Raw genomic sequence first — 57,671 nt, forward strand, 5'->3', positions numbered from 1 at the left:
TCTGTTAAACCGAGCTGAGGAAAATAAACCAACTGTTTTTGTTTTTTACACTGTCTACTTGACAGGTAGCACTTCATAGCCCTGCGGCTTCTTAGTATTCGATTAAGGTGAAGCATATAATTTATTTAAATGAATTCTGTTAGCGTTAAGACAATGGCGATGGGAATCTTGCTGCTTCAAAGTGAGTAGAATTTACCCCAGGTACATTGGTTTCAACTACACCAACAATACCGCTGTTAACAATAATATCTACTTGATCCCCAGCTTTTAGATTCAGAATGGTTGACACCGTGACCACGTTGTTATTGTCGGATGGTCCGAAGAAATCATTGTCATCAGCAACAAAAGGATCACCGTTAACTCTAATTGCGACAAGAGCTCGGTAATTCAATGCATTATTGTCAGGGTTAAACGATACGGTACCACTAACCAGATAAACACCATTCTGCTTCGGAGTAAATGTTGAAGTAGCAGGATTATATTCATTAGCCAAATCAAATTGTTCATTCGCGAATAGAACCTTGACATTCGTGTTAGCTGGGACAGGCAGATCCGCAGCACTCACTGCTCTAAACGCTGAGGCTACGACCAGATTAGAAGCAGTCTCGCCTACATTTACATTGATAACTGGATTACCGATGTTGCTTAAAGTTGGATTGCCCACGTTCGATATCGTATCTGTATCATTTTGGGCCTGAGCTGTTTCTTGTGCTGTAGAGTGACTTTGAGCCTGTGTTTGGGCTGAAGATTGATTTGCGGTTTGGGTCGATGCTTGTGATTGATTCTGAGCTAGAGTCTGTGCTAGGGACTGTGTTTGAGCTAGAGTCTGTGCTAGAGACTGTGTTTGAGTCTGTTGAGCTATTAATTGCGCTTGCAGTTGGGCTTGGAGCTCGGCTTGCTGCTGAACCTGTACTTCGACCTCCTTTATCCTAGCCTTCAGCTTGCGGTATTTATACTTGCATTTGTCCTCCAAGATGAATACCTCCTCATTCGGTTATGATCACTGGCGTCCTCTTGAGAGCGAACTATGACTTCGCGGCGATCATTTACAATTAACGGAATATATCGATCAGGTACCTCTCTACCAACTCGCCAATGTATTACTAGTATGTTCATAACTGATAGGTTTGGTGTGGACGAACTTACGACTCTATTCGTTTATATATTGATAGAAATAGGTGCATAATATTACGAATTCTTCCATTTAACTATGGCAAACCTATTGGCAGGAGAAAGGACTTCGGGAAGTTATAGGAGAGGTTGGAGAAACGAAAAAGCTCCCCGATTCAGGAAGCTCTTTCGTTGTAATCATGCTTTGTTTAATTAGAAATCATTTGGAATTCTTCTGCTTAAGAGCCATCTAAGAGGTCTTAACTAAATTATCAGCACATCTTATATTTTTCTGCTTGAGTGTTGAAGAGCTTGGCATATTGTTGGTTGGCCTTCATTAACTCATTATGTGATCCGCATTCTAATACGGTACCATCCCCGATCATAAGAATTTTGTCACAGCTCATGGTAGTTGATAATCGATGGGTAATGATAATGGTTGTTCGATTCTTTTTAACAGCAAAAATGTTATTCAAAAAGTTCACCTCTGAAACAACATCATATGCCGAGGTCGGTTCATCAAAGACGAGTATCGAATTCGACGAATACAACGCCCGTGCTAAGGATAATTTTTGCCATTGTCCTTCCGATAGCTCCATACTTGCTTCATCAAACTGTTTCGTTAAGGATGTATTTAATTTTTCAGGCAATGAATCAAAAAACTCTAACAATTCACACTCTTCCAATGCTTTTCTCGCTTTTTCTTCATCAAACGTGCTTTCTATTGTTCCAAGCAAGATAGCCTCTCTTGCTGAAAGGGAGTATTTACAATAATCTTGAAAGACCGTACCGAATAAAGATCGCAATGTATCCGTATCATAATCATTGATATTGAACTCATCTATTAAGATCTGTCCACTTTGAGGTTGATATAACCCCATGATTAACTTAACAAGTGTACTTTTGCCTGAACCATTCAAGCCGACTATAGCTACAGTTTCACCAGGCATAATACAAAAACTCACACCATTCAATACATTCACATCTGTATCTGGGTAATGGAAATGCACATTTCGGAATTCAATCTTATGTTGCTGAAGGCGATCAATATCCTTGATCAGATTATTCGCTTTCTCTCTCTCGGGTTTAATTTCCATAAACCGGCGCATATAATCTAAGTCAATGGATACTCTTTTAAACCGCTCATGTGAATAAAAGCCGTTAAAATATAGAGTTTGAGATATCGTAAATAATGAACTTGTAATGAGGATGAAGATATCAATCGTCATCATTCCCATACAAACATAATAAAGCAAGATCAGATAAGGGATCTTTTCAATCACATTCATAAATTCTAAAAAAAACGATTCCCAAGTATGCGTTCGCACATTAAGCTGCATTTCTTTAACATATAGCGCTTCTCTTGAATTCCTATAATTTCGTTTGAAAAAGTGATCATGATCAAAGATCTTTAATTCATGTAAGTAAGCTGGATTCGTACACACATCTCGATAATAGCTTGTCCTCCGATAATCCAAATTCGTTTTTTCGCGATATTCCTGCTTTGCCTTTGTATTCTTGATCGATCCTAGGTGAGATAAATATGCACCTAATAACGGAAAAATGATATACCAAACATATTGGCTCGGAATAACCGCGCTTATGGAGATAATTGTGAACAATGCGGTGATTGCCCTAAAAAATATATCGAACATTTTATCAGGTGATGTATGTTGCGAAACTGTAACTTTGGATGTCAATTCATGAAAATCAGCGGAATCATAATACATGAGGGGAATCGAACTATATTGCTCCAATACCTTTTTTTCTAAGATCATGGCTATTTTCTCACCATTCAAAGTCGAGAAATATCCTTTAATATAATTGGCTAGTTCGAGTATGACTTTAATGCTTAACAAAGCGCATACGAAATAGATGATTTGAAGAAAAGTCCCTTGTAAGTTATTAAATTGACAGTTTTGATTAAGAAGGAATATAATTTTTTGCTCTACTTTAAGTGTTATAGCTGGCATTATACCGGTTACAATCGAGTATAGGATATTAAGCAGAATAATGAATCTCGCTTCACCCTTAATCACGGAATACAAAAACTTGATGTTGAGCACATCTTGTTCTTTAGTTGTTCTGTACAAGGTCTTCATGGCAGAACTCCTTATTATACCATTTCGCTTGCTCTTTAAATAACTTGCTATAAACTCCATCACTATTCAACAACTCGGCATGACTCCCAGTTTCAATGATGGTACGCTGATCCAATACAATAATGAAATCGGCATTAACGACATTTGATAATCTGTGAGAGATCATGAATACGAGTCGTTCGTTATTAAAAATCTCCATTCGCTTAAAAATTTCATATTCAGACAAGGCGTCTATAGATGCAGAGGGTTCATCAAGAACAACGACGGATTCCGCAAAATAGACTGCTCTTGCAAGCGCAATTCTTTGAGCTTCTCCCCCTGAAGGAACATATCCATCACTAAAGAAATTTCGTGTTAATTGGGTATCAAGTCCATTACTCATTTTCGGTAGAAAAGCTCTAACTTGGCTAACATCGATAGCTTCATTCATTCTGTAAATATCTGTTATTTCATCATCTAAGTTGATGTTCTCACTTAATCTCATCGCATACTGTTTGTAATCCTGGAACAATACACTCCAATTACGATAGTACTCCATACTGTCATAATCTGTTAGTCTGATATTGTTAACAAGGATATAGCCCTCTGTTGGGTCATACATTCTAAGAAGCAATTTTACTAAAGTTGACTTCCCTGCCCCATTCAGACCTACTATGGCAATGGTTTGTGGTGCAGTTACTTTAAAACTAATATTCTCAAGTATGTATTCATCTCTGCCTGGATATTTAAACGATACATTTACAAACTCAATCGTAATCCCATTTTGAAAATCAGCTTTAACCTTCTCATCATGTTTATCACAGATAATATCGTTTTGAATGGATAGATAATTTCTAAAGTATTCTGTAGCCATTGCACTTTTGTAAAAATTATTTATAAAATCAAAAGTATCTTTAAATGTTTCACTAATATTCGTGTAAGCTAAATAAAGTAATGTCACATCGCCAATTGTAATTGACTTATTTAGTGCTTGGTACAGAATATACCCATAGACACAAAAACTCACAAAATAGCTTAAGATATTAACGAGCAGTTCTCTCGTATTATTTCTGATGTAAACTTTTTGACTTAAAGAAAAAGCCTTATGGCGCATTTGAGTATATAAACGCAAAAAATAGTCTTTGCTCTTGAACATTCTTACTTCTTTCGAATAGCTTGGCGACTTCAAAACCTCTGCATAATAATTCTTCTTTCTATTTAATTCCGTTATTGTCCTCGTTAAGTCATTCGTATCTTCAATTCTTTTTTTCATGCGATAATACTTAATACCTTCAACGCCTAGCGCAATCATCCCTACGATCCAGTTAAAATGAAAAAGGATAAAGGCATAACCTATCGTACTTAACATACTTCTGAGGACTACTTCTGTACTAAAGTATAGTAAAAAAATACTATCTTCAGAAAATCCTGTGCCTCTAGAGATGATGTTATAGGTTTCATGGTGGTCAAAGTGCTTTTGATCATTCGTTTTCGCTTTGTCGATTATTCTTAACTGTATATTCGCAGCTATATTGTACATATCTGTTTCGCGCATTTTCTTTTGAATGATCTCTAGTACAGACTCCATCGCCTTAATAGCTATCGTCGCCATTACCAATATAATTAATGCAATAAATATCTGTTTTCCTATGAAGGGTTCATGATAAGCTTTATTGGCCTCATCAATGATGATCTTGGTAACGTATGCAGTTAATATTGGTAATAATGCTCTACCAGTGCCTATTAAAAAATTCATCCCCATGCGAGAAATCGAAAGAGATTGGAGCAATATCCCAAATGCAAATCGTAAATTAGATATTGTCTTTTTGAATTGGTTTTTGTCCATAAATGACCCTCATTTAAATTAAGTGTATCAAGTATTTATTTGTGAATTCATGCACATTGTTTCTTGTAATTAATGCCCCCATCAGACAAGTTTCGGGTAATATTTAGGGGATAATTTCCTATATCATTTACATAATTATACTATTGCCTGATGGATAGTCAAGCCAAGTACGATAGTTCATATTACAATCTCGCAACTAAAAAACACCTACTCCCCGAAACTAATCGGTATGAATAGGTGCACAATTATTCATATTAAGTTTTTACATTGTATAAACGATCTCTCACGAAATCAATTGTAATTACGACACTTTATGCTCAATTCTCAGCTTATCCGCAACCATCGCGATGAATTCCGAGTTCGTTGGCTTCGACTTGCTGATATTGATTGTATAACCGAACAAACGGCTGATGCTGTCGATGTTGCCGCGTGTCCAAGCGACTTCAATCGCATGGCGAATAGCGCGTTCGACGCGAGATGGCGTCGTCTTATACTTCTCAGCGATTGCCGGATACAGCGTCTTCGTGATCGAACCGAGAATCTCGATGTTGTTGTACACCATCGTGATCGCTTCGCGCAAATACTGGTAACCCTTTATATGGGCAGGTACCCCGATTTCATGGATAATCGTCGTTATATTCGCATCCAGGTTCTTGCTCTTGGACATAGGAACTACATTGTTCTTATGTATGGAGTTAGTAATAAATGAGCTTGCGGCAGAGCTAGTACCAGTCATTTGAATAGATCCAGTACCGACAAGCTGTCGAATACGGTTAACTAATACATCCATATCAAAAGGCTTCAGTATGTAGTATGAGGCTCCAAGTTGCACAGCTCGTTGCGTAATGCTCTCTTGACCGAACGCAGTCAGCATAATGATCTTAGGCTGTACAGGCAGCTCCATCTGGCGTAGACGTTCCAACACGCCAAGACCATCAAGATGCGGCATAATAATATCGAGAATAAGGACATCCGGCACATTTCTCGACTGGTCAAAGAACTGCAGCACTTCTTCACCGTTATAGGCGACACCCGTAACGACCATATCTTCTTGTTCAGACAAAAAACCTGCTAACAAGTTAGTAAATTCTCGGTTGTCATCCGCTAACAATACCTCAATCTTTTGCACTAAAGTTCCTCCCTTGACCCAAGTATCATATCTGCTATGTTATCACTATGCTGTGTTTTATTCATTTCTTTCTTAGATCAAGTAATTCGACATTTGCAATGAAATTCCTCCTGTCGAATTTAATTTTTCTTTTCTTTTTCGGGAATTTATTTTATAATAATAAATTTGCGCATCATTCAACACATTTCATTCTAGTTCGTCCGAATTCGACATCCATGCTTAATAAACCGAAAGGTTCACGCGCTTGTCGTGAACCTTTCCTTGATTCCATTGCGATTCTGATAAGACCACACCAGCATCCTGCAGCATCCATTCGATAAAGCAGCCATAGCCTGAGCTCGGATTGTTAACGAATACGTGTGTCACTGCGCCAATCAATTTATTGTTCTGAATGATCGGACTTCCGGACATGCCTTGAACAATACCGCCTGTCTTCTGCAGCAATCGCGGATCGGTTATCTTAATAACCATCCCCTTGGTTGCTGGAGAGCTCTGCTTCGTTACATGTACAATCTCAATCTGGAAGCGTTCCACTTCTTGACCGTTCACGACAGTCAGCATCTCTGCAGGCCCTTCTTGCACCTCTTCATTGAAGCCGATCGGAATCGGTTCCTTGTACAAGCTATGTTCAGGGTTAGCTACCATCTTGCCAAATATGCCAAATGGCGTATTCCGCTCAACATTGCCCAACACACGGCTCTCCTTCAAGAAATGAGCTCGCTTCTCTCCAGGTTCACCATTCTGACTCTTCGAGATCGAGGTTACATTGGACTGCACAATTTCTCCATTTCCAACTACAATTGGAGTCTGGGTATCCATATCCGTAATGACATGCCCAAGTGCGCCGAATACACCTTGATCAGGGGCATAGAAAGTCAGGGTCCCTACCCCAGCAGCGGAATCACGAATATATAGGCCTAGCCTCCACGCCTTGTCATCCGTATCATACGCTGGCTCAAGCTTTGTATTCAACTCGCTGGAACCACGCTTAATCACAATATCCAACGGCTTCTTCTTCTCTCCTGCTTCACGGACGACATCAGCAACTTTGCTTATGTCTTGAATGCGTTGACCATTAATGCGAACAATAAGATCGCCGCGCATGATGCCAGCCTGTTCGCCAGGCGACAGCTTGCGATCTGATGACACCTGAACGAGATGGTGACCAACAACCAATATGCCGGCTGATTTAACCTTAACGCCAATCGTCTGGCCTCCTGGAATCACACGCAAGTCAGGAATCACATTGACTTTAAGCGTCTTTAGAGGTATGCGATTAAACAGCTTAAGCTTCAGTTCAGCCTGTCCCGACTGGGAGGATGACAAGGAGATCGGTTGATTCAGCGGTACATTGACAGAAGCGGATTGCATTCCGTTTACCTGCAAGATGTCCGGTCGATCTACAGTTGCCTTCGCCATTACCGGCATTACCAGATTAAGCTGTTTTTGCTGCCCCTCCAGAATGCGCAGTTGGGTTGGCAAAGCGGCATAAGTGCGAAAAGGAGCTGTTGTACAACCAATACAAATCATAATAACGAGTACAAGACCTAACAGCCGTTTCAAGTTGGGGTTCAAAGGTGTCCTCACTCCTTTGTTGACAAGCTTAACGCTGAAGGGTTGCCCCCCTCAATCGTAACATTAAGTTAACCCTGACCCCTGCCTTTTATGAGTGAAAATGATTCCTAGAACCCTTGATTTTACGCGCCCTTTTGCCGTTCCGCCAGTTTGAGCATTTCTTGTGCATGGTAGATAGTCTTTTCCGTTACTTCCACTCCGCCCAGCATTCGAGCCAGCTCTTGAACTCGCCCTTCCTCGCTCAATTCCGTCACCTGTGTGGAAGTTCGTTCCTCCACTACAGATTTTTCTATGTAATATTGATGATCCGCCATACACGCAACCTGCGGCAGATGGGTAATCGCGAACACTTGCCCGCTGCGCGCAACCTCAGACAGCTTCTCTGCGATGGCTTGTGCAGCCCTGCCGCTGACGCCAGTATCCACTTCATCAAATATAAGTACAGGAATACGGTCAACCTGCGCAAATATCGTCTTCAACGCAAGCATGATACGCGACAATTCACCACCTGAAGCAATCTTATGGAGCGGTCGCAAAGGCTCGCCCGGGTTAGCCGAGATCAGGAACTCAACATCATCCCAACCATTCTTGGTCAGTCTGATGAATGATCCGTCAACCTCAACTCCTTGCGTGTCTTGAATACGTTCCATGCGAATACCAAGTCGGGTTCTTTCCATATGTAAATGTTTCAGTTCACTCTCGATCTTCATAATTAGCTCAGCAGCCAGTTCCTTACGGCAATCGCTTAACAATTGAGCCTGATGCACTGCTTCTTGAAGGCGAGTCTCCATTTCGCGCTCCAGCTTTCCGATGCGTTCATCTTTATGCTCAAGATTGTCGGCTTCGTTCTTGATTCGCTTGAAATGCTCCAGCATGTCCTCGATGGTCGAGCCATACTTGCGCTTCAAGGAATTGATGAAGTCAAGACGATCTTCAATCTCCTCCAGCCGCTCCGGATTGAATTCAATCTGCTCTCGGTAATCACGCAACTGGTAAGCGGCATCTTCTAATGAGTAGAAGGCGGTCTGCAGCTGCTCAACGATTGGCTGGAATTGCTCAGGGTCAACCATTGCAATCTGCTCCAGCTTCTCAACCGCAACGGTAACGGCATCCATCGCACCTTGTCCATACAACAGCTCATATGCACCGCTGACATGATCCATTAATTTTTCCGCATTGGATAGCTTGCGCTTTTCTTCAGTTAACCATTCATCTTCGCCAATCTTTAGCTCAGCGCCCTCTAACTCCTCAATCTGGAAACGATACAGATCCAGCATCTGAAACGCCTTCTGGCTCGTTTGCTTCAGCTGCTCCAATTCGTTCTTGACGCTTACAAATTGCTTATAGCGATCTTGGTATTGCTGTTTCAGCACAGCCAGCGGCTCACCGCCGTAAGAATCCAACCAATCCAAGTGCTTGTCTACTCGCAGCAGCGATTGATGCTCGTGCTGACCATGGATATTAATTAACATATCGCCAACTTCACGCAGCATCGTCAGATTCACCATTTGCCCGTTAATACGACAAGAGCTCTTCCCTTGAGCCGTTAACTCACGTCGAATGATAAGCAGTTCCTCTGAAGATGCGGCAATTCCAAGCCCTTCAATAACGGACCACACCGGGTGATCCTGCGGTAGATCGAAAGAAGCCTCCACCTCCGCCTTTTCACATCCATAGCGAACGAAATCAGATGATCCTCTTCCCCCGGCAACTAAGCTTAATGCATCGATAATGATCGATTTACCCGCGCCTGTCTCACCTGTCAACACATGAAAACCTTTGTGAAATCGCAATTGAACCGATTCGATTACTGCCAAATGGCGAATTGACAAAGCTGCTAGCATCCCAGTACTCCTCCCCGAAGTATAGCCTATGAAATATAGTTCAATACTTGATCGACGACCTTCTGCCCTGTTTCGTTCGTGCGGCTTACGATCAGAATCGTGTCATCACCGCAGATTGTCCCCATTATTTCAGGCCATTCGATGGAATCCATATTAACCGCAATCGAATTAGCTGTACCTGGTAAACATTTGATCACAACCAGATTCTCAGCGCGATCTATGCTGACAAAGCCGTCCAGTAATGCCCGCTTCAGCTTCTGTGTCGGATTGAATCGTTGATCGATCGGAAGAGAATACTTATATCGACCGCTATCCGTAGGTACTTTGATCAAGTGCAATTCCTTCATATCACGCGATACGGTTGCTTGAGTCACGTGATATCCCGCATTGCGGAGCGCATCCACCAACTCGTCCTGCGTTTCAATCTCATTGCTCATAATAATTTCTCGAATCTTGATGTGCCGTTGACCTTTCATGGGGTCCCTCCATTGAGATATTTATATTGTATAAATCATTACATCGATGTTAAATGATCTATTCTGCTGCTGTTTCAGGCTCTCCTATATCTATACGTACAACCTTTACACTGCGTTCTGCCTGATTCACAATTACGATTCCATCAGATTCTGGAAGCGCCATGCGATAAGCAGCCCACAGCTTCCGCAATCCTGCCGCGCTCCAATCCAGCTCCATACGTTCACGGACAATTCGCACCGGATACCATTCCTCATCCCGCGTAACCATACAGTCTACCCATAAGCGAGACACACGTTCTTCTTCCGTATCCACACGAAAATGCAAGGGAATATAGTACTTTCCTCCGATGATCTCAAAGCCTTCCCTTTCCAGCCACTTATCTACTTCTTCGTCATGTACATAATGATCTGTCAGATGAAGCTGTTCCAGCGGTTCAGGACGATGCAGCGCATAATAAGTAGCGGCAGCCGCCCATACAATCAGTGCGATAATAATTAAAGCGAGCACTACATTATCCCCAAACATCAGACACCAACTTCCTTCCAAAGTATTTACTGGAATTGAATGGAACTGGAAGCATTATGCAAGTTAATCGAAGTCGCTAGTATAATTATGCACTTATAGGCGGTGAAAAGAAACTCATCCTTTAGAACATTCTTAATAGGATGAGTTTCTGTGTGAAGCGATATTCTGTTACACGGATCGGAACTTGCTGTTGGCTTCCTTCACAACATCTGCAATTCGCTCTCGTGATACGGTAGTATTCTCTGCCGATGTATCCTCTTCCGGCACTTCCCACAGGGCTAAAAATTCAATATTTCCTTCTCCACCGGTAATCGGCGAGAATGTGAGTCCTTGTAAGGTGAAGCCCAATGAAGCTGCGAAGTCGAGTATGTCTCGCAATACGGCTTCATGTGTCGCTGGCTCTCGTACAACACCAGACTTTCCAACCTTGTCTCGACCAGCTTCGAATTGCGGCTTAATTAGCCCTACGACACGTCCAGGACGAGTAATCAGCGCCTTAAGCGGCGGTAGGATAAGCTTTAACGAGATAAATGAAACATCTATAGTCGCGATATTCGGTGCAGGCCCATCCAGATGCTCTGGCTCAACATAACGGAAATTGGTGCGTTCCATTACCCGGACTCGCTCATCATTGCGCAGAGACCAGTCTAATTGATTATAGCCAACGTCGATAGCGTACACCATCTGCGCGCCATTTTGCAGCGCACAATCTGTGAACCCTCCAGTTGACGCTCCAATATCCATCATGATCGCATCTTTCATATCGATACCGAATTCAGCAATTGCTTTTTCAAGCTTCAGGCCGCCCCTGCCTACATATGGATGCGGAGCTCCCTTCACAATGATCGGGACTGAGCGAGGAACCTTCATCCCCGGTTTCTCAATTCGCTCTCCCTCAGCATAGACGAGCCCTGCCATAATCGCTGCCTTCGCCTTCTCTCGACTTTCATAGAAAGCTTGTTCAACGAGCAGAACATCTATGCGTTCTTTAGGTGTAGACATATCCGAACTCCTGTCTGTCAATATAACTTATGATGTGGATTGCGCTCGCGGCAAACGATTTTCATTGCGAGCAAACAGCATCGTTTTCACTTCATTTACGACGCGATCCGGTACTAATCCAACTTCTTCACGCTGCTCCTTGATGCTGCCGTGCTCAACGAAATAATCCGGTATTGCAAGCAATGTGACCGCCATATGATGGATATGATGCTCTGCATAGAATTCCAGCACAGCGCTGCCTAGGCTTCCTTTAGCGGATGCTTCCTCCAGCACAAAGACTGGCAAGTGTTCTTTCGATAGCTGCAGTAGCATTGCCTCATCCAGCGGCTTCATAAACCGAGCGTTGATCACACGCAGGGAGATTCCTTCACGCTTCAACGTCTCAGCCGCTTCTTCCGCGACTTGAACCATCGGTCCAATCGCAAGTATAGCAGCGCTGTCGCCGGGGCGCAGCATTTCCCATGTACCGATAGGAATAGGCGTCATCACAGGATCGATCGGAACTCCCACCGTATTGATTCGCGGATAACGAACTGCGATCGGACCATCATTATAATCGACCGCTGTCTTCATCATATTCCGCAGCTCATTCTCATCCTTAGGCATCATTAACACGATGTTCGGAATATGACGCATATACGCGATATCATATATACCTTGATGAGTCTCCCCATCCGGACCTACAAAGCCCGCGCGGTCGATCGCAAAGATAACATTCGCATTCTGACGGCAAATATCATGAACGATCGAATCATAAGCGCGCTGCAGGAATGTCGAATATACCGCAAATACTGGCTTCATGCCTTCCAGCGCCATAGATGCGCACATCGTAGCCGCGTGCTGTTCAGCAATGCCGACATCGATCATTCGGTTCGGAAACAGCTCTGCAAACTTCAATAAGCCGGAGCCGCCGGGCATCGCAGGAGTAACCGCAACGATTCGCTTATCCTCGCGTGCCAGTTCAATCAGCGCATTCGAGAATATTTCCGTATACATCGGGTTGCCTACTGCTTTGACAACTTGTCCTGATTCAATCTTATATGGTGTTATGCCATGCCATTTATGAGAGTCGGCTTCAGCTGGAGAATATCCCTTGCCCTTAGTCGTAATCACATGTACAAGCACAGGGCCGTCAACACGGTCAGCTTGTTCAAACACATCTATTAATTTGGAAATGTCATGACCGTCCACTGGTCCCAAATACGTAAGTCCAAACTCTTCAAACAGCATCCCGGATACAACCAGATACTTCAGTCCATCCTTAATGCGCTCAGCTTTCTTCGCCAGACTGCCGCCAATTGCCGGAATCTTCTTCAAGAACTGTTCCAATTCGTCCTTCATCTTCACATACGCTCGTTCTGAACGTATCTTAGTTAAGTAATTGTGAAGCGCACCTACGTTCGGAGCGATGGACATTTCGTTATCGTTCAGGACAACCATCAGTTTCTTCTGTTCATGTCCGATATGGTTCAACGCCTCGAGCGCCATACCACCGGTCAACGCTCCATCACCGATCACAGCGATAACCTTATTGTCCTCGCCTTTAAGATCACGCGATAGAGCCATACCCATTGCCGCGGACAACGATGTGCTGCTGTGACCAGCCTCCCACACATCATGCTCGCTTTCAGCACGCTTGACGAAGCCGCACAGACCTTTATGTTGACGCAGGGTATCGAATTTATCTTTACGACCTGTCAATATTTTGTGTACATAAGCTTGGTGTCCCACATCAAACAGGAATTTATCTTTTGGACTGTTATATAGATAGTGGAGGACAACTGTTAGCTCGACCACTCCCAAATTAGGGGCTAGATGCCCGCCTGTTTCAGACAGCTTCTCAATTAGAAAACGACGTATTTCATTGGACAGAGCAGGTAACTGTCCGACTGGAAGCCGCTTCAGATCACTTGGTTGATTAATCTGTTCGAGCAGCACAAGATTACCTCACTTTCGTTGGTTCTGAATATGACGTCTTTGATATGAGCAAAGTGATGCCCAACGACATTTCATTAAAGTAAAAACATTTTTCTAAATGATAGCACAATATGCGCTGCAACACTAATCGTTCTGACTAAGGCTGAAGCATACGGCATCAATAATTAGGAGTCCGTACTGATTAAAGTACTATTTTCTCATCACTAATTATACCATAGATAAGCGCCGAGTCGTTCCTCATCAATGATCTCGATTCATTAAAAAGTCTGCTAGATCAAACAGATGCGTCGGAGATGGGATATTGGCATCGATAAGCGCCTGCTTCGCTTCCTCAGTCAATTCCGCTACTTTACGCTGTGATGCTTCAAGACCGATCAGATAAGGGTAGGTTACTTTACCGCACTTCTCGTCACTGCCTTTGGACTTGCCTGTTCGCGCTTCTTCTCCGATAACATCGAGAATATCATCTTGAATCTGGAAGGCTAGACCAATATTATGTCCATAACGCTCTAGACCCGCTAACTGCTCCTGTGTCGCTCCGCCAATTCGAGCCCCAGCCCTTAAGGAGAAGATAACGAGATCGCTCGTTTTATGCAAATGGATATAATCCAACTGTTCTTGTGAAGTTATTCCCTGTTCACCAAGCATGTCGGCTGCTTGACCGCCGACCATGCCGCGCATGCCAGCATATTCCGCCAGCTCTTCCGTTACGGCCAAGGTGATCTCTGCTGGTACTCCATATCGTTTCGTTGTTTGAGCAACGCTGTAAAAAGCTTGAGTCAGCAGGCCGTCACCAGCCAGTATAGCCATCGCTTCGCCATATACCTTATGATTCGTGAGCTTGCCGCGACGATAATCATCGTTGTCCATTGCAGGCAAGTCATCATGTATGAGTGAGTATGTGTGTATCATCTCGATTGCGCATGCCGTAGGAAGCGCCGCTTCCATGCGTCCGCCTACACTTTCGCAAGCAGCAATTACCATCAGCGGACGCAGCCGCTTGCCGCCTGCCATTAAGGAGTAGAGCATCGACTCGCGCAGCGGCCCTGGCACATCCCATTCGCTGTTCAACGTACGAGGAAGCGCTTCCTCGATCATAGATATTCGGGCATCCATATACGCCCGAATACGATCTGCTTGATTATTCATTGCCTTCACCCGCTTCCGGCTGGAACGGCTGACGCTTCCATTCACCGTCCTGCTCTGTCAGCATCTCAATTCGACGTTCAACCTGCTCCAACTTAGATGAACAGTTGTTTGACAGAAGCATACCTTCTTGAAATAACTCAATCGCTTGTTCGAGCGGCACATCTCCGCTTTCGAGCTGCTGCACGATATGTTCAAGGCGTTCCATGGCCGCCTCAAAAGACAGGCTCTGAATTTGTTCCATCTCATGACTCATCATCGTCTCTCCCTTTCAAAGACCAGACATGGGCGTCGATCTGCCCATCGGCCACCTTTACTTTGATCACATCGCCCAACTGCACGTCGTCCAGCTTGCGAATCAGCTTCGTCTCCCGTTCGTCATAGACGAGGCTGTAACCGCGAGCCATCACTTTAAGAGGACTGAGCGCATCGAGCTGCCGAATGGCCGCAGTCAGTTGCATGCCCTGCCTGCGCGTTAAGGAGCGCATCGCCGCCCGCATCTCTCGGTCAGAGGAGCGCAGTCGATTGCGCGCGATCTTCACCTGATGCACAGGCGATTGATCCTTCAAGCGCGCGGTGAGCGCTGCGAGCTGCTTATCCTTGCGGCTTGCAAGCGATCGGCTCTGATTCATCAGCCGATCGTTCCAGCGCGCAAGCGCGATGCGCCGCTGCTCCAGCGCTTGCTTCGGGCGTCGCATGACGCCCGCCTGCTGCGCGCGCAGCAAGCGCTCCTGCTGTACGGCGAGCGAGCGCCGCGCAGCCTGCTTCAGGCGCAAGCCGAGATGGCTCAGATGCTGCTGCACATCCTCGATGTGCGGCACGGCCAGCTCGGCTGCCGCCGTAGGCGTTGGCGCGCGGAGATCCGCGACGAAGTCGGCGATGGTGAAGTCGGTCTCATGACCAACCGCTGAAATAACTGGAATCGCCGATTCTGCAATGGCGCGCGCCACCTCTTCCTCGTTAAACGCCCACAGCTCCTCGAGCGAGCCGCCGCCGCGTCCAGCGATGATGACATCAACCTCGCCATAGCGGTTGAAGGCACGGATCGCTGCCGCGATGGATGGCGCCGCCTGCTTGCCCTGCACAAGCACGGGCATCAGCAGCACAGGTATACCCGGCTGTCTGCGATGCAGCGTCGTTATAATATCGCGTACCGCGGCCCCTGTCGGCGACGTTACGACACCGATGGCTCTTGGGAACGCGGGAATATTCCGCTTGCGCTCTGCATCAAACAGCCCTTCACGCTGCAGCCGTTCCTTTAACTGCTCATAAGCCAAGTACAGGCTTCCTAAGCCGTCGGGCTGCATCTGTTGGGCGTAGAATTGATATTGTCCGTCACGTTCATATACCGTGACATATCCCTTAGCAATGACGCGTGTTCCTTCCTTCGGTCGGAAGGCGAGCTTCTGATTCGCCGAAGCGAACATAATAGCCTTAATTCTGCTGTCCGCATCTTTAAGAGTAAAGTACATATGACCGCTGGAATGGTGCGTGAAGTTTGATATTTCCCCGCGCAGCCATACATCTTGCATACGTGCATCGCCGTCCAGCTTCATACGAATGTACCGGTTCAGATCCTTTACGCTCAAGATCCGGTCTTCACTGGCTTGCAGCATTCTCCGCCTCCTCTCGCTCCACCCCTGCTGTACCTTATTGAATCTGATGAATTTGCTTGGCAGCTTTAAGCGTGTTAACCATCAGCATCGTAATCGTCATTGGGCCTACGCCGCCTGGAACAGGAGTAATCCACTCACACATGTCCTTCACGTCCTGATAATCCACATCGCCGGCAAGCTTGCCGGATTCCAGACGGTTCATGCCTACGTCGATGACGACAGCGCCCGGTTTCAAGTAAGAGCGATCCAGATAATTAGCGCGGCCGATAGCCATAACGACGATATCAGCCAGCTTCGTCAGCTCTTTGATATTCTCTGTCCGAGAATGGCACATGGTGACCGTTGCATGCTCACGCTGCAGCAGCAATGACACCGGCTTGCCCACGATATTGCTTCGGCCGATCACGACGGCATGCTTGCCTGCGATCTGAACCTGATACCGCTTCAACAGCTCGATTACACCTGCAGGCGTACATGGGAGCAGGGAATCATCACCGATAACAAGGTTGCCTACACTGATAGGATGAAATCCGTCCACATCCTTCTCAACCGCAATGGCATCAATAACTGCCTTCTCGTTGATATGCTTCGGCAGTGGCAGCTGCACAAGGATGCCGTGAATCGCAGCTTGATTGTTCAAGCGATCAATCATAGCCAACAGCTCTTGTTCACTCGTATCCGCAGGCATGCGATGCACTTCCGAGTAATATCCGATCTCGTTGCAAGCTTTATGTTTACTGTTAACATATACTTGAGAAGCCGCATCGTCGCCCACTAAGACAACAGCCAGACCTGGCTGTATATGGAGCGACTTCAAGCGTTCCACTTCCTGCTTCATTTCTTCCCGCATAGCAGCAGACACAGCCTTACCATCCATCACATTCGTCACCATAGTTATCCCCCTCACTGTTGTACCTAATCACAACTATAAGTCGTTAGCAGCGTTCCGCAGACTCATCCGTTCTCCTCTGACATCCATGAGGACTTTGAGCTTCATTTACTCCGTAACAGGAGCTGAAGCTCCTCGTTCTGCTTCACGGTCACGCAGCATCTGCCCCAGCACACCGTTAACGAACTTACCGGATTCATCTGTGCCGAAATGTTTTGCTAGAATGACAGCTTCGTTCACCACTACTTTTGGCGGTACGTCTTCACGATGGTTCAGCTCAAATGCGGCAAATCGCAAGATTTGACGGTCGACGCGCGACAAGCGATCCACTTGATAACCCTTCAAATATCTCGTAAGCACGGAGTCAAGCTCTTCACGCTTATTCCACGAGTCTGTCACCCAATGCAATACCTGATCATGCATCGCAGTTGCGTGTTTGCCCTCCATACCGAGTTCACTTTCCTCTTGGTTCGCTTCTTCCACGACCATCTTCACTGCCTGTTCTGGAGATACACCATTCATCTCCATTTGATATAAGCTATGAATTACCATCTCACGCGCCATGCGTCTTTTCATTCGTCTTCCTCCTGCTTTATGCTTGTATTCATATCGTTCTCTCATTATCTATTGCTAATCCTACACAGTTTCATTTTCCTCTGCAGACACACAAAAATCCTATACTCGCTCCGTTCGTCTCCATCGGTCAGACCGAGGTTCTGCAGTCGTTCGGAGCGTGCATAGGACTACTTCAACCATCTTCTGCGTTCAGATAGCCATGACATCATTCTTTGCCATGGAATCATGGGACCCAAGTTCAAATCTTTATGCTTACCGACCTGATAACCGATAAAGACGACCAAGGCAAAGAATAGCATGTCCCAAAAACCAGCAAACAAATAAATGAATCCGAGACCGATCCCTGCTCCAATGCCGATGATGCGGCTACTGTGACTCTCCCATAACTCTTTCCACATTGGAAAGCTCACCACCTATTCAACGCGTGCCTTAAATGTTTGTGATTGAACAATGTTGGCAACGTATACTGACACATAAGACACAGGAATCCCCGTAATTTCGTGAACATAGTCTTTAACATTACGCTGTACTTCTTCTGTTATGCCTGGAATGGCATGTTCTCCATCCACGATGGCACGGATAGTAATATCAAGGCCAGCATCATTCGCTTGAATGCGTGCTTTCAGATCCTTTACTCCACGTACTCGTGCCGCTGCCTTAAGGGCAACATTCTCAATCGTTTCAATCGAAATCTTGATATCTCCGATATCTGTACGCTGATCGATTGATGGCAGAGTTACGCGCTCGCGTTTGACTGACATGACGAAGAAACGCAAGCTAAATAGAAACAGCACAGCAGCCGTCACGATGACTGTGCCTATCAGCCAGTCTGGCCCCGTTATAGAGAAGCGCGGTATAAGTCCTGTAGTGGCAGCGATCGCTGCCAAGGAGAGCGTCCCGATAACGAAGCTATATACAAACAGCATAAGCCTGTCTATTATTCTGCTCATGATGTCGAGCCTCCTTGTCGAATTACAGGTAACCCCCTGCCTAAGGGAGGGGGTTACCGCAACCTGCTTTATTTTACGCGAGTAGCAGCTTCAACTTCTTCCACTTTCTCTATCGCTTTGAAATGCACGTCATGCACATGCACATTAACTTCCACAACATGCAAGCCAGTCATCATCTCAATCGAACGCTTAACATTGTTCTGAATGTTAGCTGCGACTTCAGGGATCTTGTTGCCATAGTGAACAATAATCGATACATCTACAGCAGCTTCGCGTTGTCCAACTTCAACTTTAACACCCTTCGAAAGGTTCTTGCGTCCCAGCAGCTCAGCGATACCGCCTGCAAAACCGCCGCTCATGCCTGCTACACCTTCGATTTCAACAGTTGCTAATCCTGCAATAACTTCAATAACTTCTGGCGCAATTTGAATATTTCCCAAATCTGTACGTTCGACTTCGGAGATCATTGTTTGACTCATCCTAGACCACTCCTGACTATTTGTGTTTGGATATACCCACTTTGTCCACCTATTATTCATAACTATATCATCTGTTCATTTTTATGACAAACGATATGATGAAAAACAAATTACCAAATTTATACCTCGTTCTCTTCCAAGAACTTGATATCAAAATCCCCACGTATAAAAGTAGGGTGCTGTAAGAGACGTATATGGAACGGAATCGTAGTATGTATTCCTTCGATTGAGAACTCGGACAAGGCCCGTTTCATTCGCTCCACGGCTTCTTCACGCGTTGGCGCCCAAACAATCAGCTTCGCAATCATGGAATCATAATGCGGAGAGATCGTATAGCCTGGATAAGCGGCACTATCCACTCGCACACCGTAACCGCCAGGCGGCAAGTAGAATGATATATGACCCGGTGAAGGCATAAAGTTGCGGAATGGGTCCTCCGCGTTCACGCGGCATTCAATCGCCCATCCGTTAATCACGATATCTTCCTGTGATACAGACAGCTTCTCGCCTTCCGCTACGTGGATCATCTCTTTAATAATGTCGACGCCAGTAATCATCTCGGTGACTGGATGCTCTACTTGAATGCGTGTATTCATCTCCATGAAGTAGAATTCACCGTTCGGTGCAAGCAGAAACTCCAGTGTACCCGCGCCAGAATAGGAAACAGCCTGCGCTGCGCGCACTGCTGCTGTACCCATTCGCTCGCGAATCTCATCGTTCAGCACAGGGCACGGCGCTTCTTCAACCAGCTTCTGACGACGGCGCTGCACAGAGCAGTCGCGTTCACCCAGATGCACGACATTCCCATGCTTGTCGGCTACGATCTGAACCTCAACATGCTTCATACCTGTCAAATATTTTTCCAGATACACACCTGCATTGCCGAACGCCTTCTCCGCTTCCTGCTGCGCAGTCTTCATCTGCTTGATGAGCTCTTCCTCATTATCAGCGATCCGAATTCCCTTGCCTCCGCCGCCGGCAGTCGCCTTAATGATGATCGGATATCCGATATCGCGTGCGATCATCACCGCTTGTTCCATATCATCCACAAGACCGTCAGAGCCTGGAATAACCGGAACTCCCGCATCCTTCATCGTTTGCTTGGCAACAGCCTTATCGCCCATACGTTCAATCGCATCAGGTGACGGACCGATAAACGTGATTCCGCAGGAATCGCAGATCTCGGCGAAGTCAGCGTTCTCAGCTAAGAAACCGTATCCCGGATGAACGGCGTCGCATCCCGTCAGCGTAGCAACACTCATCAGGTTCGTAAAGTTTAGATAGCTGTCCTTGGAAGATGTCGGTCCGATGCAATAGGCTTCGTCTGCAAGCCGTGTATGCAGTGAATCACGATCCGCCTCCGAATACACCGCTACGCTCGCAATTCCCATTTCACGACAAGCGCGAATGATTCGAACTGCAATCTCTCCTCGATTGGCTATCAGTATTTTTTGAAATTTCATGTTTCAGCCTCCTCTTGGTCTTTCGCAACGATTCAGAACGAGTTCTGATTATTCCGGCTTTACCAAGAACAGCGGTTGTCCGTATTCAACCAATTGTCCATTCTCAACTAGCACTTCAACAATCTCACCTTTAACGTCAGCTTCGACTTCATTCATCAGTTTCATCGCTTCAAGAATACATACGACGCTCTTCTCATGAACCTTGCTGCCTACTTGAACGAATGGTTCAGCTTCTGGTGATGACGCGCTGTAGAATGTGCCTACCATCGGCGATGTAACGGAGTGAAGATTCTCTTGCTTAGCCGTGACAGGCTTCGTCTCTTCAACGGCTTCAACTGCAGGCGCACTCGCAACCAACGGTGCGGACACAGCCGCTTGTGGCGCAGGCGCGGCATTTACCGCAACCACTTCTGTACGGCCTGGCTTGCGCAGCGCGAGTCGGAATCCTTCATTCTCAATTTCCAACTCCTGAACTGAAGTTTGATCCAACAGCTTTATGAGCTCTTTAATTTCGCTTATTTTGAACAAGACATTCACTCCTCAAAACGATATGTATCCGAATTTATCATATACTTAGGATGTGGACAATCAATCGAGACGTAAGTATTATATCATAAACGTTCCAAATAGAAAGAGCCCAGTTGCTTGAACCGGGCTTGGTGCTCTTTAAATTGCTGCTTACATGGCAATCAACCTATTAGTCGGAAACATATTGAACACTAACTTTATCCTGCGTCACATTTAGCTCTTTCATCAGCTTGCTCATAATGTTAACTGCTTGTTTAACTTCTAGCTTGTTGCTCTGCACGACAACTTTATACTTGTCATCTTCCTGCGTAATTACTGCATTATCATATTCTTGCTGAAGCTGTGCTTCCAGGTTCGTGATCTTCTGTTCGCGATCCTCGATCATTTCCATTTCATCATATGCGCTGAATAGCTTCTCATCCGTGATCGTTGAATCATTGATCGTAGTCAGTAGCTTATCTACCGATTGCTCATATTGAGTATGACGCTCCATCTGCTTCTCTTCGATCATGCTGCGAGACATGACGCCTTGCGACTCCACTTGATCCAATATTTTTTGTGTGTCTTCAGATATCGTTCCTTGTGATACGACGTTTTTGCCATCTTTATCAGTTGTTGATTTGCCTGTAACCTCTTGATACTGTACATCAGGTGTCACGCCCGCTTCCTGCGCGTTGCCCTTGACCGTTACTTGGGTACCCTTGCCGTTAGCTGTTTCCGGTGTCGCTTCTTCCGTGAACAAGTAATAGGCGGACAGTACGACCATCAAGCTCAACATCGAAACCAACCAGATCGTTTGACGTTTCGTATTCATATCAATACAACCTCCCTCTTCTACCCCTCATTATTCGACAATCTTCCGCGGTACGACCGAGATGCGATAGGATGGAACATTCAAGCCTTTCTCGACCGCATCTGTAATAATTTGCTTCACCACTTTGTTCTCCGCACCGCCAGCGACAACAACAACTCCTCTTACCTTCGGCTTGATGCGCTTCGTCACGATCGGCGTATCGTCACCTGACGATTCCAGCATCACAATCTCGCCATCACGCGTGAATTGCGTGATATGCCTTGTACCGCCATTGGCATCCTTCTCTTCTGTCGTCTGCTGACTGTCCTTCATATTGCGCTGAATGACTAGCTCTTCAGTCGAATCGATCGTGACCATCACGTCAACTTGTCCTACACCGATAATGTCTTCCAAGATGTCGCGTACACGAGCCTCGAACGAATTCTCGATAGATTCGAATACATTCGCAGCAACCTGCTTATCTGGTTTCGTTTCGCCAGGATCTTGAAACGCGCCAACTGCTGGAGGTTCACGCCCATCATTCCCCTTCAGCCAATTGCTTGTACCGTCGATGACATTAAATGGGCCTATAAGAACTAACGCAGCGCCGATAAGACCGAGAAGCAGAAGCCAACGAAAGGTTTTTATTTTGTTCGTTCCATTCGATCCTTTGCCAAGTAACGATTCAATCTGCTGGAGCCACTTTGCCACGACGACCTACCGCCTTTCGCTTTCGTAAACATGCATTTCATACTCCTCATTTCACCTATACGCTCCATGTCCATATTTATGACAGGTTTGTCCAAATATTTTTGATAAGCTACTCCCATTGCACCTTGATCTGCTCGGCGCGTACAAGCCATTGTGTAGTCAGCATCCTGATGACTTCCGCTTCAACGATCCGCTTCTGCTCCTTTTCCATCTCCCTAATTGCTTCTCTGCCTCGAGGTGAGGGTGATGGGTTGGAATTGGTCATCTCCCGCTTGCTTGCACCTTGTGTATCTCCATGCTGACTGTTCGGATCGGCATGAATGGTAACAGGCTGAACATTCTCAACAGGTGCTATCCCAACAGAACCAGCAGACGAATCTTCACCTGTACCTTGCGGCAGCCTTGTTCGTTCATCACCTGCAGCTTCGGCAGCAGTTCGCCACATTAAGGTAATCCCTACCGAAGCTATCCTTGGCTCGCCAGAAACTGTGTGTGCTAGCTCCACCGCAATAGATGAGATATCTGCCTGCTTCATCTGCTGCGCTGATAGCGCTGGCACATCGGCTCCATGGCTGCTCGAGGCTGATCCAAGCGCAGTGGGATTCGTCGCCAGCTCTTCCCGCAGCTGCACCTTCATATTTGCTTCCATCTGCGCTGCAGCTACCTTCATCACTTCAGCATTGCGCGCTGACGTTAAGCGCGACGCTTCTCGTTGAATGGATGTCAGAGATTCAAAGGCTCCAGGAGTATCAACAGAAGCCTTCTCCCATTCCGCAGCCAGCTCCTCCGTTATCTTGGAATCAAACAGCTTCATGATCGGTGACAGCAGAATGAGCAAGATGATGAGACTCATCATCAGCTTGACATACCGCTGCATCGTACGGTTCGGGAGCAGCAGATCGATGAAGGCGGCCAATAGAATGACCATGATGATTTCCTTTAGCCACTGGCTCAACCAGCTCATGCTCTCCCCCTCTTTCTCATAGGTTTAACGCATCATAACCGTGACATTGCCTGCGGTAAGCAGAATGGTAATGGCTAAGAAGAACATTAGCCCGACCGCTGCCAGCGCGGCAAACACGAAGATCATGCTCTTGCCGACTGTTCGCAAGCAGCTGACGACAGGACTGTCGCCTAGCGGCTGCATAATCGCAGCAGAAACATTGTAGATTAGCGCGAGTGTCATGATCTTTAGGGCTGGAAACGCGCAGAGAAAGAGCAGAATGATTACACCCGTCAGACCGACCGCATTTTTAACCAATAACGAGGCTGATATAACAGTATCCGTTGCGTCGGAGAACACGCGTCCGACAACCGGCACAAAGTTGCCTGTGATATACTTGGCAGTCCGCAGCGCAACTCCGTCTGTAACCGAACTTGTTACTCCTTGTACCGAGATGACTCCGAGAAATACGGTCAACAGTATCCCCAGCAATCCAACGCTTAAGTTGCGAAGCAGGTTAGCCAGCTGCGTCACTTTGTATTTATCCGCCATCGTGCTGACAATGTGGAGGACGGCGGAGAAGAATAGTAACGGGAACACAACGACATAGATCAGCGTCCCGACCATATGAATCATGAACACAATTAACGGATGCATGACGGATACGGTAACGACATTGCCAAGCGAAGCCAGCAGTGTAAACAAGAGCGGCACCATGGCCATCATAAAGTGGATCATGCTCGTTATCGCATCCTTGGCATAACCGATCGCAACAGAGAAGCTGTTAATCGCAAGTATGATAATGACCATATAAGATATCGAATAAGCGATCTTGCTGACCGTGTTGCGTTCAAAGGCCGTTTGCAGCGTTTCCAGCACCATGCTGAATACAGCCAGAATGACGATCGTGACAATTAGCTTGCCGTTCAGCATGATTTCCTGCAGTAGAAATTTACCGAGAGCCTTCATCGTATTGCTGATCGTCAGCTTCTCACCGCCTGGCAGCAGCAGGTCAGCAAAGTCTGGCAGTGAGTCACGCGGGAAGAATCCCCCATATTTCGACAATAGCTCCTGCCAATAGGTCTCAACCTCACCCGTGTTCACCTGCTTCGTCTGCTGCTGTACCCAACCGTCCGTCATGTTAACCGACTCACCTGCAGGCTCCGCGATTCCATTAGCTGCACCTATAACCTGCTTGTCCGTATTCGCTTCACCGCTTACGGTGGAGCCGCCGAAGCTGATGCCGACCGCAGAGATCATGAGGCACAGCACCATCACAATCCATATGCGCTTTGAACCCGAGGCAGCTAAGAGACTGTGTCTATTCACCTTGGATAGCCCTCCTCGTTCCGCCTATGTCGGCAGCAGCTTCATAACGGTTTCAATAATTACGCTAATGATCGGAATGGCGAGCACCATAATCAGCACTTTTCCTGCTAATTCAATCTTGGAGGCGATGCCGTCTTGTCCAGCATCACGCACAACTTGTGCTCCAAACTCTGCGATGTAGGCAATTCCGATAATCTTGAGAATCGTTTTTAAGTAAACAGGCTGGATACCGGAACGCTCTGCAAGATCCTTCAGCACTTCGATGACGGCCTCAATCTTACCAATCAGAAACAGGAAGATCAGCACTCCTGCAAACGATGTGATGAGAAAAGCAAACATCGGCTTCTGCTCCTTCACGACGAGCGCAAGAATCGCTGCGATCAGCCCTATTCCGACAATCTGCACGATTTCCATCTCAATCACCTACTGAAACAAGAAAATGGTCTTAATCTCCTGAAACAGATGATCCAGCAAACGGATAACCATGAATAAGACCACAACGAACCCGATGAGCGTTACCCAGTGCGCCATATCTTCTTTACCCATTTGCTTTAATACGGTATGAATCATCGCTATAATGATGCCGATTCCGGCAATCTGGAATATTGCGCTCACATCCACATTCATGTCATGGCACCTCAATACATCAAAATGACAGCTAAAATGCCGCAAAGCATCCCCAAGCTTCTGTACATCGTTCCATACTTGCCCAGCTCTTCGCGAGCGGATAGCTCCTCTTGCTCTAGACGTTTGACCGCATGGCGAATATGGTTGCGTTGATCATCCTTGTCGCTCACGCCTAGGCTCATGCCAAAGTCTTGCAGTATTCGTAAGTCTTGCTTCTTAAGCGACGTCTGCTTGCCTGCTTCCTTCAAAGCTTGCAGCCAGGCTTCCTTAGCTGTGACGATTAGAATGTCTCGAGCTCGCATCGCGCTCGCCGCTCTATCGAACAAGCCGTTAAGCGGAGCTGGCAGCTGTTCTCCCAGCTCGGCGAAGGCTTCATCCAGCGGTGAATGACCGTATACGATGGCTGTTTCCAGCCTTTGAAGCCCGACGATCAGCGTCCTCAGCTGCTTAGGCCGTTCCGCATAAGTAGCCGATTGCAGCCATCCGATAGCTGTAGCAGCGCCAATAACGATAGCGGCACCGATGAGTTTAAGCATGAGATACGCCGCCCTTCGTGACATGTGTGACTTGCGCAGCAGGTGAAGCATAGGCTGACTGTGCAGCTTGGGTAACCTGAAGTGTATGCGGCGCTTCCGTTAGCAGCAGTGCTCTTCGCTTCTCGTCATACACACGGCGTGTCCATTCTTTCTTCGTACGCTTGAGCAGCACAATTCGACTGAACACGCCTTCTGTCAGCATCGTGCCAATGCCAGGCCTGCGGCTGACTTCGTCTATATCGCTGCCATGGGCGGTCGCGACAACGCGCACGCCTGCATGTATAGCCTCTTTCATCGCGATAACATCGTCTTCACGGCCAAATTCATCGACCACCAACACATCAGGCGACATGGAGCGAATGAGCATCATCATGCCTTCCGCCTTCGGACATCCGTCTAGAACGTCCGTCCTATAACCTAGATCGAAGCTGGGCACGCCTTTCAGGCAGCCTGCGATCTCGGACCGTTCATCTACAACCCCGACTTTGAGCGCTTTCCACTTCGTATCCGGATGGTACCAGTATCCTGACGCGATCGAGCGAGCCACGTCCCTAAGCAACGTTGTCTTGCCGTGCTGCGGAGGTGAGATGATCAGCGTATGATGCACCGTCTGCTGCTTGAGGTCTAAGAGATGCGGCATAATTGTGCTGGCAGCCCCTTGTACTTCTCGAGCAATGCGAAGATTAAAGCTGGATATTTCCCGCAAATGACTTACCTTGCCGTTAGAGAGAACGGTTCGGCCTGCTAGTCCGATCCGATGACCGCCAGCGATCGTGACAAACCCTCTTCTGAGCTGTTCTTCCATCGTATAGAGTGAGTGATTCGTCATCAGATCAAGAAGCTGGTGCGCATCTTCTCTTGTCGGCACATAGGCTTCATGCGGCAGATCAGTCAGCAGTCCCTTCGGCGTAACGAAATGAAAATCGCCACCGCTGCCTATTTCCAGCGGACGTTGTTCACGAATCCGTATTTCCTCCAGCTCTCTTAATTTGTTAGGCGGCATACGAAGGATGAGCGAGCGGAGCTCTGGCGGAAGAACGAGTGACCAGCCCGTCCGAAGTTGATCGTTCATGCAGCACCACCTCTCTGGATGTGAATAGGATTGAAGCATGGTTGACCGTTTCTATCAAATGTTTATGGGTCAAGCTCAATAAATATGACATCCTGTACAAATGGGATGGTATCTACTTTTTCAGCACACCAACCAGCAGGCAAGTTACGCCAAGAGCAATCCACATGATCTTGCTCCATGTCAACTTATCTGCTATTCCGATAAGACCGATCGTCGTCGTCGCAACCAATACCAACGGCCCTACTAAGGCAAGCATTGAATTAACCGCCAGCGCCTTCGCGGGTTCGTTCAACCGCAGCATAATAATGGCTGCGATGATCTCCAACGTACCTGACATAAGCCGCAGACCCGCCATACTCATGACAAATTTATCCCAGTGCACTCTTCATCCAACCTCCTCATCAAACGGTTAACCTACTTGCACCGCCTGTCCAATTAATTCATTGTATGCACGAGGAGATGTGAAACATGCCCACCATCGTGTAGGCACCTGTCAGGGGAACTCGGCATATATTGCTTGCATGAGTTAGCACGATTATGGATAAAGTTAGATTAGTTTGTGTGGCAAAGGAGAACACGAGCATGAATTTACGGAATGCTGTATCGATGTGGCCGGAGCAGTTATGCGATCCGAGCGGGATGCGACATCTTAAACCGAGAAGCAGCGGTTTCACGATGGTAATGGATAAAGGACTTGGCATACGTGCATTCGAGGATATGATCGTTACCGCTGGCGAGCATCTTGATGTAGTGAAGCTAGGCTTTGGCACATCGGTATTAGTACCTCTTTCGTTAATCAAGACGAAGACTCATTTTGCGCGTCAACATGGAATTGCGATCATGCCTGGCGGAACCTTATTAGAGGTAGCCTACTTAAAAGGCATGGTTGCAGAATATTTTCATATGATGAGAGAGATGGGCTTTTCTGCGGTTGAAGTATCTGACGGCACCATTTCAATGTCACGCATCGAACGTTCACGACTGATCCGACTTGCCAAAGAGCAAGGATTCCAGGTTTGCTCCGAATACGGCAAGAAACTGAGCGGAAGCCGCTTTGACATCGAGCAATTAGAGGAAACGCTGCTGTACGATCTGGATTGCGGCGCCTCCTGGATGACGCTTGAGGGACGCGAGTCGGGTGCAAGCGTTGGCATCTACGACTGCAATGGCGAATGTGACCGCACGATGGTTGAAGCCATCTTGCAGCATATCGTGCAGAAGGATCGTCTGTTGTGGGAGGCCCCGCGCAAGGATCAGCAATTGTTTATCTTGAAGATTGCTGGGGTCAACGCCAACATCGGCAATGTATCGCCAGAGGATATTCTTTCATTAGAAGCGTTAAGGCGCGGTCTGAGATCCGATACGGTACTAGAACATAACGTGTTCAATTATGAAATTTAGGACCTTGGTCATAAACGAGGCACAATGGTATTAGATCATCATAAAGGGGGTATTTACCGATGCATATTGACGTCATCGCAAGCGTCGGCGAATCGAGGGTTATCGATCTGACCCATCGTACAGTAATCGTCATCGACGCACTGCGCGCTACGAGCACCATCGTAACCGCGCTTGCACATGGCGCGCTCGGTGTAGTACCGGTAGAAACAGTTGGTCAGGCCAAGCAATGCTGTGAACCAGATGATGTGCTCGGAGGAGAGCGTTTCTGCAAGAAGATAGCCGGGTTCCATGTTGGAAATTCTCCATTTGAGTATATGAATGATGAGATTCGAGGCAAACGGATCGTGATGACGACTACTAACGGCACGCGTGCGATTCAAAAGGCAATTCGAGCTGAACGGATATTGGCCGGCTCATTTCTGAATGCGAGAGCTTGTTCACAGGCGGCTTGGAGCCTGCGCAAGGATGTTGCTCTGCTGTGCGCCGGCACTCAGGATTCATTTGCATTAGAGGATGGGCTATGCGCGGGGCTGCTGCTGCATGAACTCATGAAGGCTGCAGAGCGCAGCTCTGATTCCGTTACGACCAACGACCTCGGCAGTATGTCCATGAGCGCTTATCTGCATCATGAAGCTAATCTACATGAAGCACTGCTGAACAGCTCTAGCGGAAGAAGATTGTCTAAGCTTGGCTATACGAAGGATATTGAATATTGTGCTACGGTGAACAGTATTTCGCTCGTTCCGCACTATGACCAACTGATGATGATTCCTATGGCGATCTAACATACAAATCGATCGAATCAGGCGACAAGTGTTAGTTCTAAACTCGCGCTGCACTGGCATAACGTGAAGTATAGGGCTTGTCTCGAGCCGTTCTCTTAACATGGAATGGTATTATGCGATACGGCCCTTTCACTCTTCTTTAAGGAGCAGCGCCTATGAACGGGGAGTTCATTCTAGTTACGCTTATTCTGATCGGCATGGTCAGCCGCTCGCCCATTATTACAACGGCAGCATGTATATTACTGATCGTCAAATTAGTTCATCTGGAACGCTACTTGCCTTCGCTTGAAAGGCGCGGCTTGGAGCTTGGTCTGCTATTTCTGACGATTGCGGTACTAGTACCATTCGCATCCGAGCGAATTCATATGAAGGACATCGTCTCTACGCTTACATCATGGACAGGCATTCTGGCGTTGCTAGGTGGAGCGTTAGCTACATATATGAATGGCCAAGGCTTGCATCTGCTAAAAAACGATCCGCAAATGATCGTCGGTCTCGTAGCCGGTTCGATCATCGGGATCGTTTTCTTAAGAGGCATTCCTGTTGGTCCGTTGATGGCCGCAGGAATTACCGCATTCTTCGTTCAATTGTTTAGGTGGTTCTTTCCGTCACCGTAAATATTCTTTATCTATATGTACTATCCTATTAGAGATAGAAGATACTAGCGGCGCTCTTCTGGACCACCTACAATTGCTTGATCCACAGTATCCAATCCATATGCGGTATGCAGCGCACGGATAACATCATGCAGCTGATTGTTGGCAATGACGCAGGATACTTTGATTTCGGATGTGCTTACCATCTTAATGCTTATGTCAAGGCTAGACATCACTTGGAACATCTGTGCCGCTACGCCAGGGTTGCTAACCATGCCAGCACCGACGATCGACACTTTAACGAGGTCCTTCTCAGAAGTAATATCGCGATAAGGAAGCTCTGAGCGAAGCTTGTGAAGAACTTGGATGGCACTCTCGCATTCTTCCAAGCCTGTTGTGAAGGAGAAGTCCGCTGTGCCGTCCATTACGCCGCTTTGTACGATTATATCAACATCTATTCCCGCATCAGCCAACGTACCGAACACTTTCGCTAGTATACCCGGTTGATCGTCAACACCCAGAATACTAATGCGAGCTACGTTCTTATCGTATGCAATACCACTTACTACAACTCCCTGTTCCATAACCGCTTCCTCCTTGACGTATGTCCCTTCATTATGATTGAAACTTGAACGCACGACCAAGCACACATTGTTATGCTTAGCATACTCTACAGCTCGAGGATGAAGGACTGCAGCACCTAAATGAGCCAGCTCCAGCATTTCATCATATGAAATTTCCTTCAACTTGCGAGCACATCGAACGATACGCGGATCTGTGGAGTAGATTCCGTCCACATCGGTATAAATTTCGCATACATCTGCTTGAATAGCAGCCGCAAGCGCAACTGCAGTCGTATCCGAACCGCCGCGACCCAATGTCGTAATCTCACCGGACTCCGACATGCCTTGGAAGCCTGCAACGATCACGATACTGCCTGCTTGAAGTGCCACTTGAACTCGTTCGGGTTCAATGTCTAGAATCCGAGCTTTGCCATGCGTACTATCCGTACGAAAACCTGCTTGCCATCCCGTAAAGGAAGCCGCTGCATGTCCTAACTGATGAATCGCCATTGACAATAACGCTACACTAATCTGCTCACCTGTCGTCAGCAGCATATCCATCTCTCTTGCTGGCGGGTGTTCATTCAACAGCTTCGATTTATCAATTAATTCGTCTGTCGTGTCTCCCATTGCTGAAACCACGACTACGCATTGATGACCTTCCAATTTCTTCTCGACGACACGTTTGGCAACTCGCTGCATGCGTTCGATATCGCCGACCGAACTCCCTCCGAATTTCATTACGAATAATGCCACGCTGACTCACTCCTATCCCGCAGGATGTAAATTTCATCTAAAAACTTATTATATAGCATCCACTTTGACATGGGAAAGCAAAATTTGCATAATTCTTGAAAATAGCTGCCATCCCTTTCAAGCTTCCTCTATCAGATTCCTATCATTATACCACAATCTTCTCTGCGGTAAAGCGTTATTGTACGATAGTATAAAAAGAACCCCAGTGCTCCAAGGAGCAGCCAGAGTTCTTCTGTCTTCATTCATTATTACGCGCGGGACATGTATTTGCCGTCACGAGTATCAATCAAGAGAACATCATCTTCGTTGATGAAGAGTGGAACCATAACGTTCAAGCCTGTTTCCACTTTTGCATTTTTCAATGCGCCTTGAGCCGTGTTGCCTTTAACGCCTGGCTCAGTCTCGATAACCTTCAGCTCAACACTTGTAGGCAAGCTGATCCCAAGGATTTCACCTTGAAAGCTGGAGATGTTAACGACCATGTTGTCCTTCAGGAATTTGATTTCCCATTCGAGCTGATCTTTGGACAAGTTAAATTGATCGTAAGACTCGTTGTCCATGAATGTGTACTCTTCACCGCTGTTGTAAAGGTACTGAACTTCACGGTTGTCGATCTGTGCGCGGCCGATTGTTTCACCAGCACGGAACGTTTTCTCCGTGATGTTGCCGTTGCGCAGATTTCTAAGCTTGGAGCGAACAAACGCCGCACCTTTACCCGGCTTTACGTGTTGGAATTCAACAACGGAGAAGATGTCACCGTCTACTAATACTGTCAAGCCTGTTTTAAAATCATTTACTGATATCACTATTAATTTCCCTCCTACATACGTTCAGACCCGTAAAGCATGTATCATTACATATCAAGTACGAGCAGATCTTTCGTTGAATGTGTTATTATTTCAATCCCGTTTTCCGTAATGACGATGTCGTCTTCAATGCGAACACCGCCGAATCCAGGCACATAGATGCCTGGCTCAACCGTTACGGTCATTCCAGGAGTTAACACCGTATCTCCAGCTTTGGACAGGCGAGGAGATTCATGAACCTCCATACCCAAGCCATGTCCGAGGCTATGTCCGAAGTTCGGACCGTATCCATGCTTGGTAATAATGTCGCGAGCAAGCGCATCGGCTTCACGTCCAGTCATACCAGGACGGATATGCTCCAACGCATACAGCTGCGATTCCAATACAATATTGTAAATCTCTTTGTGCTTGTCTGACGGTTTGCCCAGTACGACAGTACGGGTTATATCAGAACAATATCCTTTGTACAGAGCGCCAAAGTCCAACTTAATAAACTCATTGCCTTGGATGATGCGATCACTGGCAACGCCATGCGGCAGCGCAGAACGTTCGCCCGAAGCCACAATCGTATCAAATGAGCTGGAGGTTGCACCGTTCTTGCGCATGAAGAACTCCATCTCAAGCGCGATATCAAGCTCCGACACGCCGGGCTTCAAATAACCAAGAATATGTGAGAAAGTGCGATCCGCCAGATCAGCCGCTTCTCGCATAATTCGAAGCTCGCCTTCATCTTTGATCATGCGGATGTCTTCAACTAATCCACTTGTCCCGACGAGTTCTATCGGATTAAGGTCCTGCTGAAGCTCTTTAAATGTGGCATATGACATATGCTCCTGTTCGATGCCGAGCTTCTGAATGCCCATATCCGAGAGCAAGCCTTTGAGCGTATCCGATACTTTAGCGTGCTCCACCACTTCGAAGTCTTTCGCCTGCTGCGGAGCTTGCGTCATATAGCGGAAATCAGTTAACAGCACTGCCCGATCCTTCGTAATCAGGACGAAACCTGCTGAACCTGTAAAGCCCGTCAAGTAACGGCGGTTAATGCCGCTAGCAATCCAAAGCGCCTCAAGACCGTTGTTGTCCATTGCGGCACGTAATCGCTGCACACGTGAGTTACTCATCCGAATCATCTCCTCTATAAGATCATTAATGTCCGTTAGTACTTGCTTACGTCTGTTGAGCGGCATGATGCAAGGCATGAAGCCCCAACTCGTAGCTGTACGCACCGAATCCAGCAATTTGCCCGATCGCGACAGAAGCCGTCACAGAATGATGACGGAAAGCTTCTCGTTTATGAATGTTAGACATATGGACCTCAACCGTTGGCAGCCCGACTGTGCTTAAAGCATCGCGAATAGCATAGTTATAATGAGTCCACGCGCCGGGATTGATCAAGATGCCGTCACAAGTTCCATAAGCGGCATGAATACGGTCAATTATAACCCCTTCATGGTTGCTCTGCAGAAACTCAAGCTCAACACCTAGATCAGCAGCAATCTTGCTTAAGCGCTCTTCTATAGCGGCGAGTGTTACGACTCCGTACACATCCGGCTCACGAATGCCCAACATATTAAGATTAGGACCGTTCAATACAAGATAATGTGCCATATCTATCCCACCTGTTCATGCCGAGTATCTCTATCCATCTAGATTGCATACGAGACAACAGAGAACTTATGTAGACGAATACTCACGTATTTTATCACACGAAGCAGCGCTTGAGAAGCATATACACAGGATAAACATCGATTAAATCACGCATTTTCTATTCCAATTTGGCCGATTCTGTTTGCGATGGCCTCAATAATATCGATATTTACTTGTTAATGTCGAATTTGTCCTTATGCATCCTGTTGATTTCCTTTCGTTGGATTAACCGACTCGCGTACTCGCTCATCGTTAAATTCGATGGCTACCGTATAGCCGATAAACAGCCCCCACAGCAAGAACAAGCAGCTATCTGTCCAGATAGTATTCCAATTTACCTTCGTTATTGGCGGCATCCACTTCAGCATCGGTCCAATTACGATAAATAGAACAACCCACCAGATTACTCCATATATTATACCCGCCAAGAAGCCTGGTATTTTTTTAAGCAAGAGCGTATAAATCAAACTCGCTATTATAGACAGAGCAATAAAGGAAGCCCAACCCAGCCACCCGCCTGCCGGTTTTTCCAAAAACTCATGCTTATAGTAGGGCTCCAGCATGAAGCCGGGAACGATGATGGTAAAGTGCAGCGCGTACGCTATCCATCGCACCCCTCCCCAGATAAGACCGGCAAATAATCCAAGCTGCACCGCAAAATAGAATTTGTTTGTTTGATGTTTCTTCTGTTTCATTTGTTCTTGTTTACGAAAATACGGCTCGTTCATGATGCATCCCTTTCCACCAGCTCTAAACTTTTCATCAAGCCCCCGTCTTACAAGTGACTTGATGAATGCAGCTAATTGTAGGTAGTATGCGCCAACAAAGTGCAACTAAACGGGGAATTGGCAATAAACAATATCATGTAATCTATATGTTGTGGCAAATGTGTCTCAAATTCGATACAATAGCATTAATAGTAGCCGCTTAAGGCATGTATGAACTCACAAGGATGGTGAAGAGATTGTCTGAACAAGCACAAGTTGCATACGGAGGACAAGCGGTTATTGAAGGCGTAATGTTCGCAGGTCGCAAGGTGAACGTTACCGCAGTTCGCCGCAAAAATAATGATATTTCTTACTATGAGGTGCCGCGCACCGATAAGAAGTGGGTAACCGCGCTCAAGAAGATTCCGCTCCTGCGCGGCTTGGTAGGAATTATTGAAGCAAGCGCCAAGGGAGCTATGCACCTTAATTTCTCCGCTGAGAAGTACGCTGAGGATGAGGATGAGGATGGCACTGAAGCTCAACAGGATGATAAGAAGTCAAGCTGGGACCTGTCTATGATACTCGGCGTTGCTGTTGTTGGGGTATTATCGTTTATTGTGGGCAAGGTCATATTCACAGCTGGACCTGCTGCAATCGAGGAGATTCTGTTCGGTAAGCTGTTCGACAATAGAGTTATTCACGCCATCATCGAAGGTATCATTAAGATTATCATTCTAATTGCTTACTTATGGGCGATCTCCTTGACACCGCTCATTAAACGACTGTTCCAATACCATGGAGCTGAACATAAAGTAATCAGCGCTTATGAAGCTGGCGTCGAGCTTACTGTAGACAATGTTCAGAAGTTTACGAGATTGCACTACCGCTGCGGCAGCAGCTTTGTCGTTCTGACTGTATTGGTCGGCGTCATCATCTACTCCTTCGTTCCATATGATGGATTAGTAGAACGGGTCATTGGCCGGCTTGTCATGCTGCCAGTCGTCATCGGCGTTTCGTATGAATTCCTGAAGCTAACGAATTCGCTCCGCGAAGTGCCAGTGCTCCGTTATATGGGTTACCCAGGGCTGTGGCTGCAGTTACTGACGACTAAAGAACCTAGTGATGATCAAGTGGAAGTGTCAATCGCCTCCTTTACGCGAATGAGAGAACTGGATAGTGAGCTTACGGTAGATATTGCTTCGTAAATACCAACGATTCGGAAAGGGCGGATAATCGATGAGACGTCCATCATGGCCTATGCTTGTATTGCTGCTGCTCGCTGGAATTGGACTCATAACCTGGTTAACAAGCGATCCATATGCCTTAATCATACCTATTGTATTGATCGCGATCATCTTTGCGGCATACAAGTTCGGTCCGAAACGCGGACCCGTTAAGCCGAAGATTAAGAAGTCGGCGAAGACAGAAGCAAAGGTAAGAGCCATGAAGTCTGGAGCGAATCATCCGCCGCGCAAGACGGAACGCCGCCGTTCCTCTGCCGACCTCCGATTAATTGAAGGCAGCAAGTCTAAAGAGAAGAGCAAATAATAGTAAGAGGCTCACACATCCTCCGTTCATATCGGATGTGTGAGCCTCTTTCGCATAGGATAGTCTATTCATTTCTTGGTCTTCGTAATATAGGTCTCATAGTAAGTCTCATAATTGCCAAAGTCCCACTTTTTAAAATATTCGGTTCCAGCCGCAAGACCGGATGCATACAAGGCAAGACTACGATCCTTCGTGATATCGAATTCTGTCACGCCTACTCCCAATGTCGGGATCTTAATGGTTCGATATATATTGCGCTTCTCGATATAACGCTGATCATGAGCAGACATCATCGTCTCTACCATCGCCTGCAGCATCGAGATGACTCCATTAATCTGGCGCGGCTGGTTATCCTGTCGACCAACCATCTGAAATCCGATCGTAGGCACAACACGCTTCGTACGCGGGTCCTGGTCGTGCTCGAACAACCATAACGGAAAGTTGCTCAGCATCCCTCCATCCACGACATATGTAAACTGCTTCTTGAACTGATTTCGGATACCTTTCATTGAAGCATCGCGGATCATAACTGGATCAAAAAAGTACGGGATGCTCGTGCTCATTCGCACGGCCTTGCTAATAAACAGCTTGCGGGGCTCGATTCCATATTGCTTGATATCGTCGGGCAGCACCAGCAAGCGGCCGTTCGTAATATCGGAAGCAATGATGCGAAGTTTATCCGGTTTCAGATCTCCGAAAGTTCTGATCCCCTTTGCCGCGAGCAATTCATGAACCCAATGCTCCAATGCCTCGCCAGAGTAAAGGCCTTTTTTCATCAGCAGCCTTGCTGCAGGGCCAATCCATTTCACCCGAAAGACCGGAGCTCGCTTCAGGAACGATGTGAACGGCGTTCGCATTATGATATCCCGCATCTCCTCTGCTGTGTATCCTGCTGCGATTAAGGAGGCTACGATTGAGCCTGATGATGTCCCCGCTACTCTGCCAAAGCTGAATCCGGCTAGTTCAGCTGCCCTAACCGCACCAGCAAGTGAAATCCCCCGTACTCCCCCTCCTTCGAAAACGGCATTCATGTACATATAATGAACACCCCCATCTGCTCCTGTTTACACAGGCCTCATACTGTTATGTATGAGAGATGGGGGTGTCTTATGTTAGTGCTGCTTATTCAGCTGCATCATAATACTCTCGAAGTCTATCAGCTACCTGCTTCGTGTTGCTAGTCAGATCCTTCGCGCTGAAGAATATATCTCCGCCGATATTGCTGTACTGCTCATTATATTTCAATTGATCGATCAGCACATCTGCGGTAGTCCAATTCTTCTCCGCTGCATCTGCTAATTTATACGCCGCATGGCCAATATACAGATCGACTCCTGTTCCCGCAGTTTCCTTCACCCACCAGTCTACTAGCTTCGCATAGTCTGCGTCCTTATGTCCAATATGCCAATAGATTTGCGGCGCTACATAATCGATCCACCCATTGCGAATCCAGGTGCGCACATCCGCATACAGGGAATCGTAACTGGTTACACCAGCATTAGTTGGAGAACCTGTTGGATCAACCTTCGAGTTGCGCCATACTCCGAATGGACTGACACCGAATGAAACATATGGCTTCTCTGCTTTAATTTGCTTTGACAGCTCCTGAATAAACTGATTTACGTTGTTGCGGCGCCAATCTTCCTTATTAGAGAATGATTTATTATATAGTTCATAGGACTTATCGTCTTTGAATGGCTCACTATCTTGACCGTAAGGATAAAAATAATCATCAAAATGAATGCCGTCGATATCGTAATTCGTAACTACTTCCATAATCGAATCGATGATGTATTCCCGTACAGCAGGCACACCTGGATCAAACCAGAGCTTGTTGTTATGCTTTACGACCCAATCCGGATGCTTGCGTGCTGGATGATCAGCTGTCAGCTTCGTAATATCACTCTGGACACTTACACGATAAGGATTAAACCATGCATGGAACTGCATGCCTCGTTTATGTGTTTCTTCAATCATAAAGGCCAGCGGATCATAGCCTGGATCCTGTCCTTGCTTGCCTGTCAACCATTCTGACCATGGAAAATAGGCAGAAGGATAAAATGAATCCGCTGTCGGACGAATCTGTACAAATACGGCATTCAGCCCCATCTCTTGCAGATTGTCCAGCAGCGCTATGTAATCTTCTTGCTGCTTCTTAGCGTCAAAGCCTTTGCGGGGGTCCTTCGGCCAATCAATATTATATACCGAGGATACCCAAGCACCCTTAATTTTGGTCTGCGCTGCCTCTTCCCCATTTGTTACGATGTTGATCGTCCGAGTCGATTGATCCCAGGTTACAGTCAGTCCGAGGTTCTCTGCAACAAACCGAAGCGGCACCATGGTCCGGTTAGCCTTGATCTGCGGAGCGGCATCCAGCTTCACAGCTTCACCTGACACACTAGCTGTGTTCTTGCCTACCGTCATCTGAATAAATGTCTCGTCCTTCTTGAACGTAACCTCTTGGCTCTTCTGATTCCATGTTACTTCTGCTCCAAGCGCATCGCCGATCGCTCGGAACGGTATCATCGTTATATTCACCTTCGGAATGATATAAGGCGATACATCTGTCACCAATCTTTGTTTATTCACAAATATGCGAATTTCATCCTTTGTAGATTTTGATTCAGCTAGCGCCGGCTGTGCTGAACCAATCGTCGTCATCATGATTACGATTGTCATACAAGCTGCAAACCACTTCTTCCCCATCTTGCGCATCTTTCACTCTCCCATTTCCATAATGTATTTCTTGCTAGTTTTGAGCCATTCATAAACATAGACGCAAAAAATAAAACATCTGTTTCGGAAGAAACAGATGTTTTATGAATCATTATCTAATTCACTGCGAATCTTGCGTAAATCTTCGAGTCGTTCCGGATCACGTTCAAAGTATGCAACCAGCGATTCGATACACGTGATGGAATCTCCGCTTAGATGATGTTCAATGCCTTCTACATCTTTATAAATGTGCTCGTCCTGCACCCCGATAATCGTTAAGAAATGTTCCAGAAGCTGATGGCGATCCACTAATCGCTTCCCAATTTTCTTTCCTTTGCTTGTTAATACAAGACCGCGATACTTTTCATATATCAAGTATTGGTCCTTGTCAAGCTTCTGAATCATTTTCGTAACGGAAGACGGATGCACTTCTAGGCCTTCAGCGATATCGGATACGCGAGCGTAACCTTTCTCATCGATCAGCTTATAGATGCGCTCCAAATAATCTTCCATGCTTGGTGTAGGCATCAGTTTCCCTCATTTCATCCTTACAATTCAACAACATATTAATTCAACCTCTCCAGTTTACATGGTTTGCGGCTCAAGTTCAACCTAACTTCTAACTATGTAAATATTTCATAAGCTGGTATTGGCTGCTCTTGTTAGCTACTCATCTGTAGACTTAGCACCTTGACTCTTCAACATGGACCGCATCCCACCGCTTGCTTGTACGGTTCCATCCGGCATCACCCATATAGCCTCCACGCCATCCATGCTGTCTACAAAAGCACGGCTCTCCTCATATGGCATCAGAAATACGACGGTTGACAGAAAATCAGCAAGCCCCGAATTCTCTGTTACGATCGTCACAGCGCGATAATAGTCACCCGGCATCAGTGTCTTAGGATCTATCAGATGATGAATTCGCTTGCCATCCACCTCATAGTAGCGCTGATAATCCCCGCTGCTTACTACAGATCCTTCTTCGACGAATACAGTATCCAGCAAATTATCTTCATCTGTCACCGTAAGCTTATCTGGGTTCTGTATGCCAATCCCCCAACGTTCGCGAACGCCGTCATAGGGATGTCCTATCGTACGTACATTGCCTCCCGCACTAATAATTGCAGATTCCAAGCCTGCCTCCTTCATTTCCTGTGCAACGAGCTCAGCAGCATATCCCTTTGCCACTGCACCAACATTCAAGCTCATGTTCGGATCTGCAAGAAACACGGTACTATTCTCGACATCTACAATCACCTTATCCATGTCCATATGCTCGGCAGCGGCCTGCAGCTGTTCCATAGGCGGAAGCTTGGCTTGAGCTGGATCTGCGAGGCCCTCATCTCGATAATCCTGCCATATATTCAACACCGCGCCCATAGCGATATTCGTTCCCTCGCCCGCTTCTTCGTACCACTTCTTGCAAAATAGAATCAGATCTATGACCTCAGGCGCAACCTTAACGGGTTCGATGCCAGCCTGATCGTTGACTGTCTTCAGATTGTTCAGTCCCTCATAGTTGTTGTAGATATCGTACAACTGATGGAGCTCCATGAATCGATCATGAATTTGCTTAAAATATTGATCGAACTCTTCTTTACTCTTCGTATAAGCCACTACTTGAATAACCGTATCAAAAGAATCGAACATCGTGTCACTATACTTCTGATATTCGCTATAATCCAATCTTGAAGTGTTCGTACACCCCGCGAGCAGCGCAATAGATAGTAACATCATAATTAGCCGTTTAACGTTCATAAACAAGTATTTTCCTCCTGCCGAATCCATCTACTGCTGTTCTCTAATACAACCAATCTATCTATGCATCGCTTAGCTAGACAAAACTCCCCCATGCTAAATGGGGGAGTCTACATCACACTAATATGATCGTACTAAATTATTGCGCTTTAGTGAAAGCTTCGTCAATACCAGCGATGTAATCTTGTACAGTTACGGTTACAGTAGAAGTAAGATCTGCTTCAGCAGGAACAGAAGGATGAGCGTCATCACGCTGTGTTGTCTTCATCCCTTTGATCTCATCAACTGTCTTGCCTATCATCCAATCGCCAAGCGCTTTAGCTTGCTCGTACCACTCTTTACCGATGGAAGAAGCTTTTTTCATACCATACTCGTCGCCAAGCTCTACTTTCGTCTTGAGCTCTGCGCCTTTGTCAGATGTAACCTTGCCATCTTTGTCGAATTCAACCTTCGTTTGTGCATTGTCGATAATTGTACCTACAACCTTGCCATCTTTATCAAATGCGCCCACAACGATAGTTGTATCCACTTGAGCGACAGGAGTTTTATCTCCATTAAGTCCCTTAGACTTTTTCATCGAGATCGATTGTCCAACGCCTAGCTTTTCACCGCCAGGCTTCACATCAACAGCGTTTTTGTATGCTTTTTCAACAGCTGCGATGTAGTCTTGAACAGTAACGGTTACTGTAGAAGTCAGATCTGCTTCAGCTGGGACTGCTGGATGAGCATCGTCACGTTGTGTTGTTTTCATACCTTTAATTTCATCAACTGTCTTGCCTACCATCCAATCGCCTAGCGCTTTAGCTTGCTCATACCACTCTTTACCGATGGAAGAAGCTTTCTTCATCCCGTATTCATCGCCAAGCTCTACTTTCGTTTTCAGCTCTTTATTTACATCAGTGGAAACCTGAAGATCAGTGCCATACTCTACTTTAGTTTGTGCATTGTCGATGTCAACTTTGACAACCTTACCGTCTTTATCGAATGCTGCCGCAACAATAACCGTGTCAACTTGGCCTACTGGACCCTTGTCACCGTCTTTGTCCTTGGACTTGCCGATGCTAGTGATTGTGCCTAGACCGATCTTTGCGATTTCTCCAGCAGCTGCTTCAGCATCGGAAGCGGCTTCCTTGGAAGCGGGTTCAACTGTTTTTGTGTTTGTGTCTTCAACCTTAGTGTTATCTGTTGCTGGAGCTTTGCTATCTTCCTTAGCACCGCAACCGACAAGCATGGACAAAGCTAATGATGCAACTAGTACAATGGACAACATTTTCTTCATTATGAAATCCCCCTATGTATTGTTGTATTTATTGCTTGTGCAAGTGAATACTATCACATAATATACAAGTAATCAATATCAAAATTGGATAATATAACCGCAATCTATTTATAATGAGTGTTCTAATGAAAATGCTTTATTTGGCATATTAACTATGTGAATATAAAATACAAAAATGGACCTGCAGCAACGTAGGAATACGCGCGCGGTCCATCTCTATTGAACTAGGTTAATTTATAGAGCCATGATGGAGTAATACCTTGCAGCCAACTGTTGATCTGGGTCAATTGATCGGTAAACAGCAGTATACCCATAATAATCATCAACACTCCTCCAACCTTCATCATAGGCTCGGAGTATTTGATCAGCCAGCGGGTAGAGCCGATAAAGAATGCCAGTACGAAGAATGGAATCGCAAAGCCTACTGCGTAAGCAGTCGATAAACGGAACCAAGAACCCGGATCCTGTGCGGCCAAAGTCAGAATGAAGCCCAGAATCGGTCCAACACATGGAGACCAGCCTGCTGAGAAACCGATACCGAATAGAAATGATCCGAAGTAGCTTCCTCTCTTCCCCGTTATCTCCAGCTTCCGCTCCCGCATGAGCAGCTGCGGTTTAAAGATCCCCAGCAAGAGCAGACCCATCAGTATGATAAGAATGGCTGATACTTGTCGCACGATATCACGATACTGAATAAGCAACGAACCGAAAGCACTTGCGGTAAGTCCCAACGTATAGAACACAACGCTAAAGCCTAGTATAAAAAAGAAAGTATGAGACATGATCTTCATTCTTACTTCTCGCTTCGTTCTATCTTGCTTCAATTGATTAACTGACATCCCTGTAATGACAGATAGATAGGAGGGATACAGCGGCAAACAGCACGGAGTGATGAATGAAACCATCCCCGCCAGCAATGCTATCCATATTGTAACGCTCATAATCTAGTATGCCTCCATACAATAGTATATATGGATAGTTTACCCTTTAAATCCTCGTCGTACAAGTAACGTCACGATTAAGACTGCGATCAAGGTCAACACGATCGTAGCGCCTGGAGCCAAGTTCCATATCCCTGCTACCAGAAGACCGAAGACAACCGATAATTCTGACACTAGTACCGAGATTATTATCGCTTTTTTAAAGCTTCTAGCGACAATTAAGCTCGTCGCTACTGGAATCGTAAGCAGCGCTGAGACAAGCAATGCGCCTACAATCTTGATAGCCGCACTGATTACGAGAGCTGTTAACACGGTTAGGGCTAGATTCAGCCACTTCACTGGCAGACCATTCACGGCTGCCGCATCTTCGTCAAATGTCAGCAGGAACATTTCCTTCTTGAACAGCGCCATAAAGACGATAACAATAACCGTAACCCCGCCTACGACGAACAAGTCGGTTGTATTTAAGGTATAGATACTTCCGAATAAGTAACTGGTTACGTTCGTGTTAAAGTTCTTGCCTAATGAAAAGAACAGAGATGCCAAAGCGACACCGCCAGACATAATGACCGCGATCGACAGCTCGGCATATGTCTTATACGTTTTACGAAGCTTCTCAATGGCTACTGCTCCAATCAGCGCAAATACCATACCCACGCCAAGCGGATATACGCCGATCAAAAAGCCAAGCGCCACGCCCGCGATCGCGACATGGGAAAGCGTATCACCGATCATCGATAAGCGGCGAAGCACGAGAAATATTCCCATTAATGGGCCGGTTATTCCGATAAGCAAACCGCCGATGAGAGCCCGTTGAAAGAAACCTGAATTTAAAATATCTATTATCATGTTACGCTCCTCTACATCATCACGCCGTGTGTAAGATCGGGCTCGACACAAGCCGCTTCATGCGAGTGCTTGCAATGGAAATTCAGCTTGCCGCAGGTTGCAGCGGGTGTCTCACCCAGCCATGCACGCACCATCTCCAAGTCATGAGACACCATGACAAAGGTCATCTGATGGTGTTCATGCAGATGCTGCAGCAGCTTGAAGAAGTCTTTCTGCGTCTCAGCATCAATCCCTACCGTCGGCTCATCTAGTATGAGCAGCTCCGGCTTGTTCACCATAGCGCGCGCTAGAAATACGCGCTGCTGCTGTCCGCCGGACAGCTCTCCGATCCGCTTCTGGGCCAGATCATCCACTCGCATGACTTTCATCGCATCCATGCACTTCGCCTTATCCTCCTTGGATAAACGGCGAAATAGATTTCTGCGATTGTACATCCCGGATTGCACCACTTCCAGCACCGTTGCTGGGAACAGCGGATTAAAGCTGTTCTTCTGCGGTACATACCCGATACGGTGCCAATCCCGAAATTGCTGTATCGGGGTCCCGAACAGTCGGATTTCACCGCTGGTCGGCTTAAGCAGACCGACAATAAGCCGCAGCAAGGTCGTCTTCCCTGCTCCATTCGAGCCGATCAAGCCGACGAAGTCGCGTTCTTGCACTTCGAAGTTAACATCATCAAACACCTTTTGATCATCGTATCGATAATGCACGTGATCAATGGTGATGACGGGCTGATGACAGTTACCTGTCTGTTTCATTTCAAGAATTCACTTCCTTACTTGGAGCTTTCCCGCTCCTATTGTAACGCCAACACCAGGTTGTTTAAGTTGCGTTCCATTAGAGTTATATAGTTCTCGCCATTCTGTTCTTGCTCTGTTGTCAATCCTTCCAGCGGATTCAGCACAAGTGTCTCGACTCCCGCTTCCGAAGCGATCATATTGGCCATCTCGTCGGATACAAGCTCCTCAAAGAATACGTACTTCAGCTCTTTCTCCTTCACGAGCTTCGTCAATTCCACGATGTCCTGCGCTCTTGGCTCGGAATCAGCGGAGATTCCCATCAAGGCATGCTGCGTCAGATTGTAATCGCGCGCCAGATAGCCGAATGCTTGATGAGATACTACGATATCACGATGCTTCACACTGCTTAACTCACGCTCATACTTCTGATCCAGGTCTAATAGCTTAGCATGAACTGCTTCATAGCGCTTTTCGAAGTCGGCTTGATGCGAAGGGTCAACTTGAATCAGAGCATTCTTCACATTCTCCGCCATCACGAGCGCTGACTTCGGACTCACCCAAGTGTGCGGGTCGATATTGCCATGATCGTGTCCATCACCAGCAGCTTCCTGTTCATGATCCGCTTCGCCATCGTGAGCTTGCTCGGCTCCCTCCGTATGATCATGGGCTTCCTCAGCTGTAGAGATCAGATCTACACCCTTGCTAGCTTCCACAATCTGCACCTGCGAGTCAGCTTCAAGTCCATTCTTGAAGTCCTCAAACCAGCCTTCGAAGCCAGCTCCTTGGTAGATGAGCAGCTGCGCGTTAGAAGCATTCTGCAGATCCATGCTCTTAGGCGTCCAATCATGAGGCTCAACACCAGTCGGGATCAGGTTGATAACATGAACTGCATCTCCCCCAATCTCCTGTGTGAGAAAGTATAAGGGATAGAATGAGGTAACAACATTAACTTTATCCTCGACCAGCTGGGATTGCTGACTTGTGCCGCAGCCCGCCAGAAACGTCATCATCGTCATCAGTACAGCCAGAACTGCAAGGAGCCCCTTGCGTTTGTGTATAGTATTCATTTCTTCAATCCTTTATTTCGTAATTATTACTATTAAGATTATAAACAGGAGCATTTCACCTGTCAAGTAATGTACAAGTAGGTACATGTAGCATTTGAAGAGGATTTTCATTTCATACTGAACGAAAAAACACAGCAGATGGCGGCGCTGTACCTCAAATGCTGTGTCTTTATTACCTATAATTCACTCACTAGCTATGATGTCCACATTCATTCTTATGAAGTAAATAATATTTGTAGCTTTCATTGTCAATCTCTATCCTACTGTGATATTGGAAACCGCAATGCTGTATCACTCTATTGGATGGCATGTTCCTAACCAGAGCGATCGCGTTCAGCACCTTGACATTGGTATGTTCAAATAAATAAGCAATCATTCCCTGAGCAGCTTGAGTTCCATATCCTTTGCCGCGATGATCCTTCGATATCGCATACATAATCTCTCGGTTCGGACTCGGCAGCTCCTCCTTCATGCCCGAACAGCACCAACCGATTAACTGCCCCGTTTCCTTTAAAACGACTCCTAATCGCAACCGAAGCTTCTCAACATTTCCATCAGCCGCAACAGCGTTTAGAAACATCTGGTTTTCCTTTAACTCGTAGTTGATCAACCAGTCCTCCCGGATCTCCTTAGGCACGTTCCATCCAGGCAAGTAATCATAAATTTCCGGCTGCCAAGTTAGCGCGAATAGTTCATCTAAATCTTCAATCTGATACTCACGTAAAATGACATCCTTGCATTCAATCCTGAGCACTTCCTACTCCCCCCTTATTAACTGTCCTTGTATTCTCCTTATCCATAATCATGATAACAGAGCCCGCTTTCTATGATTGGTAATAATTCATTCATAATGAAAGTTTCCATTAGCTCAGCAATTAATATAGGGCTGCCCCCAGTCATGATTCATGATCTGAGAGACAGCCCTTATTGTTGATATACATTGCGATTATTTAACTTGAGCACCATTCGGCATGCTGTCCGGAACAGTAGCCAATGTCAATTGACCGTCCTTCGAAGCGGCAAGCACCATACCTTGCGACATAACGCCGCGCAGCTTAACCGGCTTCAGGTTCGTCACGCAGATAACCTTGCGGCCAATGAGCTCTTCAGGCTTATAGTACTGCGCAATGCCCGATACGACTTGGCGCACTTCATAGCCTAGATCGAGCTGAAGCTTGAGCAGCTTATCAGCCTTCGGCACAGGCTCCGCATGCTTAACTTGAGCAACTCGCAGCTCCACCTTCGCGAAATCGTCAATGCCGATCTCAGGCAGCGATTCTGGAGCTTCTTCTGCTGCTGCAGAAGCTTCTGGTGCTGGAGCAGCCTGCTCGAGCTGAGCAGCGGCGCCGCCCATTCCTTCTACAATAGCAGCCACTTCCGGTTCTACTTCAAGGCGCGGGAAGATCGGGCTTCCCTTCACTACCTTCGTGCCTGCAGGAATAGCGCCGAATACGCGCGCCGCATCCCATGCCGTTCCTTCTCCATCCGCCAAGCCAAGCTGTTCACGAATCTTGGCAGGAGTTTGAGTCAGGAACGGCTGAATGAGAATCGAGACGATACGCAGGCTCTCCGCTAAGTGATTCATAACCGAAGCAAGCTCATCGCGCTTCGCTTCATCCTTGGCTAGTCCCCATGGCTGCGTCTCGTCGATATATTTGTTCGAACGGCTGATCAATTGCCAGATTGCCGTCAGTGCAACAGAGAACTCCATCTTCTCCATAGCTTCCTCGACCCGTTCCACCGTTTGCGCAGCAAACTGCTCGAGCACGCTGTCGAATTCCGTCACACGACCTGCATAAGCAGGAATGGTGCCGTCAAAGTACTTATCGATCATCGCAACCGTACGATTCAGCAGGTTACCGAGATCGTTAGCCAGATCATAGTTGACGCGCTCAACGAAGCTCTCTGGCGTAAAGATGCCGTCTGATCCGAAAGGCACTTCACGCAGCAAATAGTAGCGCAGCGCATCCAAGCCGTAACGATCGATCAGCATAACAGGATCCACCACATTGCCCTTGGACTTGGACATCTTGCCATCCTTCATCAGCAGCCAGCCGTGACCGAATACTTTCTTAGGTAACGGCAGCTTCAACGCCATCAGCATGATAGGCCAGTATATCGTATGGAAACGAATGATCTCTTTACCGACAAGATGAACATCCGCCGGCCAGAATTTATTGTACAGCTCGGATTGCTCCGTACCGTAGCCAAGCGCCGTGATGTAGTTCGACAAAGCATCGATCCATACATACACAACGTGCCTAGGATCTCCCTTGACCTTTACGCCCCACTCGAACGATGTACGAGACACCGCGAGATCTTCCAGACCCGGCTTGATGAAATTGTTGATCATTTCATTTTTGCGTGACTCAGGCTGAATGAATTCTGGGTTGTTCTCATAAAACTCCAACAATTGATCTGCGTACTTGCTCATACGGAAGAAATAGCTTTCTTCCTTAACGAGCTCAACTGCGCGTCCGCAGTCAGGGCAGCGCCCATTATCAAGCTGGCGCTCCGTAAAGAACGATTCGCATGGTGTACAGTACCAACCTTCATATTCGCCTTTATAGATATCGCCTTGCTGCACCAGTTGATCGAAGATCTGTTCCACGACTTTCTTATGGCGATCCTCAGTCGTACGGATGAAGTCATCATAAGAGATGTCCAGCTTCGACCACAGATCTTTAATTCCCGACACAATATCATCCACGAATTGCTGCGGAGTCTTGCCTTCTTCCTGCGCCTTGCGCTCGATCTTCTGTCCATGCTCATCCGTACCCGTCAAGTAGTGTACGTCATAGCCGCGCAGTCGCTTATAGCGAGCCATCGCGTCACCAGCCACCGTTGTATACGCATGCCCGATATGCAGCTTCGCGCTTGGGTAATAGATGGGCGTCGTAATGTAGTACGTCTTATCTTGTTTCACCATACCTTATTCCTCCTTCAATCGTGATCCTTACTCAAGTCATTCTGAATCCGAAGCTCGCTCTGCTGCTCGCATCACCAACATACAGGATGCCCCGCAAGCTTCAAAACACACAAAAAAACCCCCGTCCGTTTGGGACGAGAGTTGTTACTCACGCGGTACCACCCAATTTTCCATTGAACACAGCTGTACTTCGTGTCCGAAATAGGCAGCAGTTCCAATAGCTTCATTGTGTCTGCACAGCTATGTATGCAGTCTCTGATTCGATAACGGGAATTAACCGCTGGCAGCTTACGCAAGCGTGCATAGCGCATCGCCTTCGCTCACAGCCAGTTCCTCAAGGACCATCTTCCGCAGCATCATCGTACCGGTTCACAGCAGCTCCGGCTCTCTGCAACGACTTCGCTAAGTACTTATCCTGTCATTGGACATGACTATTTACTGTTAAGTATGTTCAATATATCGCATTCGTTGTTCACATGTCAAGGACATTGCATCACTGCTGTAAGCCTCAGCTGCCTTGATGCGATCCCTTCCCGCTGTCTTTGCGTGGAGGTACATAGTCTATCCCGCCGGCGCTGAACGGATGACAGCGCGCTATGCGCTTCGCTGCCAGCCAACTGCCCTTCAACGGGCCGTGGACATCGATTGCCTCAAGCGCGTAGGCAGAGCAGGTCGGATAGAAGCGACAGGAAGGAGGTGTTAACGGAGAAATACATTTTCGATAAAAATGGATCGGAACCTTAACTACCCTAGCACCAATCGACTTGCGCTTAACGGCTTGCTTCTGTTCACTTTCGAATACGCTGTCGCTATGTTCAACATTTCCGTCATGATCAGTCATGTAGATATGTCGCCTCTCGTTTCTACATCTTCATCAGCTCTGCAGCCTTCACAGTAGCCGAATAGCTCGTACTTATGCTTCACAACTTGAAAGCGCTCTGGCACTTCAGTCAATGGCATCGGACAGAAATGAATCGGGTACGTCTTCTCGCATTGCAAACATATCAAATGATGATGATGATCATCTTCTTTACAATGGCAGCGGAACTTCATGCCGTCTTCGAACACGATCTGCTCGAGCACCCCTAAGTCATGCATCACCCGCAAATTGCGATAGACCGTATCGAAACTAAGTCCCGAGTAACGTTTACCCATGTACTCATATACATCCTTGGGGGATAAGAATCCGTCCGTGTCCGCAAACAGCTTGGCCAGCGTACGCCGCTGATCCGTGATGCGCAGCCCTTGTTCAGACATCTTATTCAGCATTTCTTCGGCATTCAGCATGATTTATCCCTCCTCTCTTAATAATGCTTCATCCGTTTCTCCTTGTCAAACCTATTAGCAGTTAGCTTTCTAAGATAGTGAAAGAGCCATTTCCAGCTGCGGAAATGGCCCTTCGATTCTATATTAAGCTTGAAAGATTGGTTCAGGCATACCTTTGTTCAACAATCGATTCCCCAAAACTGTTCGATAGAATATACGTTCACCAATGTTGCAGAATGCATTAAACGTATAGTATATGCAAAGCGCCACTGGATACTGCCAAAATATAGTCAGCATAAACAAGGTGAATGCCAGCGGTAATCCGATTCGTTTAAGAAGCGTGCCAGTTTGATTATTCTGTGGAACGATCGGCAACATCATTACCGTGAACGAACATATCGCGTACAATGTCGGCATAATGTGCGTCGGGTCTGGCTGCGAAAACGACTGAATCCAAGGCAGCAAGTCCGATGACATACTCGCACCGTATTGTGAGAACAGATGATATAAGCTAAAGAAGATAGGCATCTGAAGGAGCGAAAGCCACATTGAACCTCCTACGCCATAATGCTTGTACAGCTTCGATGTTTCTTGCATCAGCTTCTCTTTATTTTCACTGTACTTCGAGCGAATAAGTTCTAGTTCAGGACGCATCTGAACTTGTTTCAGCTGCGTTCTCGCCAGCTTCAGATTAAGGAAAAACAGTGCGAGTCGTACCAGTAAAGTCAGCAGGACGATCGAGATTGCCCAATCTCCTGTCCATGCGTAGCACCATTGAATAATCTGGTGAAGTCCTTCTATTATCGGTTGAAGCATTTATCAAATCCCCTTTGCATGTCTGTGTATAGTGATATTCACGCAAAGTTTGGGAATGATCTTCTTCCTGAGCCCCTTTGCCGGAGCGCGGGATAATCTTATGACGAATGTGACGAATGGAATCTCTTATCGGATGAGCAGGATAATCGTTTGCCGTTCGACACAAGCCGTGGATAAACGTTTCCTTATGAAGCAGGTGAATATGCTGTGGCGGGACAGTAAACCAATAGCCGATCAATAAGCCTGATAAGCTGATTATCATAAATAGCATCGAAAGATCCAACTGTTCCAATTCGCGCACCTGCCTTTCATCAACCAAGTATAAATTCCATTACGTATCCATATTACGCCCAATTTGCTTGCTTGGTTTCACAAATGCTTTATGTATTTCCTGTCAATAAAAACAAAGACGCCCAGGTATATATGGACGTCTTCGAATTGCGGTATGGTTACAAAAAGATTATGAGTGCTTCTTAGGCAATGGAGTAAAGATCAGATTGACTGGCATGCTGCTTCCAGCTGCCGGTGTAAACCAGATGTCAACTTTTTCTTCACGGTCTCCTGTTCGATAGATGACACTTGCTTCATTAGATGAGTTCAACAACCCGTTGTTTGGCGTATGAACTGTCTGTCCGTTAACCAGCAAGGCTCCGGAATAAGAACCGCCGCGAGCATTAAACGAAATTAAGGTGTTAGGTGCTACTCGTTCAAGCTCTAGATGATACAAGACACCATAGTTGCCGGCATTGACACGGCTGTCGCCGTTCATCGTGTCCCAACCTTTAATGTAAGTGTCCAACTTATTGTCAGCGAATACTAGGCGCGATGCTTTGTCGCCTACCAGATCATTAACGACGAAGCTGCGGTCTGCGTTGTTAAATGTTCCTCGGATATGGGTTCCGTCCGAATTCAGCTTCGGCAGTGTCGGAAGGCTCTTCCAGATATCCTTGCTCGCATCTAAGGCCACAATCTGATATTGAAGGTTGTTATCGCTGTCGAAGTCCGCATACATCGTATAGATTTGACCTGGCTTCAACGGTGTTTTGCTGAGTTCTGGAACCAGTATCGTCGATTCACCTGGCTTTAGTACTTTTTCATACATTGCTTTATTCCCGCGGTAAGACTCAAAGTATCGAACAGCCGCCATCTTGCCAGTTTGCTGCGGATACGGGTTCGGTCCTGCTATCCCCGTGTGCTCTACACGCACGACCGCATTTTCATCTGAAATATTTTTTGCGATGACGTAAAGCTTCATGTCGCGGTTGGTCGCATTCTTATGGTGCATCAATACACGAGTCTTGCCAGCGATCTTGTCCTGATACAGGATGCCGTCTTGAACAACGGATTCCGGACTATTAGAACGATACAGCGTACGCTGCAGATGATGCAGCTCCGGCTCTATCACCTTCATGTTTAGAATTGAGCTGCCTACGAACGGATATTCATCTCCTACACCAGTGTATACCTGATAGAACTCATCAATCGTATATAGCGTTTCATTGGTAATCGTGATCTTCTTCAAGACTTCGTTGCTAGCGCCATGCTTATCTGTTACACGAAGCGTTATCGTATATTCACCTGGTTCAAAGAATGCCGGCTTATTGTTAAACCATTCACGATTGACGATAGCATTCTCATCATCTGTACTGAGGTCAGTATACTTGATGAGCTCACCCATCTTATACTCTTCCTTGTCTGTTGTAAACGCCGCTACCGGCGCTTCATTCGGCTTCAATACGGTTATATTCACGCTGTATGGCTTACTCCATACACCTTTTTCGTCCATAACGCGCAGTGTCACCGTATGAACTCCTGGATCTGAATAATAGGATTCCAAGCCAGTCCACTCATAATCGACGATGGACAAGCCGCGAGGATGGAATGACTCATCCTTTACGATCACTTCTGTTTCATTAGCATATATTTCTTTTGGGACTACCGAGAACTTAGCTACAGGTGCGCTGCTCATCTGCACAATAATACGCTTCGTCGAATTCTCCCAATAATAGGGCATCTCAAAGGCTTTCAGCGCTGATGTCAAAGGCACCATAAACGTATTGTTCTGCAAATAAGAAGCACCGCTCATCTTCGTCGGAACGTTATCAACAAGGTACGTATCCGTTCCGATCTTATAGCGCAGCTCGCGTCCTCCGCTCGAAATAATGGATTCTTTCGTCTTATTGTCATAGGCAAGCTGGAATCCAAATCGTTCCGTCAGCGTACGCAATGATGCATAGGATACGCCTTTCTTCACAGTAATTGGTTCTGGGGCTTTATATGTTACATTGTTATGAATCATAATGTCACTATTAGCCAATATAACGAGTACGTCTTCACCATATATGCTGGTGTCGATATCTGATAATGCTGTTCCATTGTTATTTGGCTCTGACTTCGCCTCACTAGAAGAATCAGTCCCGATACCCTGTACTTGCTCTCTTGAAGCATCTGTTTGTTCCGTTTGCTTCTCCTTAGGTGCGGTTTGCTCTTGATCAAGAGCCGTCTTTTCCACTGTATTCGCGTTCTGTTGAACGTTCTGCACCGAACCTTGATCCGAGCTGTGATCCGGCTGTGCCATGACCGAAGGTACGAATGCCAGGCATTGGATGGCTGCTAAACCACTGATTAACAATCGCTTCCATAATTGATTCTGCTTCATTATTTGTCTCCTATCCATCTGTTTGTGTCTTCATCTCTTGGTGATTCCATCTGTTTATGACATCATCTGTTATGTATCTCCATGTGATAGATCATGCTAGAATAGCCTATCATAAATGAACAAACGCCGTAGGACTTCTGTCCCCCTCTGTTCATCTGGACATATAAATAGACGTTCTAAACTAAGAAAAGTTGCTCATTTATAACTATATTAATTTTGGTGCTTGTTCATCGCACAACAACAACCCGCATGACTAGCATGCGGGTATAGTAGAAACGGACTGCTTTTCGACAATCATTTCAATCCGCAGCCGTAACGAAATTGATCATTTAGCGTTACAGGGAGCTTTCCTTGCGCAGTAATCGTTCCGGTCAATACCTTGGCAAGCGCAGCCATTGTCGCAGGACGGTTCTCATAACAGCACAGATAAGTATTCACTTCCAGGAACTGATTCAACTCGTATGGATTGCGCGTTGAAGCTACAACGATGCGTTTACTTTCTTGCAGCTTGCTCAACTCTTTCACAATCTTTACTTGACCCTCATGCAGTTCAGATACCGCATTGTAAGTGACGATCACAATCTGGTCGAACTGTCTGCCAAGCTGGATAGCAGTTTCTACTTCTTCTTCAGTCGGACTAGTACCTATTCGATACTCTTCTACTTCGATTATCGTTTCCGCCAAAGCTGTCGCGACGGTATACGGCTGCACGATCGGCTCATCTACCTCTGTGTGTGCGCGCACTTCCGGCCATATGACGAGTGTACGCGCATTCTGGAGCGGAAGATTGCCATCATCCTTAACTAGGGTGATGCTGCGCTCGCAGATCTGGCGAACGGTATCCTTCGAAGACGCTGTGCCGAATTGATCTTCGAACGACTCCGTGATGACAGGAAGCGCATGCATGTTGCGCTTCTCCTTCAGCGCCAATATGCGATCTACCGAAGCATCAACCTGCGCTTCATCAATTCGTCCGCTGCGCACAGCCTCTACAAGCGTTTGAATCGCCGCTGCCTGCTCGCTGAACGTATGGCTGATCAGCACGATGTCTGCTCCTGCTTCGACTGCCATAACAGCACCTTCCGCGATTCCATACTCCTTCGAGATCGCATGCATCTCGAGACAATCTGTTACAATGACGCCTTCGTAGCCTAAGCGTGTCCGCAGAAGGTCCGTGATCACACGACGGGACAGTGTTGCTGGAACTGGATCTGGCTCGAATGCCGGGAACATCACATGCGCAGTCATAATCATATCTACGCCCTGCTCAATCGCACGAATGAACGGTACCAGTTCAACGGACATCAATCTCTCCTTGTCATGCGGTACTGAAGCTAACCCATGGTGAGAGTCGATTGCTGTATCTCCGTGTCCAGGAAAATGCTTGGCTGCTGCACTTACATTAGCTTCTTGAAGCCCTCGGATCTGCTCCGCACCGAGCTCAGCTACCAACTCCGGATTCTCACCATAAGAACGTACCCCGATAACAGGATTCTTTGCGTTATTGTTGACATCCACACTTGGAGCAAAGTTCGTATTGATGCCCATCTTCAAGAGCTCGTTGCCGCATATGCGCGCCGCTTCGAAGGCAAGCTCCTTATCACGAGTCGCTCCAATTGCCATATTGCCTGGGATTAAGGATACAGCGTCCCAATCAATACGTGCTACCATGCCGCCCTCTTGGTCAATACATATGAAGAGCGGAACGTCACTTTGCTTCGCCGCATGCTGCTGAAGGTCCAAAGACAGCTTCGCAACTTGACGCGGATTCTCGACATTACGACGGAAATAAATAATTCCACCGATATGATACTGCTCGATTAAAGTTTCTATTTCTTTGGACATGAATGGTGTCGCAAAGCCTGCCATCACCATCTGACCAATCTTTTGCTCCAATGTCATCTTCGTTCGATCCATGTTCAATCCACCCTACCATATCGTATTCATGTGATTGCATATCGTAGAATCGAAGTACCTTCTTGCTCCCCTATTACCGCTTTCATCCTAGGACACGAACTGAACCGCTTACGCCCAACGATCCACATCGTCCTTCGATTGCCCAGCTGCCGGACATGAAGCTCATTATATCATTAAACCTCATCTTCTCATATGCTAGACTTATCACTTTGTCTGATCAACTAATAACGCACCCACATTCTTCGTTCCTCATCCTTTTCGAGTTACTACAACAAAAGGCCAACCCACCACGGGTTGACCTATTCAAACTGTGTCTCATATCCAATTATTATTGCATTGTCGCTTCAGCTTCTTGGCGCCCTTGTTCGATCAAGCGCTTCGCACGCTCAACTTCCTCTTCTGTCGGTGAAGGGACACCTTCCAGCGGATACTTCTCGCCAAGCTCAGCCCACTTGTAGATACCCATCTGGTGGTACGGAAGCAGCTCAAATTTCTCTACGCCTTTGAGTGAACCAATGAATCGTCCTAAGTTCAACAGATCCTGCTCATCATCGCACTTCGTCGGTACGAAGACGTGACGGATCCACATCTTCTTGCCGTGGTCAGACAGCCAGCGTGCTGTTTCCAGCGTGCGCAGGTTCGGAACTCCAACAAGTTCTTGATGCTTTTCATTATCGATATGCTTGATATCGAGGAGAACCAGATCTGTGTTGTTATACAGCTCCTCAAGCTTCGATACTTCGTTGAAGCCGTTCGTATCAAGCGTCGTATGGAGGTCCCAGCGCTCTTTCACTTGCTTGAACAGTTCCTTAACGAAATCCGCCTGAAGTGTCGGCTCACCGCCGGATACCGTTAGACCGCCGCCGGAAGTACGATAGTAGCTAAGATACGGCTCAATTTCAGCGAGCACTTCGTCAATCGACATCCCCTTGCCGTCAGTATCGGATAGGCTCCATGTGTCTCGATTATGGCAGTACTGGCACTTAAGAGCGCAGCCTTGCATGAACAGTATAAAGCGTATACCAGGTCCATCAACGGTACCGAATGTTTCTACGGAATGAATGCGTCCAATCATCATTATCACAATTCCCTTCTGTCTAACCTATACCGCTTATTATACAAGAATAGGACAGAAAGAGCGCTACGAGCCAAACAAACGACCTGGCGGAACGTTTATTCGGATCGACAGCGCCCTTTCTAATTAGAATGCTCCGTAGTATCTACCTGCATGTATGCGCGGCAGACTCTCCAGCATTTTTATTACATCGAACCGTGGAATGTACGATGGATAACGTCCATTTGCTGCTCACGAGTCAGCTTGATGAAGTTAACCGCATAACCGGATACACGGATCGTCAATTGCGGGTAGTTCTCTGGGTGATCCATAGCGTCAAGAAGCTGCTCACGATCAAACACGTTAACGTTCAGATGATGAGCGCCTTGGCCAAAGTAACCATCCATCATCGATACCAGGTTGGATTGGCGGCTATCCAGTTCTTTACCAAGTGCTTTAGGCACGATAGAGAACGTATTGGAGATACCATCCAAGCTGTAATCGTATGGAAGCTTAGCTACAGAGCTAAGGGATGCAAGAGCACCTTTTCTATCGCGTCCGTGCATTGGGTTCGCACCTGGTGCAAACGGCTCGCCAGCTTTACGACCATCTGGAGTTGTACCTGTCTTCTTACCGTATACAACGTTCGAAGTAATTGTCAGGATCGATTGTGTTGGCAATGCATTGCGGTAAGCTTTATGCTTGCGAATCATCGTCATGAACTTCTCAACGAGTTCAACAGCGATGCTGTCAACACGATCATCGTTGTTACCGTAGCAAGGGAATTCGCCTTCAACTTCAAAGTCAACTGCGATGCCTTGTTCGTTACGGATCGGCTTAACTTTAGCGTATTTGATTGCGGACAAGGAGTCAGCCACTACGGACAGACCTGCGATACCGCATGCCATTGTGCGCAGAATTTCTTTATCATGCAGAGCCATTTCAATGCGCTCGTAAGAGTATTTATCATGCATGTAGTGAATAACGTTCAATGTGTTCATGTACAGCTGTGCAAGCCATTCCATCATGTTTTCGAAGCTCGCCATTACTTCCTTGTAGTCCAGAACTTCAGACGTGATTGGACGATACTTAGGACCAACTTGAGCGCCGGATTTCTCGTCTACACCGCCGTTGATTGCATACAGCAAGCATTTTGCCAAGTTCGCGCGAGCGCCGAAGAATTGCATTTGCTTACCGATACGCATTGCGGATACGCAGCAAGCGATACCGTAGTCATCACCGTAGATTGGACGCATCAGGTCGTCGTTTTCGTATTGAACTGCAGAAGTTTCAATGGATACCTTCGCACAGAACTTCTTGAATGCTTCTGGCAGCTGCTCAGACCACAATACAGTCAAGTTAGGTTCTGGAGCTGGTCCCAGGTTGTACAGTGTGTGCAAGAAACGGAAGCTGTTCTTCGTTACGCGAGTCTTGCCGTTCAATTGCATACCACCGATGGATTCCGTTACCCAAGTTGGGTCACCAGAGAATAATTGGTTGTATTCAGGTGTACGCAAGAACTTAACGAGACGAAGCTTCATAACGAAGTGGTCAGCCAGCTCTTGAGCTTGCTCTTCAGTCAATGTACCTTCTTTCAAGTCGCGCTCAACGTAGATATCCAAGAAGGACGATACGCGGCCAAGGGACATTGCTGCACCGTTTTGCTCTTTAATTGCTGCAAGGT

At 46.7% G+C, this 57,671-nt stretch carries 57 protein-coding genes (1 of these 57 running past the window's edge); 5 read left to right on the plus strand and 52 right to left on the minus strand.

Going from position 1 to position 57,671, the window contains the following annotated elements; translation table 11 throughout:
• Positions 1-145 precede the first annotated feature (145 nt).
• From AC3WTP_RS15355 to AC3WTP_RS15495, 29 genes are all read right to left on the minus strand, one after another.
• Entirely contained in the window at positions 146-640 is a 495-nt protein-coding gene (locus AC3WTP_RS15355; protein WP_492395637.1) for a C1q-like domain-containing protein, read from the minus strand.
• A 742-nt stretch (positions 641-1,382) separates the two neighbouring features.
• Positions 1,383-3,212, minus strand: a complete 1,830-nt coding sequence (locus tag AC3WTP_RS15360; protein WP_492395508.1) for an ABC transporter ATP-binding protein — start codon at positions 3,210-3,212, stop codon at positions 1,383-1,385.
• Positions 3,187-5,037: an ABC transporter ATP-binding protein gene (locus tag AC3WTP_RS15365; protein ID WP_492395509.1), complete on the minus strand. Its 1,851-nt coding sequence runs from the start codon at positions 5,035-5,037 to the stop codon at positions 3,187-3,189. The genes AC3WTP_RS15360 and AC3WTP_RS15365 overlap by 26 nt, the downstream gene beginning before the upstream one ends.
• Positions 5,038-5,338: 301 nt before the next feature.
• Positions 5,339-6,166: a sporulation transcription factor Spo0A gene (gene spo0A, locus AC3WTP_RS15370; protein ID WP_492395510.1), complete on the minus strand. Its 828-nt coding sequence runs from the start codon at positions 6,164-6,166 to the stop codon at positions 5,339-5,341.
• 219 nt (positions 6,167-6,385) lie between these two features.
• Positions 6,386-7,741 carry a SpoIVB peptidase gene (gene spoIVB / locus AC3WTP_RS15375; protein WP_492395511.1) on the minus strand — a complete coding sequence of 452 codons (1,356 nt, stop codon included), beginning with the start codon at positions 7,739-7,741 and terminating at the stop codon, positions 6,386-6,388.
• A gap of 122 nt (positions 7,742-7,863) precedes the next feature.
• Positions 7,864-9,585, minus strand: coding sequence for a DNA repair protein RecN (gene recN, locus AC3WTP_RS15380; protein ID WP_492395512.1), 1,722 nt, complete (start codon positions 9,583-9,585; stop codon positions 7,864-7,866).
• Between the two features lie 26 nt (positions 9,586-9,611).
• A complete protein-coding gene (ahrC, locus tag AC3WTP_RS15385) occupies positions 9,612-10,061 on the minus strand; it encodes a transcriptional regulator AhrC/ArgR (RefSeq protein ID WP_458569792.1) in 450 nt (149 codons plus the stop codon).
• A gap of 58 nt (positions 10,062-10,119) precedes the next feature.
• Positions 10,120-10,587: a DNA-binding protein gene (locus tag AC3WTP_RS15390; RefSeq protein ID WP_492395513.1), complete on the minus strand. Its 468-nt coding sequence runs from the start codon at positions 10,585-10,587 to the stop codon at positions 10,120-10,122.
• A gap of 168 nt (positions 10,588-10,755) precedes the next feature.
• Positions 10,756-11,589: a TlyA family RNA methyltransferase gene (locus tag AC3WTP_RS15395; protein WP_492395514.1), complete on the minus strand. Its 834-nt coding sequence runs from the start codon at positions 11,587-11,589 to the stop codon at positions 10,756-10,758.
• A gap of 27 nt (positions 11,590-11,616) precedes the next feature.
• A complete protein-coding gene (gene dxs / locus AC3WTP_RS15400; protein ID WP_492395515.1) occupies positions 11,617-13,527 on the minus strand; it encodes a 1-deoxy-D-xylulose-5-phosphate synthase in 1,911 nt (636 codons plus the stop codon).
• 240 nt (positions 13,528-13,767) lie between these two features.
• The gene (locus AC3WTP_RS15405; RefSeq protein WP_492395516.1) at positions 13,768-14,676 is read right to left on the minus strand and encodes a polyprenyl synthetase family protein; all 909 of its coding nucleotides are present in this window, start codon (positions 14,674-14,676) and stop codon (positions 13,768-13,770) included.
• Positions 14,669-14,929, minus strand: a complete 261-nt coding sequence (gene xseB / locus AC3WTP_RS15410) for an exodeoxyribonuclease VII small subunit (protein ID WP_492395517.1) — start codon at positions 14,927-14,929, stop codon at positions 14,669-14,671. Before xseB ends, AC3WTP_RS15405 begins: the two co-directional genes overlap by 8 nt.
• On the minus strand, positions 14,919-16,289 hold the full coding sequence (gene xseA / locus AC3WTP_RS15415; protein ID WP_492395518.1) for an exodeoxyribonuclease VII large subunit: 1,371 nt from the start codon (positions 16,287-16,289) through the stop codon (positions 14,919-14,921). The genes xseB and xseA overlap by 11 nt, the downstream gene beginning before the upstream one ends.
• 34 nt (positions 16,290-16,323) lie before the next feature.
• A complete protein-coding gene (folD, locus tag AC3WTP_RS15420; RefSeq protein ID WP_492395519.1) occupies positions 16,324-17,181 on the minus strand; it encodes a bifunctional methylenetetrahydrofolate dehydrogenase/methenyltetrahydrofolate cyclohydrolase FolD in 858 nt (285 codons plus the stop codon).
• Positions 17,182-17,286: 105 nt separating this feature from the next.
• Positions 17,287-17,754, minus strand: a complete 468-nt coding sequence (gene nusB / locus AC3WTP_RS15425) for a transcription antitermination factor NusB (protein ID WP_492395520.1) — start codon at positions 17,752-17,754, stop codon at positions 17,287-17,289.
• 167 nt (positions 17,755-17,921) lie between these two features.
• Positions 17,922-18,152, minus strand: a complete 231-nt coding sequence (locus tag AC3WTP_RS15430; RefSeq protein ID WP_458569783.1) for a DUF2273 domain-containing protein — start codon at positions 18,150-18,152, stop codon at positions 17,922-17,924.
• Positions 18,153-18,167: 15 nt separating this feature from the next.
• Positions 18,168-18,704 (minus strand): alkaline shock response membrane anchor protein AmaP, encoded by a 537-nt coding sequence (gene amaP, locus AC3WTP_RS15435; protein WP_492395521.1) that lies wholly within the window; start codon positions 18,702-18,704, stop codon positions 18,168-18,170.
• A 68-nt stretch (positions 18,705-18,772) separates the two neighbouring features.
• Complete coding sequence (locus AC3WTP_RS15440; RefSeq protein ID WP_492395522.1) at positions 18,773-19,183, minus strand: Asp23/Gls24 family envelope stress response protein; 411 nt, start codon at positions 19,181-19,183, stop codon at positions 18,773-18,775.
• Between the two features lie 119 nt (positions 19,184-19,302).
• Positions 19,303-20,646, minus strand: a complete 1,344-nt coding sequence (gene accC, locus AC3WTP_RS15445) for an acetyl-CoA carboxylase biotin carboxylase subunit (protein ID WP_492395523.1) — start codon at positions 20,644-20,646, stop codon at positions 19,303-19,305.
• Positions 20,647-20,694: 48 nt separating this feature from the next.
• Entirely contained in the window at positions 20,695-21,174 is a 480-nt protein-coding gene (gene accB, locus AC3WTP_RS15450; RefSeq protein WP_492395524.1) for an acetyl-CoA carboxylase biotin carboxyl carrier protein, read from the minus strand.
• A gap of 169 nt (positions 21,175-21,343) precedes the next feature.
• The gene (locus AC3WTP_RS15455) at positions 21,344-21,988 is read right to left on the minus strand and encodes a SpoIIIAH-like family protein (protein ID WP_492395525.1); all 645 of its coding nucleotides are present in this window, start codon (positions 21,986-21,988) and stop codon (positions 21,344-21,346) included.
• A 30-nt stretch (positions 21,989-22,018) separates the two neighbouring features.
• Positions 22,019-22,678: a stage III sporulation protein AG gene (gene spoIIIAG / locus AC3WTP_RS15460; protein WP_492395526.1), complete on the minus strand. Its 660-nt coding sequence runs from the start codon at positions 22,676-22,678 to the stop codon at positions 22,019-22,021.
• 109 nt (positions 22,679-22,787) lie between these two features.
• Positions 22,788-23,642: a stage III sporulation protein AF gene (gene spoIIIAF, locus AC3WTP_RS15465; RefSeq protein ID WP_492395527.1), complete on the minus strand. Its 855-nt coding sequence runs from the start codon at positions 23,640-23,642 to the stop codon at positions 22,788-22,790.
• A gap of 24 nt (positions 23,643-23,666) precedes the next feature.
• Entirely contained in the window at positions 23,667-24,950 is a 1,284-nt protein-coding gene (spoIIIAE, locus tag AC3WTP_RS15470; protein ID WP_492395528.1) for a stage III sporulation protein AE, read from the minus strand.
• A 24-nt stretch (positions 24,951-24,974) separates the two neighbouring features.
• On the minus strand, positions 24,975-25,364 hold the full coding sequence (spoIIIAD, locus tag AC3WTP_RS15475; RefSeq protein ID WP_492395529.1) for a stage III sporulation protein AD: 390 nt from the start codon (positions 25,362-25,364) through the stop codon (positions 24,975-24,977).
• Between the two features lie 9 nt (positions 25,365-25,373).
• The gene (spoIIIAC, locus tag AC3WTP_RS15480) at positions 25,374-25,577 is read right to left on the minus strand and encodes a stage III sporulation protein AC (RefSeq protein WP_458569773.1); all 204 of its coding nucleotides are present in this window, start codon (positions 25,575-25,577) and stop codon (positions 25,374-25,376) included.
• 11 nt (positions 25,578-25,588) lie between these two features.
• Positions 25,589-26,113 carry a stage III sporulation protein SpoIIIAB gene (gene spoIIIAB, locus AC3WTP_RS15485; RefSeq protein WP_492395530.1) on the minus strand — a complete coding sequence of 175 codons (525 nt, stop codon included), beginning with the start codon at positions 26,111-26,113 and terminating at the stop codon, positions 25,589-25,591.
• Entirely contained in the window at positions 26,106-27,116 is a 1,011-nt protein-coding gene (gene spoIIIAA / locus AC3WTP_RS15490) for a stage III sporulation protein AA (RefSeq protein ID WP_492395638.1), read from the minus strand. Before spoIIIAA ends, spoIIIAB begins: the two co-directional genes overlap by 8 nt.
• Positions 27,117-27,297: 181 nt before the next feature.
• A complete protein-coding gene (locus tag AC3WTP_RS15495) occupies positions 27,298-27,546 on the minus strand; it encodes a YqhV family protein (protein WP_492395639.1) in 249 nt (82 codons plus the stop codon).
• A 221-nt stretch (positions 27,547-27,767) separates the two neighbouring features.
• Between AC3WTP_RS15495 and comA the strand changes: the two genes are divergently transcribed.
• The 3 genes from comA (at position 27,768) to AC3WTP_RS15510 (ending at position 29,988) form a co-directional block, all read left to right on the plus strand.
• Positions 27,768-28,586, plus strand: coding sequence for a phosphosulfolactate synthase (gene comA / locus AC3WTP_RS15500; RefSeq protein ID WP_492395531.1), 819 nt, complete (start codon positions 27,768-27,770; stop codon positions 28,584-28,586).
• A 59-nt stretch (positions 28,587-28,645) separates the two neighbouring features.
• Positions 28,646-29,371 (plus strand): 2-phosphosulfolactate phosphatase, encoded by a 726-nt coding sequence (locus AC3WTP_RS15505; protein WP_492395532.1) that lies wholly within the window; start codon positions 28,646-28,648, stop codon positions 29,369-29,371.
• Between the two features lie 155 nt (positions 29,372-29,526).
• Positions 29,527-29,988: a DUF441 domain-containing protein gene (locus AC3WTP_RS15510; protein WP_492395533.1), complete on the plus strand. Its 462-nt coding sequence runs from the start codon at positions 29,527-29,529 to the stop codon at positions 29,986-29,988.
• Positions 29,989-30,032: 44 nt separating this feature from the next.
• Here AC3WTP_RS15510 and AC3WTP_RS15515 read toward each other — a convergent pair whose 3' ends face one another.
• The 5 genes from AC3WTP_RS15515 to AC3WTP_RS15535 form a co-directional block, all read right to left on the minus strand.
• Positions 30,033-31,286: an aspartate kinase gene (locus AC3WTP_RS15515; RefSeq protein ID WP_492395534.1), complete on the minus strand. Its 1,254-nt coding sequence runs from the start codon at positions 31,284-31,286 to the stop codon at positions 30,033-30,035.
• A 248-nt stretch (positions 31,287-31,534) separates the two neighbouring features.
• Positions 31,535-32,092, minus strand: coding sequence for an elongation factor P (efp, locus tag AC3WTP_RS15520; protein ID WP_492395535.1), 558 nt, complete (start codon positions 32,090-32,092; stop codon positions 31,535-31,537).
• 47 nt (positions 32,093-32,139) lie between these two features.
• A complete protein-coding gene (locus AC3WTP_RS15525) occupies positions 32,140-33,213 on the minus strand; it encodes a M24 family metallopeptidase (RefSeq protein WP_492395536.1) in 1,074 nt (357 codons plus the stop codon).
• 46 nt (positions 33,214-33,259) lie between these two features.
• Positions 33,260-33,700 (minus strand): type II 3-dehydroquinate dehydratase, encoded by a 441-nt coding sequence (gene aroQ / locus AC3WTP_RS15530; RefSeq protein ID WP_492395537.1) that lies wholly within the window; start codon positions 33,698-33,700, stop codon positions 33,260-33,262.
• A gap of 233 nt (positions 33,701-33,933) precedes the next feature.
• Positions 33,934-34,467 (minus strand): YqhR family membrane protein, encoded by a 534-nt coding sequence (locus tag AC3WTP_RS15535; RefSeq protein ID WP_492395538.1) that lies wholly within the window; start codon positions 34,465-34,467, stop codon positions 33,934-33,936.
• Positions 34,468-34,703: 236 nt separating this feature from the next.
• Here AC3WTP_RS15535 and AC3WTP_RS15540 point away from each other — a divergent pair, with 236 nt between their 5' ends.
• A complete protein-coding gene (locus AC3WTP_RS15540; RefSeq protein ID WP_492395539.1) occupies positions 34,704-35,651 on the plus strand; it encodes a DUF1385 domain-containing protein in 948 nt (315 codons plus the stop codon).
• 31 nt (positions 35,652-35,682) lie between these two features.
• Complete coding sequence (locus tag AC3WTP_RS15545; RefSeq protein ID WP_492395540.1) at positions 35,683-35,994, plus strand: hypothetical protein; 312 nt, start codon at positions 35,683-35,685, stop codon at positions 35,992-35,994.
• A 68-nt stretch (positions 35,995-36,062) separates the two neighbouring features.
• On the opposite strand, the gene AC3WTP_RS15550 is transcribed toward AC3WTP_RS15545, so the two are convergent.
• From AC3WTP_RS15550 to pflB, 18 genes are all read right to left on the minus strand, one after another.
• The gene (locus AC3WTP_RS15550; RefSeq protein WP_492395541.1) at positions 36,063-37,031 is read right to left on the minus strand and encodes a patatin-like phospholipase family protein; all 969 of its coding nucleotides are present in this window, start codon (positions 37,029-37,031) and stop codon (positions 36,063-36,065) included.
• Positions 37,032-37,116: 85 nt separating this feature from the next.
• Complete coding sequence (locus AC3WTP_RS15555) at positions 37,117-38,700, minus strand: family 10 glycosylhydrolase (RefSeq protein WP_492395640.1); 1,584 nt, start codon at positions 38,698-38,700, stop codon at positions 37,117-37,119.
• 111 nt (positions 38,701-38,811) lie between these two features.
• Positions 38,812-39,237 carry a transcriptional regulator MntR gene (mntR, locus tag AC3WTP_RS15560; RefSeq protein ID WP_492395542.1) on the minus strand — a complete coding sequence of 142 codons (426 nt, stop codon included), beginning with the start codon at positions 39,235-39,237 and terminating at the stop codon, positions 38,812-38,814.
• Positions 39,238-39,375: 138 nt separating this feature from the next.
• On the minus strand, positions 39,376-40,470 hold the full coding sequence (locus AC3WTP_RS15565) for an FAD:protein FMN transferase (protein WP_492395641.1): 1,095 nt from the start codon (positions 40,468-40,470) through the stop codon (positions 39,376-39,378).
• Positions 40,471-40,609: 139 nt separating this feature from the next.
• The gene (locus tag AC3WTP_RS15570; protein WP_492395543.1) at positions 40,610-41,749 is read right to left on the minus strand and encodes an LptM family lipoprotein; all 1,140 of its coding nucleotides are present in this window, start codon (positions 41,747-41,749) and stop codon (positions 40,610-40,612) included.
• Between the two features lie 224 nt (positions 41,750-41,973).
• Positions 41,974-42,693, minus strand: a complete 720-nt coding sequence (locus AC3WTP_RS15575) for a cytochrome c biogenesis CcdA family protein (RefSeq protein ID WP_492395642.1) — start codon at positions 42,691-42,693, stop codon at positions 41,974-41,976.
• A gap of 36 nt (positions 42,694-42,729) precedes the next feature.
• Positions 42,730-43,539, minus strand: a complete 810-nt coding sequence (locus tag AC3WTP_RS15580; protein ID WP_492395544.1) for a metal ABC transporter permease — start codon at positions 43,537-43,539, stop codon at positions 42,730-42,732.
• A gap of 11 nt (positions 43,540-43,550) precedes the next feature.
• Complete coding sequence (locus AC3WTP_RS15585; protein WP_492395545.1) at positions 43,551-44,297, minus strand: metal ABC transporter ATP-binding protein; 747 nt, start codon at positions 44,295-44,297, stop codon at positions 43,551-43,553.
• A gap of 38 nt (positions 44,298-44,335) precedes the next feature.
• A complete protein-coding gene (locus AC3WTP_RS15590; RefSeq protein ID WP_492395546.1) occupies positions 44,336-45,346 on the minus strand; it encodes a metal ABC transporter substrate-binding protein in 1,011 nt (336 codons plus the stop codon).
• 190 nt (positions 45,347-45,536) lie between these two features.
• The gene (locus tag AC3WTP_RS15595) at positions 45,537-46,100 is read right to left on the minus strand and encodes a GNAT family N-acetyltransferase (RefSeq protein WP_492395547.1); all 564 of its coding nucleotides are present in this window, start codon (positions 46,098-46,100) and stop codon (positions 45,537-45,539) included.
• A 192-nt stretch (positions 46,101-46,292) separates the two neighbouring features.
• Entirely contained in the window at positions 46,293-48,275 is a 1,983-nt protein-coding gene (metG, locus tag AC3WTP_RS15600) for a methionine--tRNA ligase (RefSeq protein WP_492395548.1), read from the minus strand.
• Between the two features lie 508 nt (positions 48,276-48,783).
• Positions 48,784-49,035 (minus strand): membrane protein insertion efficiency factor YidD, encoded by a 252-nt coding sequence (gene yidD, locus AC3WTP_RS15605; protein ID WP_492395643.1) that lies wholly within the window; start codon positions 49,033-49,035, stop codon positions 48,784-48,786.
• A 77-nt stretch (positions 49,036-49,112) separates the two neighbouring features.
• Positions 49,113-49,562: a Fur family transcriptional regulator gene (locus tag AC3WTP_RS15610; protein ID WP_492395549.1), complete on the minus strand. Its 450-nt coding sequence runs from the start codon at positions 49,560-49,562 to the stop codon at positions 49,113-49,115.
• Positions 49,563-49,685: 123 nt separating this feature from the next.
• On the minus strand, positions 49,686-50,357 hold the full coding sequence (locus tag AC3WTP_RS15615) for a YidC/Oxa1 family membrane protein insertase (RefSeq protein WP_492395550.1): 672 nt from the start codon (positions 50,355-50,357) through the stop codon (positions 49,686-49,688).
• Positions 50,358-50,817: 460 nt separating this feature from the next.
• The gene (locus AC3WTP_RS15620; RefSeq protein ID WP_492395551.1) at positions 50,818-53,016 is read right to left on the minus strand and encodes a stalk domain-containing protein; all 2,199 of its coding nucleotides are present in this window, start codon (positions 53,014-53,016) and stop codon (positions 50,818-50,820) included.
• A gap of 294 nt (positions 53,017-53,310) precedes the next feature.
• Positions 53,311-54,933 (minus strand): beta-N-acetylhexosaminidase, encoded by a 1,623-nt coding sequence (gene nagZ, locus AC3WTP_RS15625; RefSeq protein ID WP_492395552.1) that lies wholly within the window; start codon positions 54,931-54,933, stop codon positions 53,311-53,313.
• Positions 54,934-55,261: 328 nt separating this feature from the next.
• Entirely contained in the window at positions 55,262-56,011 is a 750-nt protein-coding gene (gene pflA / locus AC3WTP_RS15630) for a pyruvate formate-lyase-activating protein (protein WP_492395553.1), read from the minus strand.
• Between the two features lie 182 nt (positions 56,012-56,193).
• A protein-coding gene (pflB, locus tag AC3WTP_RS15635; protein ID WP_492395554.1) for a formate C-acetyltransferase crosses the window boundary here: on the minus strand, positions 56,194-57,671 show its 3' portion. 790 nt of this gene lie beyond the right edge of the window; 1,478 of the gene's 2,268 nt are visible here — the last part of the coding sequence; its start codon lies beyond the right edge, outside the window; it ends in the stop codon at positions 56,194-56,196.

The organism is Paenibacillus sp. EB106-04-04-XG159 (genome assembly GCF_058791835.1).

What these genes read in the sequence shown, in the direction of transcription:
- AC3WTP_RS15360 (WP_492395508.1), bottom strand. Translation starts at nt 3,212, where the DNA reads ATGAAGACCTTGTACAGAACAACTAAAGAACAAGATGTGCTCAACATC.
- AC3WTP_RS15365 (WP_492395509.1), bottom strand. Translation starts at nt 5,037, where the DNA reads ATGGACAAAAACCAATTCAAAAAGACAATATCTAATTTACGATTTGCA.
- recN (WP_492395512.1), bottom strand. Translation starts at nt 9,585, where the DNA reads ATGCTAGCAGCTTTGTCAATTCGCCATTTGGCAGTAATCGAATCGGTT.
- ahrC (WP_458569792.1), bottom strand. Translation starts at nt 10,061, where the DNA reads ATGAAAGGTCAACGGCACATCAAGATTCGAGAAATTATTATGAGCAAT.
- AC3WTP_RS15390 (WP_492395513.1), bottom strand. Translation starts at nt 10,587, where the DNA reads ATGTTTGGGGATAATGTAGTGCTCGCTTTAATTATTATCGCACTGATT.
- AC3WTP_RS15395 (WP_492395514.1), bottom strand. Translation starts at nt 11,589, where the DNA reads ATGTCTACACCTAAAGAACGCATAGATGTTCTGCTCGTTGAACAAGCT.
- AC3WTP_RS15405 (WP_492395516.1), bottom strand. Translation starts at nt 14,676, where the DNA reads ATGAATAATCAAGCAGATCGTATTCGGGCGTATATGGATGCCCGAATA.
- xseB (WP_492395517.1), bottom strand. Translation starts at nt 14,929, where the DNA reads ATGAGTCATGAGATGGAACAAATTCAGAGCCTGTCTTTTGAGGCGGCC.
- xseA (WP_492395518.1), bottom strand. Translation starts at nt 16,289, where the DNA reads ATGCTGCAAGCCAGTGAAGACCGGATCTTGAGCGTAAAGGATCTGAAC.
- folD (WP_492395519.1), bottom strand. Translation starts at nt 17,181, where the DNA reads ATGGTGACGAATGTGATGGATGGTAAGGCTGTGTCTGCTGCTATGCGG.
- nusB (WP_492395520.1), bottom strand. Translation starts at nt 17,754, where the DNA reads ATGAAAAGACGCATGGCGCGTGAGATGGTAATTCATAGCTTATATCAA.
- AC3WTP_RS15430 (WP_458569783.1), bottom strand. Translation starts at nt 18,152, where the DNA reads ATGTGGAAAGAGTTATGGGAGAGTCACAGTAGCCGCATCATCGGCATT.
- amaP (WP_492395521.1), bottom strand. Translation starts at nt 18,704, where the DNA reads ATGAGCAGAATAATAGACAGGCTTATGCTGTTTGTATATAGCTTCGTT.
- AC3WTP_RS15440 (WP_492395522.1), bottom strand. Translation starts at nt 19,183, where the DNA reads ATGAGTCAAACAATGATCTCCGAAGTCGAACGTACAGATTTGGGAAAT.
- accC (WP_492395523.1), bottom strand. Translation starts at nt 20,646, where the DNA reads ATGAAATTTCAAAAAATACTGATAGCCAATCGAGGAGAGATTGCAGTT.
- AC3WTP_RS15455 (WP_492395525.1), bottom strand. Translation starts at nt 21,988, where the DNA reads ATGAATACGAAACGTCAAACGATCTGGTTGGTTTCGATGTTGAGCTTG.
- spoIIIAF (WP_492395527.1), bottom strand. Translation starts at nt 23,642, where the DNA reads ATGAGCTGGTTGAGCCAGTGGCTAAAGGAAATCATCATGGTCATTCTA.
- spoIIIAD (WP_492395529.1), bottom strand. Translation starts at nt 25,364, where the DNA reads ATGGAAATCGTGCAGATTGTCGGAATAGGGCTGATCGCAGCGATTCTT.
- spoIIIAC (WP_458569773.1), bottom strand. Translation starts at nt 25,577, where the DNA reads ATGAATGTGGATGTGAGCGCAATATTCCAGATTGCCGGAATCGGCATC.
- spoIIIAB (WP_492395530.1), bottom strand. Translation starts at nt 26,113, where the DNA reads ATGCTTAAACTCATCGGTGCCGCTATCGTTATTGGCGCTGCTACAGCT.
- spoIIIAA (WP_492395638.1), bottom strand. Translation starts at nt 27,116, where the DNA reads ATGCCGCCTAACAAATTAAGAGAGCTGGAGGAAATACGGATTCGTGAA.
- AC3WTP_RS15495 (WP_492395639.1), bottom strand. Translation starts at nt 27,546, where the DNA reads ATGAGTATGGCGGGTCTGCGGCTTATGTCAGGTACGTTGGAGATCATC.
- comA (WP_492395531.1), top strand. Translation starts at nt 27,768, where the DNA reads ATGAATTTACGGAATGCTGTATCGATGTGGCCGGAGCAGTTATGCGAT.
- AC3WTP_RS15505 (WP_492395532.1), top strand. Translation starts at nt 28,646, where the DNA reads ATGCATATTGACGTCATCGCAAGCGTCGGCGAATCGAGGGTTATCGAT.
- AC3WTP_RS15510 (WP_492395533.1), top strand. Translation starts at nt 29,527, where the DNA reads ATGAACGGGGAGTTCATTCTAGTTACGCTTATTCTGATCGGCATGGTC.
- AC3WTP_RS15525 (WP_492395536.1), bottom strand. Translation starts at nt 33,213, where the DNA reads ATGAGTAACTCACGTGTGCAGCGATTACGTGCCGCAATGGACAACAAC.
- aroQ (WP_492395537.1), bottom strand. Translation starts at nt 33,700, where the DNA reads ATGGCACATTATCTTGTATTGAACGGTCCTAATCTTAATATGTTGGGC.
- AC3WTP_RS15535 (WP_492395538.1), bottom strand. Translation starts at nt 34,467, where the DNA reads ATGAACGAGCCGTATTTTCGTAAACAAGAACAAATGAAACAGAAGAAA.
- AC3WTP_RS15545 (WP_492395540.1), top strand. Translation starts at nt 35,683, where the DNA reads ATGAGACGTCCATCATGGCCTATGCTTGTATTGCTGCTGCTCGCTGGA.
- AC3WTP_RS15550 (WP_492395541.1), bottom strand. Translation starts at nt 37,031, where the DNA reads ATGTACATGAATGCCGTTTTCGAAGGAGGGGGAGTACGGGGGATTTCA.
- AC3WTP_RS15555 (WP_492395640.1), bottom strand. Translation starts at nt 38,700, where the DNA reads ATGGGGAAGAAGTGGTTTGCAGCTTGTATGACAATCGTAATCATGATG.
- mntR (WP_492395542.1), bottom strand. Translation starts at nt 39,237, where the DNA reads ATGCCTACACCAAGCATGGAAGATTATTTGGAGCGCATCTATAAGCTG.
- AC3WTP_RS15565 (WP_492395641.1), bottom strand. Translation starts at nt 40,470, where the DNA reads ATGAACGTTAAACGGCTAATTATGATGTTACTATCTATTGCGCTGCTC.
- AC3WTP_RS15570 (WP_492395543.1), bottom strand. Translation starts at nt 41,749, where the DNA reads ATGAAGAAAATGTTGTCCATTGTACTAGTTGCATCATTAGCTTTGTCC.
- AC3WTP_RS15580 (WP_492395544.1), bottom strand. Translation starts at nt 43,539, where the DNA reads ATGATAATAGATATTTTAAATTCAGGTTTCTTTCAACGGGCTCTCATC.
- AC3WTP_RS15585 (WP_492395545.1), bottom strand. Translation starts at nt 44,297, where the DNA reads ATGAAACAGACAGGTAACTGTCATCAGCCCGTCATCACCATTGATCAC.
- AC3WTP_RS15590 (WP_492395546.1), bottom strand. Translation starts at nt 45,346, where the DNA reads ATGAATACTATACACAAACGCAAGGGGCTCCTTGCAGTTCTGGCTGTA.
- metG (WP_492395548.1), bottom strand. Translation starts at nt 48,275, where the DNA reads ATGGTGAAACAAGATAAGACGTACTACATTACGACGCCCATCTATTAC.
- AC3WTP_RS15610 (WP_492395549.1), bottom strand. Translation starts at nt 49,562, where the DNA reads ATGCTGAATGCCGAAGAAATGCTGAATAAGATGTCTGAACAAGGGCTG.
- AC3WTP_RS15615 (WP_492395550.1), bottom strand. Translation starts at nt 50,357, where the DNA reads ATGCTTCAACCGATAATAGAAGGACTTCACCAGATTATTCAATGGTGC.
- AC3WTP_RS15620 (WP_492395551.1), bottom strand. Translation starts at nt 53,016, where the DNA reads ATGAAGCAGAATCAATTATGGAAGCGATTGTTAATCAGTGGTTTAGCA.
- nagZ (WP_492395552.1), bottom strand. Translation starts at nt 54,933, where the DNA reads ATGGATCGAACGAAGATGACATTGGAGCAAAAGATTGGTCAGATGGTG.
- pflA (WP_492395553.1), bottom strand. Translation starts at nt 56,011, where the DNA reads ATGATGATTGGACGCATTCATTCCGTAGAAACATTCGGTACCGTTGAT.